Genomic DNA, 57,671 nt, shown 5'->3' with positions numbered 1-57,671 from the left:
ATGGTGCCCCAGGTGGTATCGCCGCTCCAGTAAAGCCAGATAATGGCGGGAATCAGCACCGTCAGCGGGCCGATTTGCGCCACGCAGGACAGGAACATCAGCACCGTGAGCAGCGTGGTGTAGGGAATTCCGGCCAGCGCCAGACCAATACCGCCCAGCACCGACTGCACAATCGCCGTCACCACCACCCCGAGCGCGACCGCCCGAATGGCTTGCGCCGCCAGAATCACCGCCGAGTCGCCGCCCTGACGCCCGAGGCGAATGGCGAAACGGCGCACACCCAGCGCGACTTGATCCCCTTTGCTGTATAGCAACACGCTGAACAGCACCATCAGGGCACAGTGCATCAGGAAACGGCCGATGTGCGCCGCCTGCGACACTACCCAGGACGCGGTCTGACCGATGTAGGGCTGGATTTTGGCCATCAGCGCCGGGCCGCCGCTGTGCGCCAGCGAATGCCAACTGCTGTGCAACTTGGCGCCCACCAACGGGATGGACTGTAGCCAGTCGAGTTCCGGCGGGGTAATCCGCCCCTGCGCGCCGATCCAACTGATCAGATTCGAGGCGTTGTCGATCACGCTGCTGACCAGAATTGAGGTTGGGAACACGAACAGCAGCACCAGCATCAGGGTCATGACCAGCACCGCCAGCGAGCGGGATCCCCACAGCATCTGCTGCAGACGGATTAATAGCGGCCAGGTAGCGACGACTACCATACTGGCCCAGGCAAAGCCGAGGATGAACGGTTGCACCACCCAGAAACAGGCAATAATCAGAATACCAATAAACAACAAGCTGAACAGGATTCGTGCGAGATCGAATCGCTGTGACTGAGATTGTTTCATCAAGAGAGGTTACCTCGTTAATTCAGGCGATAGGCCTAATGCAAAATGATGAAAACGGGGCTGGCTGTCGTCCCTGATGGCTGATAATGCGAAGGATTTAAGCCAGAATTCATCATGCGTGATTTCCGCTGGTTTGCACAGTGATTCCTGACCGGGTGGGCAATCGTCAGCGTTATGCCGCGGGAGGCGCCTGCCGCCACAACCCTAAGTTTTTCTTGCTCCATTAACGCATCGCCGGGGGAAATGTGATAAAACGAAGGGGCCGCTGATGGCCGACGCGCCGCCTGTCGGCATTTAGTTTATTGGCAAATAGTTTATTGGCAAACACCTCTCGCACGGACAGGGTCAACACATAATGATCCCACAGATCACACAAGCGCCGGGAATCGTTCAACCGGTGCTGAGCTTTTTGGAAGCCTTGAAGCAAAATGGTTTTACCGGCGATATCGCCACCCAGTACGCCGATCGCCTGACGATGGCGACGGATAACAGTATTTATCAACTGCTGCCGGACGCCGTGGTTTTCCCCCGTTCTACCGCCGACGTGGCGCTGTTGGCCCGCCTGGCGGATGAGGAGCGCTTTCGCGAGCTGGTCTTCACGCCGCGCGGCGGCGGCACCGGCACCAACGGGCAGGCGCTCAATCACGGGATTGTGGTGGATATGTCCCGCTACATGAACCGTATTTTGGAAATCAACCCGGAACAGGGTTGGGTACGGGTGGAAGCCGGGGTCATCAAGGATCAACTGAACCAGTACCTGAAGCCGTTCGGCTACTTTTTCGCGCCGGAGTTGTCCACCAGTAACCGCGCCACGCTGGGCGGTATGATCAATACCGACGCCTCGGGGCAAGGCTCGCTGGTGTACGGCAAAACCTCGGACCATGTGCTGGGGCTGCGCGCGGTACTGCCGGGCGGCGAACTGCTGGATACCCAGGCGATGCCGGTGGCGCTGGCGGAACAGCTGGCGCAGGACAATTCGCCGATCGGCCGTATTTATCACACCGTATTGCATCGCTGCCGTGAACGCCGTGAGCTGATTGTAGAAAAATTCCCCAAACTGAACCGTTTCCTGACCGGTTACGACCTGCGTCATGTGTTCAGCGATGACATGCAAACGTTTGACCTGACCCGCATCCTGACCGGTGCCGAGGGGACGCTGGCGTTCATCACCGAAGCGAAGCTGGATATCACGCCGCTGCCCAAGGTGCGGCGGCTGGTCAACGTCAAATACGACTCGTTCGATTCCGCGTTGCGCAGCGCGCCGTTCATGGTGGAAGCGCGGGCGCTGTCGGTGGAAACGGTGGACTCGAAGGTGCTGAATCTGGCGCGCGAAGATATCGTGTGGCACTCGGTCAGCGAACTGATTACCGATGTGCCCGGCGAAGAGATGCTGGGGCTGAACATCGTCGAGTTCGCCGGCGACGACGAACCGCTGATCGACGGACAGGTGGCGTCGTTGTGCGAACGTCTTGATGGGCTACTGGCGGCCCGCGAGGCGGGGGTGATCGGCTATCAGGTTTGCCGTGAGCTGGCGGGCATCGAACGTATTTACGGCATGCGCAAGAAAGCGGTCGGCCTGCTGGGCAACAGCAAAGGGCAGGCGAAACCGATTCCGTTTGCCGAAGACACCTGCGTGCCGCCTCAGCATCTGGCGGATTACATCGTCGAATTCCGTGCGCTGCTGGACAGCCACAATCTGAGCTACGGCATGTTCGGCCATGTGGACGCCGGCGTGTTGCATGTGCGCCCGGCGCTGGATATGTGCGACCCGCAGCAGGAAGTGCTAATGAAGCAGTTGTCCGATCAGATTGTGGCGCTGACCGCCAAATACGGCGGGTTGCTGTGGGGCGAACACGGCAAAGGTTTCCGCGCCGAATACAGCCCGGCGTTCTTCGGGCCGGAACTGTATGAAGAGCTGCGCCGGGTCAAGGCGGCGTTCGACCCGGATAATCGTCTCAACCCCGGTAAGATTTGTGCGCCGCTGGGCGTAGACGCGCCTATGATGAAGGTGGATGCGGTGAAACGCGGCACCTACGATCGGCAGATTCCGCTGACGGTGCGCACCGCGTACCGCGGCGCGATGGAGTGCAACGGCAATGGCCTGTGCTTCAACTTCGATACCCGCAGCCCGATGTGTCCGTCGATGAAAATCACCGGCAACCGTATCCATTCGCCCAAAGGTCGCGCCACGCTGGTGCGCGAGTGGCTGCGCCTGCTGTCGGAGCAAGGCGTGGATCCGCTGGCGCTGGAAAATGCGCTGCCGCACCAGCGCGTTAGTTTCCGCGGGCTGATCGCCAAAACCCGCAACACGCTGGCCGCGCGTCAGGGCGTGTATGACTTCTCGCATGAGGTCAAGGAGGCGATGTCCGGCTGTCTGGCCTGCAAAGCCTGCTCCACTCAGTGCCCGATCAAGATTGACGTTCCCGGTTTTCGCGCACGCTTCCTGCAGCTGTACCACACCCGCTATCTGCGCCCGGCGCGGGACTATCTGGTGGCCGGCGTGGAAAGCTACGCTCCGCTGATGGCGCACAGCCCGAAAACCTTCAACTTTTTCCTGCGCCAGCCGTGGGTCAATGCGGTGAGCCGCAAGCTCATCGGCATGGTGGATTTGCCGTTGCTGTCGGCGCCGTCGCTGCGCCGGCAATTTGTCGGCCACCGGGTGATGACCACCACGCTGGAGCAGTTGGAACAGATGTCGCCGCAGGCGCGCGCCGATCATGTGCTGATCGTGCAGGATCCGTTTACCAGCTATTACGACGCGCAGGTAGTGGCGGATTTCGTCCGACTGGTGGAAAAACTGGGATTGCGGCCGGTGCTGCTGCCGTTTTCGCCGAACGGCAAGCCGCAGCATATCAAAGGGTTCCTGCAACGCTTCGCCAAAACCGCCGGTAAAACCGCGGAATTCCTCAACCGGGTGTCTCGTCTTGGGCTGCCGATGGTGGGGGTGGATCCGGCGCTGGTGCTGTGCTATCGGGATGAATACCGGGAAGTGCTGGGCGATCGGCGCGGCGATTTTCAGGTGCAACTGGTGCATGAATGGCTGACGGCGCTATTGACCAGCCGCGACGATCGCGCTGCGGCACTGCGCGACGAGCCGTGGTATCTGTTCGGTCACTGCACTGAAACCACGGCGCTGCCGGCCAGCGGGCAACAGTGGTCGGCCATTTTCGCCCATTTCGGCGCCCGGCTGGAAAACGTTAGCGTCGGCTGTTGCGGCATGGCGGGCACTTACGGTCATGAAACCCGCAATCTGGCGCACTCTCAGGGGATCTATGCTCTCTCCTGGCAGCCGTCCCTGCAACGGTTGCCGCAGGCGCGCTGTCTGACCACCGGCTACTCCTGCCGCAGTCAGGTTAAGCGTATGGAAGGGCGTGGATTGAAACATCCGTTGCAGGCGTTGCTGGAGCTGGTGTGATGCTGTGGAAACGTAACGTAGATATTGAGCAGTTGAATCAGATGGCGGTCGACGGCATGGCCGGCCATATCGGCATCCGTATGACGCGCCTGACCGACGATACGCTGGAAGGCGTGATGCCGGTGGATCATCGCACGCGTCAACCTTTCGGGCTGCTGCATGGCGGCGCATCGGTAGCGCTGGCGGAATCGCTGGGGTCGATCGCCGGCTATCTGTGTTCGGAGGGCGAGCAGCGGGTAGTGGGAGTGGAAATCAACGCCAACCACCTGCGCGCGGTGACGGAAGGCGAGGTGCGCGGCGTGTGCCGCGCGCTGCACACCGGCAAACGGATGCAGGTCTGGCAGATTGATATTTTTGACAGCCGTGACCGGCTCTGTTGCACCTCACGGCTAACCACGGCGGTGATCACGCCGGATGCCTGATCTCCCGCCATTCATCACTCCCTGTCGAGCGTCTGGCCCGGCAGGGCTTGCCCCTTACACTGCGTAGACATCAGGGGATAAAAGCCACCCGCTGCATAAAATCGGTTTGGAAGGCGGTGGCTTTGTCCCAGTTACCCATCAGGCTGAACTGGGTGCAAATGTGCTGCAACGTCTGGCGTGCAAAGTAGTAACTCTGCACCCGGAATAAGTGGTCGCGCTCGGTATTGTTGATTTCATGAATCAAACGCTGGTGGATCTTGATCAGGCTGAACAGGTAACTGTTTTCGTCGCCCTGCTGTTGGCTCAGTTCCGCCATTTGCACACCGGTCAGGTAGTAGTGCCGCAATTCGCCAATCTCGCCGTCATCCCGCTCCAGCGATAACTCCGCCAGATAAAACTCCATCGTGGCATTACGCAACTGTCGCCGGTAGTCATCAATCTGCGTCTGCAACCAGGCTCTGAACGGGAACATGTCCGGCACCTCACATATTAAATAAGAATCATTATCATATTTTTAAGCGCCTCATCGCGCAACGTTTCCGGCGCGCATTTGCCGGTAAGAGGCGATCGCGATCACATTTTCTGCATGAGATGCGCCGGATTTATCGCCATGTGCCTTCAGCGGAGAATTTTTTGCATGGCACAGGTGTTCAGAAAATAGACTGATTCAGGAGTGTTATACTGATGATAAGAAAATGTTGATAGCACTAACAGGTAAAACCATAGGTATAAATTATCAATTTTTGCTATATCAATAGTCAGTTATTGGTTTTCGGGGCGGCGAGCGGCGAAAACACCGGTTGCGAATGGCACGTTTTGAACCTGTAACCGGGAAAAGCCCCACAATTAATTGAGAAAAGCCCCACAATCACACGGTTGATGTAGTAATAATTATCATTAACATTGTATGAGTCCTGACAGTATCGATATCCGAATCAATCAACCGGAAGAAAACGGATGTCATGCGGTCGGTATCACAGCCTGCCGTGCAGGGGGGCAATAACAGCAAACGAGGTGATCCCGATGCAAACGCACGATGTAGAAACTTTTTCACTGGACGAACAGGCATGGCAGGGATTGACGCTGACCGATAGCGCCGTGGCCCATATCAGTAACCTGATGCGACGGGATGAATCGGTGCAGGGCATTCGGCTGGCGGTTAAACAGTCCGGTTGTGCGGGGTTCGGTTACGTACTGGAACTGGTACATCAGCCTGATCCCACCGATCGGCTCTATCAGCGCGAAGGCGCGCGGCTGTTCATTCCGCTCAAGGCGATGCCGTTTCTCGACGGTACGGAAGTGGATTTTGTGCAGGAAGGCATCAATCAGGTATTCAAATTCAACAACCCAAAAGCCCGCCATGCCTGTGGGTGTGGCGAAAGTTTTGGGCTTTAAGCGGCGACACGATTATGGCGCGTAGCAATGTAGACGTATCCGACGATGTCCAGACCTGGCTCGATGACGGCCGTTATAAAGAAGGCTTTTTCACCGAGCTGGCGATGGATCAACTGGCCCATGGCATCAATGAAGACGTGGTGCGGGCGATTTCCGCCAGACGCAATGAACCGGAGTGGATGCTAGAGTTTCGACTCAGCGCCTATCGTGCCTGGTTGCAGATGGAAGAACCTCACTGGCTGAAGGCGCACTATGAGCGGCTGAACTATCAGGACTACAGCTATTACTCCGCGCCTTCCTGCGGGCAGTGCGACGACAACTGCGGTTCCCAGCCGGGCGCGCAGCAACAGCCGGCCGGCGATGCCGCTCACGGTAATTATCTAACCCGCGAGGTGGAAGACGCTTTCGACAAACTGGGCGTACCGGTACGGGAGGGTAAAGACGTAGCGGTCGACGCCATTTTCGATTCGGTGTCCGTCGCCACCACTTATCGGGATGAGCTGGCGCAGCAGGGCATTATCTTCTGTTCGTTCAGCGAAGCAATTCAGGCGCATCCGGAGCTGGTGCGCCAGTATCTGGGCACGGTGGTGCCTGCCAACGACAATTTCTTTGCCGCGTTAAACGCCGCCGTGGCTTCGGACGGTACCTTCGTTTACATCCCGAAAGGGGTGCGTTGCCCGATGGAACTGTCGACCTACTTTCGCATCAACGCCGCCAAGACCGGTCAGTTCGAGCGCACCATTCTGATTGCCGACGACGACAGCTACGTCAGTTATATCGAGGGTTGTTCGGCGCCGGTGCGCGACAGTTACCAACTGCATGCGGCGGTGGTGGAGGTGATCGTCAACAAAAATGCCGAAGTGAAATATTCCACGGTGCAGAACTGGTTCGCCGGTCAGGGCAGCGAAGGCGGCATTCTCAACTTCGTGACTAAACGCGCGCTGTGTGCCGGCGACCATTCGCGCATGTCGTGGACGCAATCGGAAACCGGCTCGGCGATCACCTGGAAATACCCGAGCGTGATCCTGCGCGGCGACTACTCGGTGGGTGAGTTCTTCTCGGTGGCGCTGACCAGCGGCCACCAGCAGGCGGATACCGGCACCAAGATGATCCATATCGGTAAGAACACCCGTTCGACCATCATCGCCAAGGGGATTTCCGCCGGGCACAGCGAGAACACCTATCGTGGGTTGGTGAAGATCATGCCCAGCGCCACCAACGCGCGCAATTTCACCCAGTGCGACTCGATGCTGATCGGCGGTGACTGCGGCGCGCACACCTTCCCCTACGTGGAGGTGAGAAACAACAGCGCGCAGCTGGAACACGAAGCCACCACCTCGCGTATCGGCGAGGATCAACTGTTCTATTGCCTGCAGCGCGGCATCAGTGAAGACGATGCCATCTCGATGATCGTGAACGGTTTCTGCAAAGACGTGTTCTCGGAGCTGCCGCTGGAGTTCGCGGTGGAAGCCCAGAAATTGTTGTCCATCAGCCTCGAACACAGTGTGGGCTGATGAATGCGCCAACGCCACGGCACGCCATGCACCGCGTTGCGGTGCCGATAATCATGAGCGTCGGGTAAGACGCCGGAAGGGTAAGAGTATGTTAACGATTGAAAACTTGAACGTCAGCGTCGAAGACAAACCGATCATCAACGGGTTGAACCTACAGGTCAATCCGGGCGAGGTCCACGCCATCATGGGGCCGAACGGCTCGGGCAAGAGCACGCTGTCCGCCACGCTGGCCGGGCGTGAGGACTATGAGGTCACCGGCGGTTCGCTGCGTTTCAAGGGCAAAGATCTGCTGGAACTGTCGCCGGAGGAACGGGCCGGCGAAGGGATCTTCATGGCGTTTCAGTACCCGGTGGAGATCCCCGGCGTCAGCAATCGCTTTTTCCTGCAAACCGCGCTGAACGCCGTGCGCGCCTATCGCCAGCAACCGACGCTGGACCGATTCGACTTTGAAGATTTCATCGACGACAAAATCCGGTTGCTGAACATGCCGGACGACCTGCTGACGCGCTCGGTCAACGTCGGTTTTTCCGGCGGCGAGAAAAAACGCAACGATATCCTGCAAATGGCGGTGCTGGAGCCGGAACTGTGCATTCTGGATGAAACCGACTCCGGGCTGGACATCGACGCGCTGAAAATCGTTTCCGGCGGCGTTAACGCGCTGCGCGACGGCAAGCGCGCTTTCATCATTGTCACCCATTACCAGCGCATTCTGGATTACATTCGGCCGGATTACGTGCACGTGCTCTATCAGGGGCGGATTGTGAAATCCGGGGATTTCTCGCTGGTGAAACAGTTGGAGGAGCAGGGCTATGGCTGGCTTACCGACCAACAGTAAAGCGCAACAGGCGCTGCAACAGTGGCAACGCCTGTTCGACACCGCGGCACCGCGCGCCGATGAGGCGCGGCAGCACTGGCAACAGGTCATGCAACTGGGGATTCCCCACCGCAAGCTGGAGCACTGGAAATATACGCCGCTGGAGCGGTTGCTTGAGCATGAATTCGCCACGGCAGCGACCGAAAGCGCGGTCACGTCGGCGCAGCGCGACGCGCTGGCGTTGCCGGTCGATGGCTGGCGACTGGTGTTTGTCGACGGGCGCTACAGCCGTGCGTTGAGCGACGCCGACACCGGGCCGTATCAGGTGGCGGTGATTCCGTCGGCCCGGCGGCAGTCTGGTTTGCCGCCAATTCAGCCGGAGGTGTTTTTGCACCTGACGGAAAGCCTGGCGGCGGAACAGACGCTGATTCAGGTCGACAACGGCGTGACGGCGGAGAAGCCGCTCTATCTGCTGCATATCAGCAGTGGCCGGCCGGCGGCGCTCAACACGCTGCATTATCGCCATCATGCGCGCATCGGCGAAGGCGCCAGCGCGACGCTGATAGAGCATTACGCCAGTCTGGAAGGCGCCGCTCACTTTAGCGGCGCGCGCCTGACTATCGACGCGGGTGAAAACAGCCGCACCGAGCACTACAAGCTGGGGTTCGAAGCCGCCGACAGTTATCACTTCGCCCACAATGATTTACGTCTGGCGCGGGCCGCTCAACTGCACAGCCACAGTTTTCTGCTGGGCGCCGGGCTGACCCGCCATCACACCAGCGCGCAGATGAACGGCGAAGGCGTGACGCTGTCGATGAACAGCCTGATGGTGCCGACCGGCAACGAGGTGTGCGATACCCGTACGTATCTGGAACACAATCAGGGGTTCGGCGAAAGCCGCCAGTTGCATAAGGCGATTGTGCGCGATCGGGCGCGCGGCGTGTTTAACGGGCTGATCAAGGTGGCGCCCGGCGCGCTGAAGACCGACGGCAAGATGACCAACAACAACCTGTTGTTGGGGCGACTGGCTGAGGTGGACACCAAACCTCAGCTGGAAATCTACGCCGATGACGTGAAATGCAGCCACGGCGCGACGGTCGGGCGCATCGACGAAGAGCAATTGTTTTATCTGCGTTCACGCGGTATCGGCGAACAGGCGGCGCAACAGATGATTATCTTCGCGTTTGCCGCCGAACTAACGGAGGCGATCCGCTATGACGCGCTGCGTGATGCGGTGCTGGAGCGAGTGGCCCAGCGTCTGCAGGCACTGGGAGGAGAAATAGCGTGAATTATCCTGTCGAACATTATCCTATCGATCGGGTGCGGGCGGATTTCCCGATTTTGCAGCAATCGGTCAACGGACAGCCGCTGGCCTACCTGGACAGCGCCGCCAGCGCGCAGAAACCGCTGGTGGTTATCGACCGTGAACGGGATTTCTACCTGCACGAGTACGCGGCGGTGCACCGTGGCATCCATACGCTGAGCGCCCGCGCCACCAGCGCGATGGAGGAGGTGAGGGCGAAGGTCGCCACCTTTATTCATGCCGCTTCGGCGGAAGACATCGTGTTTGTGCGCGGCACCACCGAAGCCATCAATCTGGTGGCCAACAGTTACGGGCGTACCGCGTTTCAGCCCGGTGATAACCTGGTGATCAGCGAAATGGAGCACCACGCCAACATTGTGCCCTGGCAAATGCTGGCGCAGGCGCGTGGGCTGACGCTGCGGGTACTGCCGATCACCGATGACGGCGAACTGGACATGGCGCAACTGCCGGCGTTACTGGATGAACGCACCCGGCTGGTGGCGGTGACGCAGGTTTCCAACGTGCTGGGTACGGTTAACCCGCTGGCGGAGATCATCCGTCAGGCGCATGCCTGCGGGGCGAAAGTGCTGGTGGATGGCGCGCAGGCGGTGATGCACCAGGCCGTGGACGTGCAGGCGCTGGATTGCGATTTCTACGCGTTTTCCGGCCATAAGCTGTACGGACCGTCAGGCATTGGCGTACTGTACGGCAAAAGCGAACTGCTGCAGGCAATGCCGCCGTGGGAAGGCGGCGGCGCCATGATCCGCGACGTCAGCCTGACGCAGGGCACCACCTATGCCGATCCGCCGTGGCGCTTTGAGGCGGGCTCGCCGCATGTCGCCGGGATTATCGGGCTGGGGGCGGCGCTGGATTATGTCTCCGCGCTGGGGGTTGATGCGATTCAGGCGCATGAGGGCCTGCTGATGCGCTATGCGCTGGCGTCGTTGGCCGAAGTGCCGACGCTCCGCCTGTACGGCCCGGCGCATCGTCAGGGGGTGATCGCTTTCAATCTGGGGCGCCACCACGCCTTTGACGTCGGTAGCTTTCTCGACCAGTACGGCATCGCCATTCGCACCGGCCACCATTGCGCCATGCCGCTGATGAGCCGTTATGGCGTGCCCAGCATGTGCCGCGCATCGCTGGCGCTCTATTCCTGCCAGGATGAGATTGACCGCCTGGTGGCGGGACTGCACCGCATACATCGTCTGTTGGGCGAGTAAGCCGACGACAGAAAAGTGATGGTTTCTGGAGCATTGTTACGGCGCAAATGGTTACGGCGCGAATGGTTATGGAGAAAAGGGTTATGGCGCAACTGCCGGATCCGCAGAAATTACTGCGGAATTTTTCCCGTTGCAGCAACTGGGAAGAGAAGTACCTCTATATCATTGAACTGGGCGCCGGTCTGACGCCGCTGAGCGACGCGCAGCGTCAGGACGGCAACCGGGTATCCGGCTGCCAGAGTCAGGTGTGGATCGATCTGGCAAGTGATGAGCAGGGCAAAGTGGTGCTGCACGGCGATAGCGATGCCGCAATCGTCAAGGGATTGATTGCCATCGTATTCAGCCTGTATCAGGGGCTGTCCGCCCGGGAGATTGTCGAGCTGGACGTGCGTCCTTTCTTCGCGTCGCTGGCGCTGACCCAGCACCTGACGCCATCACGATCGCAAGGGTTGGAAGCCATGCTGCGCGCCGTACGAGCGCGTGCGTCCGCATTGATATAACGCCCGCAGGGCGCGGTTCCCGTGCCCTGATACGTCACATTTCAGAATCCATCCGGTGGATTTCCTGCTACCCTGCTTTTATCCTTGGGAACCTCCAATGATGAAAAGAGATTCAACCTATTGATAAGAAATAAGAAAGAAGGTGTCTGCCAACGGCGATTCACCCGCGCTTTGTTAGGGCGTAACCCTGTGTTGCGCTCTGGCGCTCACCCGATCTTCAGCAGTAAAACAGGAAACCGATAATGAAACGTGCGCTTACTTTGGTGGGATTATTGTTTACCTCCTGTCTGGCGGGCATGCAGCCTGCCAGTGCGACGGAATATCCTCTGCCACCCCCTGACAGTCGACTGATCGGGGAAAATATTACCTATACCGTACCCAATGACGGGCACCCGCTGGAAACCATCGCCGCCAAATTCAAAATTGGCCTGCTCGGCATGCTGGAAGCCAACCCCGGCACCGACCCCTACCTGCCCAAGCCCGGCTCAAACCTGACCATTCCGTTGCAGATGCTGCTGCCCGATACGCCACGTGAGGGGATTGTGGTCAATCTGGCGGAACTGCGGTTGTACTATTTCCCGAAAGGGAAAAATACGGTGATCGTCTATCCGATCGGTATCGGTCAGCTTGGCCGTAATACGCCGGTGATGGTGACCCATGTTATTGAGCGGCGCCCAAACCCGACCTGGATCCCCACCGCCAATACACGGCGCCATTATAAGGAACAAGGGATCACGTTGCCGGCGATGGTGCCAGGTGGGCCGGATAATCCGATGGGATTGTTCGCGTTACGGCTGGAGAAAAGCGGCGGCGTGTATTCGATTCATGGCACCAATGCCGATTTTGGTATCGGTATGCGGGTGAGTTCCGGTTGTATCCGCCTGCGCCCGGAAGATATTGAAGCGCTATTTAATGACGCGCCGGTAGGTACCCGGGTACAGATCATCAATGAACCGATCAAGATTGCGGTGGAACCTGACGGGAAACGCTATGTGGAAGTGCATCAGCCGTTGTCGCGAACCGATAAGGACGATCCGCAGACCATGCCGATTGCGCTGAACCAGAAGGTGAAAGCCTTTATCCACCATGACGATACCGACGCCGAAGCGGCTCAACACGCCATTGTGCGCCGTTCCGGCATGCCGGTGCTGGTCAATACCGGGCAGAACGTTCCTCATCAGCCGGCGCTGCAACAGCAGGGGGCGCCGATATCGGCGGTGGTGACATCCCCGACGCACTAATCACCACCTGTGTCAGGACGCCATCAGCGGGCGTTCTGACACATCAGGCGTGTTTTTGGCAAGGCGATGTTTAGTAAAACGATGTTTAGTAAGACGATGCTCGGTAAATCGATGTTAGGTAAAGCAGTGTTCGGTTAGGCGGCACGCTCAGGAAGAGGGTGTGATAAGAGCAAAGAGAAGAGCAAAAAAAATGGCGCACAAAGTGCGCCATTTTTCATTCAACCAGTTCTTACTTCTTGTAAGTACGAACCTGGTTGTCCAGGCGCTGGTTAGCACGAGCTGCGTCATCTTTAGCAGCCTGCACGTCGGTAGCCAGAGCGTCAACTTTGCTGGTCAGAGCAGATACTTTTTCGTTCAGAGAAGAAACGTCAGAAGACAGCTGATCCAGTTTAGCATTGCTGGAGCAACCAGCCAGCAGAGTGGAACCCAGGATTACCGCGCCCAGTACCAGTTTAGTACGATTCATTATTAATACCCTCTAAATTGAGTTAATCTCCATGTAGCGTTACAAGTATTACACAAACCGTTTTCTGATGAGAATAAATTTTTGATGGGAACATGCTTAATTTTGATCGTTCGCTCAAAGAATCATCGAGTTTTACAGGCAGGTTAAAAAAGTAAGGAAAACAGCGCTATCTTATCAGATTACTCCGACCTTCACGGCCGCGGATATGCTTTTTTTGTATAACCGATCGCGCTATTTATCAGCGATAAACATGGCGCCAAAATAAAAAGCGCCCCGCAGGGCGCTTTGAAATATTCTCATTATCGAATTACAGGCGGTGTACCGAAGAGGTGTTGGTGGTACCACTCGACACCAGCGCGCCGGAAACCATCACCACTACGTCGCCTTCCTGGGCCATGCCGCTCTTCAGCGCTGCTTCTTTACCGATGCGGTAGAAATCATCGGTGGACGCGATTTCTTTCACCAGCATCGTTTCCACGCCTTTGCTCAGCAGCAGCTGACGCGCGGTGATTTCGTTGGTGGTCAGCGCCAGAATGCGGGCATTCGGGAAGTATTTACGGATGGATTTGGCGGATTTGCCGCCGTGGGTGGCGACGACGATCAGCGGCGCTTCCAGTTTCTCTGCAGTTTCCACCGCGCCACGGCACACCGCTTCGGTGATGCGCAGTTTGCTGCTGCTTTGCAGTTTATCCAGACGCGATGTCATCACTCTATCGGTGCGTTCGCAGATGGTCGCCATGATGCTGACCGCTTCCAGCGGGTATTTGCCTTTGGCGCTCTCGCCGGACAGCATCACCGCGTCGGTGCCGTCGATGATGGCGTTGGCGACGTCACCGGCTTCGGCGCGGGTCGGACGCGGGTTCTTGATCATCGAGTCCAGCATCTGGGTCGCGGTGATTACGACTTTGCGGGCCTGGTTGCATTTTTCGATCATCATTTTCTGAGCGAAGATCACTTCTTCAACCGGGATCTCAACGCCCAGGTCGCCGCGCGCCACCATAATGCCGTCAGAGGCGTCCAGAATGTCGTCGAAGTTGTTCAGACCTTCCTGGTTTTCGATCTTGGAGATGATCTGGATGTGCTCGCCGCCGTGCTGTTTCAGGTGAGCGCGGATCTCTTCTACGTCGGAACGTTTGCGGATAAAGGACGCCGCCACGAAATCGACGCCTTGTTCGCAGCCGAAAATCAGGTCGCGCTTGTCTTTTTCCGCCAGCGCCGGCAACTGGATGGAAACGCCCGGCAGGTTAACGCCCTTGTTTTCGCCCAGGTCGCCGTTGTTCAGCACCTTACAAATAACTTCGCCACCTTTGATCTCAATGACTTCCATACCGATCAGACCATCGTCGACCAGTACGGTGTTGCCGACGCTCAGATCGTTGGCAAAACCGGCATAGGTTACCGCCACGCGTTCTTTATTGCCGATGACGCTCTGGTCGGTGGTGAAAGTGAAGGTCTGACCGGCGGTCAGGGAGACGTCCGCGCCGTTTTCCAGCTTAATGGTCCGGATTTCCGGGCCTTTGGTATCCAGTAGGATCGCTGCTTTCAGACCGGTTTTTTCCGTGATAGCGCGTAAGTTCTTGATACGTTGACCATGTTCGGCATAGTCACCGTGAGAGAAGTTCAGGCGCATCACATTCATGCCTGCTTTCAGCAGTTTGCCCAGCACTTCCTCTGATTCGGTTTTCGGGCCGATGGTACAAACGATTTTAGTCTTTTTCATAACGGTAGTTTCTACAAGTTGTGATGGATAAAAAAACAGGGTGACCGGCGGTTAGACGAAGCTGAACCTCCGGGGACAATACGTTTGCGACTGCGAGAGAATGATAAGTATAGATGGTGACAGACGAGGGAGAGCGTAGAAGCACGTGACCGGATATTGCCCATGATCAAGAGTGGGCGAGGCGGCAATATCCCGGAGGATTGTGTTGTTGATTGTGTTTTTGTCCGTGGCACGTGGATTCGCTGAAACCATTCAATGAAACGACGTTCCGTATTATAGTTATCAGGCAAAGAGATACAAGTCATTGAACGGAAGGATAACGCGTATTTTCGTGCTCTTGCGCAAAAAAATGTGCGATTTATTGTTTTTACACAAACTTGTTGCGCAAATGCACTAAGAATATCTGGCTATCGATGTGGAATGAACCTGGCGCCCAGGGCGTTACTGACTGGTCTGGCAAGATATGCAGCGGGGGTTTCGGCGTTATGCAGGTACGATTGTCCGTTATCAAAAAATTGCCCGTTATCAAAAAATTGTCCACTATCAAAAAATCGCCGTAATAATTCGATTCCTCATTACAACGGTTGTGACGACCAGGGTAACGCGGCAACTCGCGTTAACCACCGCCAACTGCTTTATCCATCCCCGGGAGCCGTCCACATCGTTGATATTCCCGTTCGGCGCTTTAGCCACCGTTATCCAACAGACGCTGAGCGATGGTCAGTAAAAGGTGCTGTATCGATGACGTACAAAAAACAACTCCTCCCTGCTAACGGCTTGTTGTTAAGCTAATGCGATGAGTAAGCGATAATTTGGGGAATACTATTCCCATATCACGGGAAGGAAGGCGCTTCCCCGCAGAGAGCGACATTATGGAACTGAATCGTATAGGTGACATCGCGGCCTTTGTGGCTGTGGTTGACTCAGGGAATTACACGCGCGCCTCGGGCAGCGTGGGGGTATCCCGCTCGGCCATCGGGAAAAGCATCACACGGCTGGAATCCCAACTGGGCGTCAGGCTGCTCAACCGGACGACACGCCAGCTCAGCCTGACGGAAGAGGGGCGAATCATGTATGAGCGATGCAAGCAAATTCTTGAGGATCTGGAAGAAGTCGATGCAACCATGGCGCTGCGGCGAGAAAAACCCACCGGCACCCTGCGGTTGACCGCGCCGCTCTCGCTAGGGCAACGGCATGTACTTCCCGTTATCGATCGATTTCTAAAAAAATGGCCGGAGCTAAGAGCCGATGTGGTGTTCTCCGATCGCTACGTCGACCTGATTGAAGAAGGGTTTGATATCGCCATCCGCATTGGCGAGCCAAAAGACGACTCGCGGATACTCACGAGAACCATCGCGACCCAGCATATGGTGACTTGCGCCTCGCCTGAATATTTAGCAAGGCGTGGCGTACCTGTGACCCCGGAAGAATTAAGCAAACACGACACCGTTTTCTTTCGTAACGCGGAGAAGCGCCGAAACTGGCGCTATATGACTCCGTTCGGGGATTTTATTTATGACGGACCGGGCCGCATGGATATAGATAGCTCAGAAGCGATGTTATCTTCGGCCATTGCCGGGTTCGGTATTATTCAATTGCCAGACTATCTGGCCTTCCAGGCGCTTGAGAAGGGTGAACTGGTCGCTATTTTAACGGAATTTAAAATAGCGCCTGAGCCTGTGCGGATAATTTATCCAAGTAAAAGGCATCTGTCGCCCAGAATTCGAGGGTTCGTTGATTTGATCGTCGATGAATGGCAAAACAAAGACGTACCATGGCGAGAAATAATCTAGGTTGAATTTTGTCTTTTTTTGTTTTTTTTATGTTGCGGTATTGATGTGATACATAACTTTAATACCGCTTCCTCAAATTAGCTCTCCCTGCTCCCCTATTATGGGACGCACATTCCCTAATCTTTCCTCTAGTATGCGAATAACTGATTAGTCGTATTGATGTGGTTATTATCATTTTGGAGCAAAAATGACGGATTATCGTTTTATCAAACCTATAACGCTTCCCAATGGGGTGGTTATTAAAAACCGGGTAGTGCTTCCGCCAATGACTGAGCAGATGTCTTTCGAGGACGGAACCGTCACACTGGAAGAAATAAACTATATGCAGCAGCGTGCAGGCGGCGTTGGTTTATTTATTACACCAGTAGCGTACATTAATAAAGAAGGTAAAGGGTTTGAAGGTCAATTGGGGGTTGACGATGACAGTAAAATCCCCGGCCTGGCGAAATTGGCCCATGCCATTAAATCACGTGGGGCAAAAGCCATTCTGCAAATGTTCAGCGCAGGGAGAATGACCAATTCATTTATTACCCGCGGATTGCAGCCGGTTAGCGCCAGCGCCGTGGCCGCGCCGCGAAATGGCGCAGAGACGCCACGCGAACTAAGCTCCGCTGAGATCGTAAGTTTAATCAATGATTTTGCTCAGGCGACGCGAAGAGCAATTCAGGCCGGCTTTGATGGGATCGAACTACATGGCGCAAATACGTATTTATTGCAGCAATTTGTTTCTCCTCACTCTAACCGGCGCACCGATGAGTGGGGCGGCAGTCTTGATAAACGATTAAACCTGCCTTTGGCCGTTATTGACGAGGTGATGAAGGTCAAAAATAAATATGCATCGCCTTCATTTATTGTGGGGTATCGTTTATCACCGGAGGAAATTGAAGAGCCCGGCATTACGCTGGATGATACCCGATATTTCGTCGGGAAGTTACAGCAAACCGAGCTTGATTATATCCATGTTTCTATGGGCTCCGTGTGGCGCTCATCGATGCGTGATAAAAACAATACGGCGCCGATTATTACGCAGCTTAAGAAAGAAAGCCCTAAAAAACCGGTTATTGCGGTAGGTAATGTCAGAACGCCTGCACAGGCAGAAGAAGTGATGCAGAGCGATATTGATTTTGTTGCGCTGGGTCATCAGCTTATTATTGATCCTAACTGGGTTGAGAAGGTGATTTCCGGGCATGAAGAGACGATTCGCTACCGCTTACATGCCGCCGATCTGGACGATTTAGGCATCAAGCCCCCTTTCCTTGAGTTTATTCGGGATATGCCGGGTTTCGATATCCTCGGTCTTAACGATGACTCTGCCCGACAGATAGATAATGTGACTTATCTTTGATTGATATTCCCGGAAGCCCACTCATACAGTGGGCTTTCTTTTGATTAATGAACAACACTAACAGACGTAGTGAACAAATACCTCCCTTCAACTGGGAAGCACATTCCCCAATTATTACTTTATTGAATTGTAACAAAAGATCGGCCCGTTACGTATCCTGCTTTTGGTTATTAATTTACGAACCGTGTCGAATGGTTCAGAGAAGCATCGGATAAAGGCGAGGGCTCCAGATTCAGGCATCGCTCGCCCCTGAAATAAACGTGTCGCTGGCCTTAAGGCTGGATATGGCAATCTACCAGAGTAGTGATTAAGAATTTCATAAAATGAGTAAAATGTGAAATTTGGTGCCGATGTTGTGGGTTTTTACAGCCAATACGCCCGCAAATTCCAATAGGGAAAATTTATAATATTCCTTCCTGAAAGGAGTATTTTTATGTCCCGTTTGTTTGCATTTTTCCATACCGGAACCTTCGCCAATGAATTCAGCAGGGGGCTGGTGGCGGCTATCCCGGTGATGATAGGGTTCGTTCCGTTTGGCTTGTTGCTGGGCGCGCAGGCCGCGCAGAAAGGCTTTTCTGCATCAGCGCTGGTGTTGATGACCGGACTGAATTTCGGTGGCGGTTCTGAATTCGCTGCAATGTCGCTCTGGACGTCGCCCCCTCATGTTTTGACCATCGTGCTCGTCAGCATGCTGATTAACAGCCGCCATCTTCTAATGGGGGCCTCGTTTGCCCCTTTTCTTGCTCATCTTCCGCGTCGTCACGCGCTTCTGGCGCTGTTTTTCATGTGTGATGAGAGTTGGGCAATGAGTGTCGCTGACGCCGCAAAGCGCCGCCAGCAGGGCTCTTCAGGTTTCAGCATGGGGTTTTATGCCGGCGTGGCGTCTGCGCTGTGGCTCGTCTGGGTTATTTCGACGGGGGTCGGCGTTATTGTTGGGCCGGTTCTCGGTGATGTGACTGAATGGGGCTTCGACATGGCGTTTCCCGCCGTTTTTTTGGTGCTTTTAAAAGGGATGTGGCGCGGATTGCTGCCTGCACTTCCGTGGCTGGTCAGCCTTGTTTGCGCTGCGGCGACCTATCATTTTTGGCCCGGCGCGGCCTATGTACCTGTCGGCGCAGCAACGGGGATGCTCGCAATACTGTTACTGAACGGGAAAACATCATGAGCCTCACATTGCTGACCATCCTGCTGATGGCAATCACCACGTACCTGACACGCATAGCCGGCTATGCGCTGTTGCATGGAAGACGAGTGGGGCCGCGTTTAAAAGCCGTTGTGGAGGCCGCTCCCGGCTGCGTGCTGATCACTGTCATCGCACCTCATTTCGTCACTACTGAACCGGCCGGCCAACTGGCATTACTTATTTCGCTGCTGGCCGCCATGCGATTTTCACTGCTCCCCGTGGTGATCATCAGCGTACTGACAACGGCATTTTTACGCCATCTGCTTTGACGGAAGGCACCCGGCAACGGCGTTTGCAAGCGACGTCATTACAATCGACGTCATTACAATCGACGTCATTACAAGCGAGCTCACGATAATGACGTCGATCCAGAAAGCCGTTCTGTATCCTTGTGTAGTCAGTAAGGAATGCGGGTGTTCGCCCGCAATGCTTTTTATCGGACCGGGAGTTCAGTTGTCTGCTTAATGGTCTGCATTGGGAGCTCGGTTTTGATGCTCCGCACCCCTTTAATACGTGCCAGGTGCTTGATCTGAAATTGCCGATAGGCATTTAAATCCTTTGCAACGACCCGCAGGATAAAGTCGCAGTCGCCGACCATCAGGTGGCACTCAACGACTTCATGCAGCCTCGCGACCTCGCGGCAAAAATGCGCAACCGTTTCTTCCCCCTGACTTTCCAGCCAGATACGGACAAACAGCGTCAGGTTAAGCCCAACGGTCTGAGGATTCAGGATAGCCACATAGCGATCGATGGTGCCGCTGTCTTCGAGGTTTTTTACCCGCCGAAGGCAGGGAGAAGGCGATAAGCCAACTTTTTCGGCCAAAATATTGTTGGGGATACGGCCATCTTTTTGCAATTCTCGCAGAATACGGCTATCAATTTCATCCATTTTTAGCATTGCATACCATTACGAATTGAACCTGTGGCTCAGTATGCTGCAAAATTCAAAAACATGCATTTCAGAAAGGTAAATGCGCGTTTTCTGGCAATTTCATTGCGTTTCTGACTGTGTTTTTTGATTCCAAATTGACATTTGCAGTTGGTGATGTGTACATCGCATACAATGATAAATTCTCCCGGTACGCCAGCAGACTGCCGTTCGATACTGAAGTATCGGCCCATGCAGCCACCAGAAGACCATCGGGTTGTTAACGTCTGTTAATAATCGGCGGCGTCGGGTTTGTGTCGATCCCGGTCACGTTTCCGTCACCGGGTAGTTGAGCCCGCGCGCGCCGGTGGTAAGTTAGCGCCTACAGGTTGTGCCCGATCAGCGACATTCTTCTGTCATGGCGGCGTGCAATCCGGGATTGCTACTGCTATTGGCAGGCAAAACCAGATGTTCGCGTTTGCAGCGAGCGTCTGGTTTTTTTGTTTTCAGGGGTCGGACAATGAAGATCGCCAAAATATTGAATAATAATGTCGTCACGGTCATGGATGAACAGAATAACGAACAGGTCGTGATGGGGCGGGGGCTGGGATTCAAAAAGCGACCGGGGGATACCGTGGACGCCGCGCTGATCGAAAAAATTTTCTCTCTGCGTAGCAGCGAGCTGACCGCCCGCCTGAGCGATGTGCTGGAGCGCATCCCGCTGGAGGTAGTGACCACCGCCGATCGGATTATCGCGCTGGCGAAAGAGAAGCTGAGCGGAAACCTGCAGAACAGCCTCTATATCTCATTGACCGACCATTGCCACTTTGCCATCGAACGCCACCGGCAAGGGGTGGATATCCGCAACGGGCTGCAGTGGGAGGTCAAGCGGCTGTATCAAAAAGAGTTCGCCATCGGGCTGGATGCGCTGGACATTATTCACCGGCGGCTGGGGGTGCGATTGCCGGAAGATGAAGCGGGTTTTATTGCGTTGCATCTGGTGAATGCCCAACTGGACAGCCATATGCCGGAAGTGATGCGGATTACCCGCGTGATGCAGGAAATCCTGAATATCGTCAAATACCAGCTGAATCTCGACTATAACGAGCAGGCGTTCAGCTATCACCGGTTTGTGACTCATCTGAAGTTTTTTGCACAGCGATTATTGGGGCGCACGCCGGTATTCAGCGAAGACGAATCGCTGCACGATGTGGTGAAAGAAAAATATACGCTGGCGTATCACTGCGCTGAAAAAATTCAGGATCACATTATGCTGAATTACGATTATACCCTGACTAAGGAGGAGCTGATGTTTCTGGCTATTCATATCGAACGGGTGCGTTCGGAATTGCAGGAGCAGGCGGCCGAATAAACCTCGGGTACGGAAAACCGAAGTTTGCGTGATATCACAAAATAACAGATTGCCTGGGTGACAGGCTTGTCAGAATAAATCGCACTGGTAATCTGTAGAGCAATAAATATGGATTGCGACTGTATATCCCTCAGCGGAAAATACAGGCAAAACCTGAACCGTTTTTTGCGAGCCTTGCGCCGCGATGAGACGGTTCAGGTTTTTTTTTGTTTTGAAAATGGGTGTCCTGGAACCGTATATACCGGTCACTCAGCGGTTTTCTCCGGGCATGGGCTGAGCATTAAGGATGTAGTAATGAATTACGAAACATTAGCCAGTGAAATAAGAGATGGCGTAGGCGGTCAGGAAAATATTATTAGCGTGATACATTGCGCCACGCGCCTGCGGTTTAAACTCAGGGACAATACCAACGCCAATGCCGATGCGCTGAAAAATAATCCGGGCATTATCATGGTGGTGGAAAGTGGCGGCCAGTTTCAGGTGGTGGTGGGAAATCAGGTCGCCGATGTTTATCAGGCGCTGCTTTCTCTGGACGGCATGGCGCGCTTTAGCGATTCGGCTGCGCCGGAAGAAGAGAAAAAGAATAGCCTGTTTTCCGGCTTTATCGACATCATCTCCAGCATATTTACGCCATTTGTCGGTGTGATGGCGGCGACGGGGATCCTGAAAGGTTTTCTGGCGCTAGGCGTCGCCACCCATGTGATATCGGAAAGCAGCGGCACCTATAAATTGCTGTTCGCCGCCAGCGACGCGCTGTTCTATTTCTTCCCTATTGTGCTGGGCTATACGGCCGGCAAGAAGTTTGGCGGCAACCCATTTACCACGCTGGTGATTGGCGCCACGCTGGTGCATCCGAGCATGATCGCCGCTTTCAACGCCATGCAGGCGCCGGATCACTCAACGCTGCATTTTCTGGGTATTCCAATTACTTTTATCAATTACAGCTCCTCGGTCATTCCGATTCTGTTTGCCAGTTGGGTATCCTGCAAACTGGAAAAACCGCTGAATCGCTGGCTGCACGCCAATATCCGTAATTTCTTCACGCCGCTGCTGTGTATTGTTATTAGCGTTCCGTTGACCTTTCTGCTGATTGGGCCGAGCGCTACCTGGCTGAGCCAGATGCTGGCGGGCGGATACCAGTGGCTGTACGGGTTGAATTCATTGCTGGCTGGCGCCGTGATGGGCGCGTTGTGGCAGGTATGCGTGATTTTCGGGTTGCACTGGGGCTTTGTGCCGCTGATGCTGAATAATTTCAGTGTGATCGGACACGATACACTGCTGCCGCTGCTGGTGCCGGCGGTGCTGGGGCAGGCCGGCGCCACGCTGGGCGTGCTGTTGCGTACCCAGGACCTGAAGCGCAAGGGGATTGCCGGGTCGGCGTTTTCCGCGGCGATTTTCGGGATTACCGAGCCTGCGGTATACGGCGTGACGCTACCGCTGCGTCGTCCCTTTATCTTCGGCTGTATCGGCGGGGCGCTGGGCGCGGCGGTGATGGGATATGCTCATACCACCATGTATTCGTTCGGTTTTCCCAGCATTTTCTCCTTTACCCAGGTGATTCCGCCGACCGGCGTGGACAGCAGCGTTTGGGCGGCGGTGATCGGCACGCTGGTGGCCTTTGCGTTTGCTGCGTTGACCAGTTGGTCGTTTGGCGTGCCGAAAGATGAAACGCAACCGGCAGTCGCGGATAGTCCGGCGGTAACGACGGAAATACAGGCCAACGCTGGCGCTGTTCGTGATGAGACGTTGTTCAGTCCGCTGTCCGGTGAAGTACTGCTGCTGGAGCAGGTGGCCGATCGTACCTTTGCCAGCGGCGTGATGGGTAAAGGGATCGCCATTCGACCTACGCAGGGGCGGCTGTACGCGCCGGTAGACGGCACCGTGGCGTCGCTGTTTAAAACCCACCATGCCATTGGCCTGGCATCGCGAGGCGGAGCGGAGGTGCTGATACACGTCGGCATCGACACCGTCCGGCTGGATGGCCGTTATTTTACCCCGCACGTGCGTGTCGGCGATGTGGTGCGCCAGGGCGACCTGCTGCTGGAATTTGATGGCCCGGCCATTGAGGCGGCAGGCTATGACCTCACCACGCCGATTGTGATTACCAACAGCGAAGACTATCGCGGGGTTGAACCCGTCGCCAGCGGCAAGGTGGACGCCAATGCGCCGCTGACGCAACTGGTGTGCTGAATGATTATTGAACAGAAAAAAGGAGATGAGTGATGAGCAACCCTTTCCCGGCGCATTTTTTATGGGGCGGCGCGATTGCCGCCAATCAGGTGGAAGGCGCCTATCTGACCGATGGTAAAGGACTTTCCACGTCGGATTTACAGCCTCAGGGCATTTTCGGCGAAATTGTGACGCGCCAGCCGGGCGACAGCGGCATCAAAGATGTGGCGATTGATTTTTATCACCGTTACCCGCAGGACATCGCGCTGTTTGCGGAAATGGGGTTTACCTGCCTGCGCATATCGATAGCCTGGACGCGCATTTTCCCGCAGGGGGACGAGGCAGAGCCGAATGAGGCGGGGCTGGCGTTTTACGATCGGCTGTTTGATGAGCTGGCAAAGTACGGTATTCAGCCATTAGTGACGTTGTCACACTATGAAATGCCGTATGGACTGGTGGAAAAACACGGCGGCTGGGGCAACCGCTTGACGATTGATTGCTTTGAGCGCTACGCCCGCACGGTGTTTACGCGTTATCGCCACAAGGTTAAGCGTTGGCTGACGTTCAACGAGATCAATATGTCGCTGCATGCGCCCTTTACCGGCGTCGGGCTGGCGCCGGACAGCGATAAAGCGGCGATTTATCAGGCGATCCACCATCAACTGGTCGCCAGCGCCAGAGCGGTAAAAGCCTGTCACGACATTATTCCGGACGCGCAAATCGGCAACATGCTGTTGGGGGCGATGCTCTACCCGCTGACCAGCAAGCCGGAAGATGTGATGGAAAGCCTGCATCAGAACCGGGAATGGCTGTTCTTCGGCGATGTGCAGGTGCGCGGCGCGTATCCGGGGTATATGCACCGGTATTTCCGGGAGCAGGGTATTACGCTGAATATTACGGCGCAGGATACGCAGGATCTGAAAGCCACCGTTGATTTTATTTCCTTCAGCTATTACATGACCGGTTGCGTCAGCACCGATGAAGCTCAACTCGAAAAAACGCGCGGCAATATTTTGAATATGGTGCCGAACCCGTATCTGGAAAGCTCTGAATGGGGATGGCAGATTGATCCGCTGGGGTTGCGTTATTTACTGAATTTCCTGTACGACCGTTATCAAAAACCGTTGTTTATTGTCGAGAACGGGCTGGGCGCGAAAGATAAGATTGAAGAGAATGGCGACATTCATGACGATTATCGTATCCGCTACCTGAATGATCATCTGGTGCAGGTCGGCGAAGCTATCGACGACGGCGTTGAGGTGCTGGGATATACCTGCTGGGGACCGATTGACTTGGTCAGCGCCTCGAAGGCGGAAATGTCCAAACGTTATGGCTTTATTTATGTCGATCGTGATGATGCCGGTCAGGGTTCGCTGGAGCGGAGACGTAAAAAGAGTTTTTACTGGTATCAATCCGTTATTGCCAGTCACGGAAAAACGCTGACGCGATAATAAATATATCTGAAATCAACCTGCGGATAGCGATATCCGCAGGCTGTTGACGCTCGCCGTTAACCGGCCGGCGTGAATTGTTGTTTTTCTTTATCCGCTTATTTATCCGATTATCCGACGGGGAACGTGAAGATGAAAATAAAGAATAGCTATCTGGTGATAGCCAGCTTGCTTTATCCCATATCATTTATTTCCACTGCGGCGTCATTAACCGTTGAGCAACGGTTGGCTGCGCTGGAAAAAGATCTACAGGAAACCAAACAGGAGTTGCAGCGTTATAAAGAACAGGAGAAGAAAAATAAAACCATCACTCTTGTCAGGGATAATTCCGCCGCCAGCGTAGGTAATAAAAATAATGCCGGCAGCGTCGCGAAAACCGCTACGCCGATCGCAGATAATGGACTGTCTGTAGATAACGGATTGTCTTCTGTGGCAGTATCACTCGACAGTCGTGCTTCCATGACATTGCATGAACTCAGTCAGTATGTAAAAGAGGATATTGGTTTTACCTATTCCGGTTATTTCCGTTCCGGCTGGGCCACCGGGTCGCAAGGGTCGCCGAAATCCTGGGCCATTGGTTCGCTGGGGCGATTCGGCAATGAGCACACCAGTTGGTATGACCTGATCCTCAAACAACGCGTATTCAACAAAGACGGCAAGTCTGCCTATGGGGTGATAAAACTGGACGGCAACGTTGGGCAGTCCTATTCCGGCGGCTGGTTTGGTGAAGACAGCAGCAATGAAAACAAATTGCAGTTCTCGGATATTTATCTCACCACCACAGGATTCCTGCCGTTTGCGCCGGAGGCGGATTTCTGGGTTGGTAAGCATGCGCTGCCGGTGTATGAAATTCAGATGCTGGACTGGAAGAGCAATAAAACCGACTCCGCCGCCGGTGTGGGGGTAGAAAATATCAGGGCGGGCGTCGGATCTATTGATGTGGCGCTGACCCGCGAGGACATCGATGTTTATAACCGCGACCTGACCAAATATCAGCAGATGAATACCAACGCGGTGGAAGCGCGCTATAAGGGCATTCCGTTATGGAACGGCGCCAGTCTGATGGTATTGGGCAAATATGCGATGGCGAATAAAAACGATACCCAGAAAACCAATGAAGCCAATAACAACTATTTCCCGATGAAGGATTCGTGGTTGGGCGGCGTGGTGCTGCGTCAGGCGTTGCCGAATAACGGTTTTAATGAGTTCACCGCACAACTGGCCAATAACTCCATTGCCAGCAGCCTGGCGCGCTATGCCGGATCCAGTCCGTTTGTGGCGGTCAACGGCAAATATTATGGCGACCACAGCGGCGGCACCGCGTTGCGCCTGATTTCGCAAGGGGAGATGTACCTGCGTCCGGATGTGATCATGGCCAACGCGCTGGTGTATACCCGCGGGCAGGATGTCTACAGCTATGACACCGGGGCCCATACCGATTTCGACAGCGTGCGTGCGGTCATCAGGCCGGCTTACATCTGGAGTAATTACAACCAGAGCGGCGTCGAGCTCGGCTATTTCAGCCAGACCAATAAGAATCAGGCTGGGAAATATTTCACCGAGTCCGGCTATAAAACCACGTTATTCCACACCATCAAGGTCGACACCAGCATGTTGGCTTCCCGGCCGGAAATCCGCTTCTACGGCACCTATATCCGGGTGCTGGATAACGAACTGGATCAGTTCACCTTTGCCGATAGCAAGAAAAATCAATTTACCGCCGGCGTTCAGGCTGAGGTCTGGTGGTGATCCGCCATGACACAGCCCGCCCGTTTTTACCCTGTACCAATAAAAAGAGGTTGAGAATGAAAACCAGGAAAACCTGTCTGTGCCTGCTGCTTTCCGCACTGAGTTTATCCGCGCCGCTGGCGGCGTTGGCCGCATCGGGCGCTATCCCGGCGCTGCCGCGCGCCGATGTGGCGACCCGACACTATCTGTCGCAGGTCAACGCGGATAACAGCATTACTTTCCGGCTGTTTGCGCCCGACGCCAAAGCGGTGAGCGTGGTGACCGGCGCGACGCCGGAAACCTGGGTGGCGCACCCGATGATGAAGAACGATCTGGGCGTCTGGTCGTGGCGCAGCGAGCCGCAGCGTCCCAATCTGTATGAATACTTCTTTAATGTGGATGGCTTTCGCAGCATTGATACGGGTTCGGCGTTGCCCAAACCGCAGCGTCAGGTCAACACCAGCATGATTCTGGTGCCGGGCAGCGTGCTGGATACCCGGCCGGTGCCGCATGGCGAACTGCGTACCGTCACGTATCACTCGGCGTCGCTGAAATCGGAACGGCAGGTCTATGTCTGGACGCCGCCGGGTTACACCGGTACCGGCAAGCCGCTGCCGGTGCTGTATTTCTACCACGGGTTCGGCGATGCCGGTGATTCCGCCGTTGCGCAGGGCCGCATTCCGCAAATCATGGATAACCTGCTGGCGGAGAAAAAGATCGCGCCGATGCTGGTGGTGATCCCGGATACCGAAACCGATGCCGCCGACGCCATTGCGGAGGATTTCGCGCCGAAAGAGCGACGCAAGACGTTCTATCCGCGTAACGCGGCGGCGGCCGATCGTGAGCTGATCCATGACATTATTCCGCTGGTCAGTGAGCGGTTTAATGTGCGACGCGATGCCGATGGTCGGGCGTTGGCCGGGCTGTCGCAAGGCGGTTATCAGGCGCTGGTGTCCGGGATGAGCCATCTGGAGCACTTCGGCTGGCTGGCGACCTTCAGCGGCGTGACCACCGAAACGGTGCCGAACGCGCAGGTCACGGCGCAGTTGAGCAATGCCGCCGGCATCAATCAGCAACTGCATAATTTCACCGTGGCGGTGGGCGAAAAGGATACGGTGACCGGCAAGGATATCGCCGGGCTGAAAGCGCAACTGGAACAGAAAGGCGTGAAATTCGATTATCGGCAATATCCCGGTCTGGGGCATGAAATGGATGTCTGGCGCCCGGCGTATATCGAATTTGTGCAGAAGATCTTCAAGTAACCATCGCGCAGGTCAGATATGGAAACGGGCGGGGCATCCTGCCCGTTTTTTTATTGCCGGTACTGAACAAAGAGAAGAGTTAAGGGAGAGATCAATGACCAGCGGTGTTATTCATGAGCTTGGTTAACCACTATTTCTATATATTTCATCGTGATCTAAATTGTGAATTTGTCTGTACTGTTATTTGCAACGGTGTCGATTAAACCTGCAACAAAAGCATAAATTTTATTAAGACGAATCTCATGTAAATCAAGGTCAGCAAGTGTAAGTTTATTTCAGAGGAAATTCGACAAAAAGATTTAATAAATACATTTTTGGGTTAAACATCCCAAGGGCGGTAGCACTGTTAAATGTGTAGGTTAACGTGCAATGATTCGTGAATGAAACTCAGCATGAAAAGGTGTAACCTATTTATGAATTTAATGTTTGAACCGTGAATTTGAAAAATTTAGCGTTTTTAGTTAGTGAGGTATTACTAGTATCAACAATAAACGTAGTGTAATTCTATTTTTTCCAGTGAAATTCTATGTCTTCAGTAAAATTATGTTTTTGTTTTACACAACAGATGATTCTGATAAAGAAATCTCAAAAAATGAAATGAAGAGAAAAATCGTGAAGATAAAGACAAATTTAACAATAACGCTGGCGACTTTTCTGTTTGAATATACGGAAATATGCCTGTTCAAAAAATGAAAATTTTCGGTTGCCTATTCAATAGGATGATTCGACCTGTAACAGGTCATGCTCATATTCATCCGGGGGCACTCTTACTCGAGTTGAACGTGTACTCGAGTTGAACGTGCCGGCCGCAGACCTGACAGCGGCAGTACTGGGCCTTTTTCATTAAGGAGATAAATCAGTATGCACCATGAAAAATATTAATTTCACGATGAAAAAAGTAATAAGCGGAATCTCATGGCTGAGTTTTTTGGCGTTTGTCGCTTGGCTAATCGAGCAACAAGATGATTGGCCCGCACCGGGCGGCATATTTTATATCAGCCACTATTTTTATACTGCACAACAAAAAAAGGCGGTAACAGAAAGACATCTCTTTGGTGAATCGCATGTCGTCGAATCGGATGGTGACAATCCATTTAGAATTTATGACCATCCCTTATCAGAGTACATTATACAGCATGCACCGGAGTCTGAATCGCCGGTTAGGCTCACGGGGATCGTTTATTCGGTTGACGCCAATGCCGCAAGGATAACGGTTGCAAGCAATAATATACAGCAGACCTACCGTGCAGGGGATGTGTTGTCACCCGGCAATGAAAAGATCCTTCTGATTTTGACAGATGAAATTATCATTGATAGTAATGGATATTATCGGTCGTTACATTTTAAAAATGATTAAGATCAGGGTTTAATAATGAATAACATTTTTAGAGTAAACGCACTTTTTTTAATTTTCATAATATCGCAAGGTGTTTGTGCTGAGAAGGAAACTACGACTGATGATGTTCATTCTTTGGCTACCAAAAAAGATGAGAAAGAATCAAAGAAATATTCAGCATCATTTCGCGAAGTGGAAATAAAAGAATTTGTTGCGACTGCAGCGCAAATTTTAAAGAAAAATATTATTATTGATCCATCAATTACGGGGCAGATTTCTGTACGTAGTTATGATGACCTGGATGAAAATCAATACGTTGATTTTTTTCTGAACGTAATGGAGGCCTATGGTTACAGCGTAGTTAAAATCGACAATCATACCCTGAATGTCGTCCCCCTAGCGCAATCCTTGCGGGCCACCTGGGCGGAGGGCAGAAAGGGGCGAGGAAAAAATATTGTAGTGCGCCTGGCAAAAATGAACGCACTGTCCGGTGCCGAACTGGAACCCATCCTAGGTGCAATTTCAGAAAATAGCGCGGTGAAACTGAAATATTACTCGTCAGGGAATTTGTTTATTTTCACCGGGCGCGAGGATGTGGTTGAACGGTTGATAGATATTGTGAATCAGATTGACAATGCCAGGGCAGATAACAGCCCAGCGGTATTTAGCGTGAACCAGGCAAAAGCGTCGGATATTGCTAAAGCTTTGCAGAATACCTTCAGAAACTTCACCCCGGAAGATAAAAATGCGCCTTTAATTTATGGCAACGATGCGACAAGGACCATTGTGGTAAAAGGCGGCGTGCACGTGAAAGCGGAGATCGGTCGGTTAATTTCAGCTATGGACGTGCCTGGTCAGCAATCGCGCGTGTTTTTTCTAAAATATGCGGATGCGGTACAGATGGCGAAACTGTTCAGCAATAACCAGTCGGGAAGCCCTGAACCGGGCTCGCTGCCGATCACGGGCGCTAGCGCCATGTCGATGGAAACGCTGCTGGCGCAACAGTCGCAGGGCAGCATGGCCCCTGGGCAGCCCGCAAACCTGGACGGTCAGGCCGCCAGCGGCGGCGCAGCGCCTGGCGCGGATTTTTCGAATGACCCCAACAGTATGTTCGGCGACGGCGATACGCTGGTGAGGCAAACCCGTGTCCATGCCGATCGCGATAACAATGCTCTGGTCGTCAGCGCGCCACCTGCCGCCATGCGGCAGGTGGCATCGATTATACAGCAGCTTGATGTCCGGCATGAGCAGGTGTTGGTTGAAGCGATTGTGGTGGAAGTGCAGAAAGCCGAAGGCCTGAATCTCGGCATCGCTTGGGGAAATAAGAACTATGGCGGCAGCAATTTCAATAGCATTAATGTCGGGAATGGGTTCAGCCAGGATAATCCGTTGGTGAATGCGTTAAAAGGTACAGAGGGACTGGTTGCCGGTTTCTATCATGGCAATTGGGGAACACTGTTTAACGCGCTTGAAAGTAGCAAGAGTAATAATATTATCGCAACGCCCAGCGTAGTCACCCTGGATAATCACCGGGCAGAATTTAACGTCGGCCAGGATGTACCTATTTTAACCGGTTCGCAAACCACCAATAACGATAATATTTTCAATACCGTCCAACGGCGCACCATTGGGATTAAATTCAGTATTCTGCCCCGCATAAATCAGAGCGGAACCATCCTCTTAAATATTTCGCAGGAAATTTCCAGCCTGTCCGATACCGCGCAGGCGAATAATAATCTCGGTGCGATATTTAATATTCGTACGGTGAATAACGTGGTGCAGGTCCAGGATAACGAAACCGTTGTGATTGGCGGGTTACTGGATGATGAGAAAAAAGAGACCGTTAACAAGGTTCCCCTGCTGGGCGATATTCCTTGGTTGGGCCACGTATTCAGGTATACCTCACATAATGATGACAAGCGCAATCTGATGCTGTTTATCCGCCCGCGTATTATTCGTAGCGATGGCGTCGAAGCCGCGCAGGCGAGGCGAGGCGCGTCTTCCTCTGCGGCCGATGAGGCAGGGCGGAATTTCTCTGCGCCGCACGCGATTAAGAGCCCGAACGCCGGAGTGAACGCCATTCTGAACGGTATTCAGAAATTCACGGTGAGCCTGCGCTAATGCATCCAAACATCTCCAGCCTGGAGTGGGCGAAAAGCCAGGGCATTTTAATTGAGAAGCAGGATGATGCCTGGTGGATTTATTACCGCAGCGATGCGCATCCGCAGGCGATTATGAGCGCGTTGCGCTATTGCCCGCCGGGCGCGTTACTCAGTGCCATAGATGAGGATGCCTTTGCTGAGCGCATCGCCAGCACGTTTCAGAATAGCGATCAGCGGGCGAGCGAGGTCATGGCCGGGCTGAGTGAGGATCTGGATATGTATCAGTTAGCCGACGCACTGCCGGTGTACGAAGAGATTCTCAATAACGAAGATAATCCGCCTATCGTTAAGCTGATTAACGCCATTCTTGCGCAGGCGCTGAAGGAGCGCGCCTCCGATGTCCATATTGAAACGTTTGAGCAGCGGGTCGCCATCCGTTTTCGCCTCGATGGCGTATTGCACAAAAAGCTTGAGCCGGAGCGGCGCCTCTCTTCGTTGCTGGTTTCACGATTAAAAATTATGTCCCGTCTGGATATTGCAGAAAAGCGCAAACCGCAGGACGGGCGCATGAGCTTACGCATACTGGGCCGGGCCGTGGATGTCAGGGTGTCGGTGTTACCTTCCAGCTATGGGGAACGAATCGTGCTGCGTTTGCTGGATAAAAACGCCGTTAAACTGGATTTACGTCAGCTCGGCATGCCTGAAACGGTGAAAAAAAAGGTGGCTTCGTTAGTGAATCGGCCGAATGGCATCATTCTGGTCACGGGGCCGACGGGGTCAGGTAAAAGCTCAACGCTGTATGCAATGATCAACGAACTCGATCAAGAAAAGCTGAATATCATGACTATCGAGGACCCGGTTGAATATGACATCGCCAATATCTCGCAGACTCAGGTTAACAGCAAAATTGGTATGACCTTTGCCAAAGGATTGCGGGCTATTTTGCGCCAGGACCCTGACGTGATTCTCATCGGTGAAATTCGCGATCAGGAGACGGCGCAGATAGCGGTACAGGCGTCGATGACCGGCCATCTGGTGCTGTCAACCCTGCATACCAACACCGCTCTCAGCGCGCTTACCCGCTTGCAGGACATGGGCATAGAGCCTTTTATGCTGGCCAGCGCGCTGAACGCTGTCATGGCACAGCGGCTGGTAAGAAGCCTGTGTCCCCACTGCCGCCAGCCCGTAGCCATCACGGCGGCGGAATGCCAGATGCTCAGCGTGCCCTGGCAGGAGGGCATGACGGGATATCAGGCGCAGGGCTGTCCGGCCTGTTTTAATACCGGCTACCGTGGGCGTACGCTGATTCAGGCGCTGGTGGTCATTAATGAACCGATGCGTGAGGGAATCTATCAGCAAAAAAATGAGAGTGAGCTGGCGGCGCTGGCCGGAAGCGAGGTTTCACTCAGCCAGGATGGAATTAATAAAGTTCTGGCTGGTTTAACCTCTATTGATGAGGTCATCCGAGTCACAGGTGAGCTTTATGACGATACGTAATTTTCGCTATACCGCAGTCAATACCGAGGGGGAGCTGGTTACCGGCCGCCGCCGTGCCTTTTCAAAAGAGTCGCTGCGGGAGCAGTTATTCGCCCGGCAGTTAATTATGGTCAGTTGCCGCACCAGCCTGTTGCAGCAGTGGCTGCTTTTCTTGAGCCGCCACGAAAGGTTATCCACCCTCGATCTGGCGTTATTAACCCGCCAGCTTGCTTCCCTGCTTGAGGCGGGTATTCCGCTGGAGGAAGCGCTAACGACGTTGGCGAGTCAGGCGGATAAGCAAGCCGTGGGGGGCGTGCTCAACGCCGTGCGGGAACAACTGATAGCAGGCGTGAGTTTCGCCCAGGCGCTGCAAACCCTGCCGTACAGCTTTAACCGCTTATACTGCGCGATGGTTGCCGCCGGGGAAGCGACAGGCTGCTTAGCGCTGGTGCTGATCAGACTGGCGGATTATCTCGATCAGCGCCAGAAAACCAAAAATACGTTAATTCAGGCGCTGCTTTATCCCGCGCTGCTTGCCGTAATGAGCATTATTGTGGTGTCGGTCTTACTCTCCTCTGTGGTGCCGCAGGTTGTAATGCAGCTTCAGCAAATGCATACCCCGTTGCCGCTGACCACGCGAACGCTGTTAGCCATGAGCGATTTGCTGAATCAATATGGCTGGATGCTGCTGATCGCACTGGTGGCGCTGGCAATCGGCCTGCACCAGATCGCGCGCGTACCCGCGCGTAAACTCTGGCTGGATCGTCACCTGCTCAGGTTATACGCCATCGGCCCACTATTAAGGGACATAAGCAGCGCACGCTATATCCGCACCATGGAGATCTTAATCGCCAGCGCGATCCCGCTGCTGGAGTCGATGAGCGTGGCCGAAAATGTGCTTAACAACAGTTTTGCGCGCTTTCAGCTCGCAGCCGCCAGCCAAAAGGTGAATGAAGGCAAGTCGCTTACAGAAGCGCTCAGTAATAACGATATTTTTTCCGGGATGGTAAAACATATGATTGCCTCCGGTGAGCAGAGCGGCAGGCTAGAACAGATGCTGAAATATATCGCTGATGTACAGGAGGAGAGCCTTAAACGACAGATTGGCCTGCTATTACTGCTGAGTGAGAATGGTTTGTTAATCATAACCTCCAGCTTTATTTTCTTTATTGTCATGTCAATACTCCAGCCTATTATGCAACTCAGTAATGCAATATAACCCTAGAGAGTAAATATTTATGTCACGTCGGCGCACGAAAAGCGTCCATCAAGGTTTTACCTTGATGGAGGTTATGGTCGTTATTTTAATTATTGGATTGATGGCCACCCTGGTAATTCCCAATATTATGGGTAGCAAACAGCGGGCCAATATTCAAAAAGCCAAAGCGGATATTAGCGCCATTGAAAACGCATTAGAGATGTATCACCTCGACCATAATCGTTTCCCGGAAGAAAACGAGGGGCTGTCTGCCCTGACGGCAGAAGGAAACAGCGAAAGTCTGAGCGGCGGCTATGTACACGATCTCCCCAAAGACCCCTGGGGGCATGCCTACTACTATGCTAATCCGGGGCGACATAAGGATATAGATATTTACTCTTCAGGGCCGGATGAAAAAGTCGGCACCGCAGATGATATTGGAAACTGGACGAAATAGTCGCTGTTTTGAAATAAAAAAGCGAGAGGCGCCTTATGACCAGTAATAAAAAAGTCAGAGGGATAATTTTGCTGGAAGTATTAATCGCAGCGCTTATTCTGGCGCTGTGCGGCAGTACTATTCTCCGTGCTGTTTCTCAGGAGATGTCGATGACCGTACACATCCGGGAGACGATTATCGCGGGCTGGGTCGCGGATAATCTTCTGGTTCTCTCCCATCTGACGCCTTTGCCTGCCAGCGGCGAGCCGGTTTCGGGCAGCAGCATAATGGGTAATCAACGCTGGCGCTGGGAGTTGGGCTACACGCAGGAGACAGAGTCGTCAGGCATCAGGCTCTTGCAGATCAGGGTGTTTAACGCCACGCAGCCGCAGCCGCTGGTCCAGCTCAATATTGCGCCGCCATGAAGCAGGCTCAGAAAGGATTTACGCTGCTGGAAGTACTGCTGTCAGTTGCCGTTGCCTCGGTACTGCTGGTGAGCTCGCTCTTTATACTGCGAGGGCTGAATAACGGTAGTCTGCGTTTGCGCCTTCAGCAGCAGCATATCAGGATGCTGTTGACGGGCATGCAGCAGATGCATCAGGACCTCGCTAACCTCGTTCCGTTTAAACGCGTGGGAGGAAACGTACTGCTGTTTACCACGCCGCTGGATGGAAGCACGCTGAGTACGCTGACGTTCAGTAGCCGCCCGCTCTCTCAACCGACATCGACCGTGCAGATCGCGTGGCGCCTGCAGGACGGAGTGATCTACCGGCAAACGTCGCTCGCTCCCCGCTGGCAAGCCATCCTGACCGGGGTGCAGGGGTGGAGCCTGCGTTTTTACCAGCAGGGCAGTTGGCAAAACGCGACCGGCTGGCAGCCTTTGCCACCCAGTGCAATTGAACTCACCGTGACCCTCAGTGATCTGGGAACGTATCAGCGCCTGATTTTGCTGCGGGGCAGGCCATGACGCGTGCTGATGACCAAAAAGGCGTTATCCTGCTGATGGTGATGCTGGTGGTGTTTATCGGCATGCTTTTACTGGCGGGAGTAATGCAGAGCAGCCTGCTTCTGCATTACTCGTTGCGTCACCATCGTCAACAGATTAACCAGCGCTGGGCGCTGCTGAGCGCAGAATCGATGATAGCGCAAAGCCTGCGCGCGCAGCTGGTTCAGCATCATAGCCAGTTGGCTACCGGCGCTGTCGCCGCAACAGGCACTACGCAAGACACTAGCGGTCAGGCGATCCGCTACCAGGTAGCCGATTTATCGGGTTGCTTTAATCTCAACTGGCTGCTGATTGAGACGAAGAAAACCGACCGCGCCGGCGTTGGTAAAAATGTGGCCCGCGACTGGATTAATGCTGCGTTAGCAAAGCAGGGTTTTTCGCCTCTTCCGCCGCCGAATGTGCTGAAAACCAGGCTAAACGGCGCGGAGTTTATCGATACCAGCCAGTTGAGCCTGCTGCCGCTGCCGGCGGCTGAAAGGAGTTTCTTGCAGCGGATCAGCTGCGTGTGGCCGATTTTTTCACTGTCGGAAACGCCTGACGCATTTAAAATTAACATCAATGCGATAACCCACGAAACGCTGCCACTGTTGGCTGAGGTGCTGCATGCTCCTGATAAACAGCCGTCACTTGAGCTGTTATTGCAAAGCCGACCCGCTACAGGATGGCGTGGGGAAAAGGATCTGCCGCCGGCCTTAGCGACTCTCGCGCACAATAACCGCTACCTTAATTTTGGCAGCCACCACTACCTCTTAACCCTGATCTTCTCCACGGGCGGCCACAACCTCGGCCTTGCGACCTTGCTCTATTTTTATCAAGGCCAGGCGTTGGTGTACCGCCGCAGCTATTTTATTGATTCTGGTGAACTCGATGTTCCTTAAGCAAAAGAAAACGGCCCGGCTGTCAATCCTGCTGCCGTCTTCTCCGCATGGAGAGGTGCGGTGGTGGTGGTGGTGCGCTGCCGGCAGTAGTGAGCCGGTTCATCGGGGAGAGGCCAAAAGCCTGATGGAATTAACGCTGCCCGATGCTGCCCGGCGAGAGGACGACGCCACGTTATGGATCCCCGCCGAACAGAGTGTGCTGGAAACGGCTCGCGTCACGGGAAAAGCCGCGCTATCGGCCGCACAGCTGGCGCTGTTGATTGAAGATAAGCTGGGCCAGCCCGCCGCTGATTTTCACTGGTGGCAGCTTGACCGCGACAGCGGGTTGATATTCGGCTGTCCGCATGCATGGCTGTCGGCGGTGCTGGGGGAAGTGAAAGCGGCAGGAGTTAACGTGAAGCAGATTCTGCCTGAATGGTTGGGCCTGCCCGATGCCCCCGTCGTCTTGGCCTGGGCAGAACAGCGCTGGTTGTTCCGTTTTAGTAAGGGCGCCGGATACTGGCTGCCTGCGGCGTCGGTTCAGGCTTTGCTGCCCCATATTACCGCGCCAGAATCGGTGTCGATCTACGGTCCGCCTCCGGTGGAGGCAGAGCGTTGGGCGGCGCAACACCCAGCCCTGCCGGACGCTCAGCGTTTTGCGCCGCCTGAACATATCGGGGTCAATCTGCTGCGCGGCCTGCCTGCCTCACTGTACATTGCGCATGTACGACCCCTGCACCGCTATATCGCTACCGCCAGCCTGGGACTGTTGGCTGCCGTGATGATTACGCTGGCGATCGGGCTGGGAAGGGTGGTTTATCAACTACATCGGGACACGGCATTTTTACAGGCGTTTTATGCCCGCCAGTCCATCGACGACGCGAGCGCTTCGCCACTGGTGCTGGAGCGATTAATCAGGGATCGTCAACAGCAGCTTGCGGTGAGCGGGGAGAGCAACTTCTTTGATCAGTTAGCCGATTATTTAACCCTGAGCCAGCGATTCCACGCCCCAGTGATTGCCCGCCTGCAGTTCGATGCGTCGCAGCGTCAACTGACGCTTGACGTTCTCCTGTCGGAAGCAGAAGCCAGAAGGCTGATTCATACGGCCCCCGCCGCCGTTAGCGTGGCTGTTCATGAGACCCAGGCGGAAAAAACTCACGTTACCCTCGTCATAAGGCGGCCCCAGTGAATGCTGTCGCGCGCACATGGCGCACGTTTACCCAGGCTCAACGGCGCTGGCTGGCTGCAATGGGGGCCATCGTCATTCTTCTCTTGGCTCTATTGGTGCACTTTCGCGAAAAATCCGCGCAGTTGCATCAGGCCAGCGTCTGGGTTGCACAGCAGCAGGATTTCACCGTCTGGCTGGCGGCCCGGCCCGACAAAAAAATGCTCGCGTTACCGTTACAGGAAGCCCTCCAGCGGTCTGCTTCGCCAGCCACTCTCGCCACCGCATTCCAGTACCGTCAGCGCGAAGCCGTGCTCGCGGCCCCGGCGGTGGTCCGCTTCAACGAGCTGTTTCTCTGGCTCAGCGATCTTCAGCAGCAGTATGGCATCAGAGTGGTTCAGCTTGACGCAGTGCCAACGGGCGAACCTGGCGACATTCGCCTGATGCATGTGGTGTTACATTCCTCAACCCCGACTGAATAAGCGAGACTACGATGCAAAAAATACGATGCCAAAGAGAACCGTTATGCCCGTCATAGACACCGCTTTTTCAAGGCGGCATTTACTTAAGCTTGCTGTGTTGCTGCCCGCATTCCCCTACGCCAGAATTGCCCAGTCTGATAGTGGTGTAACCGGGTATGCCAAGATGAAACAGGTGAGCGGAGGGGGAGTGGGAGGCGAAATTGTCTATGTTAACAATGTAAAGGCGCTGGCTTTTCACCTTGGCGGTCCGGCGCATAAGAATATTATCATTACATGCACGCTGAAAGCGCCTGATAAGTACACTATCTTACTGGGATCGAATAAAACCTTAATCGGCCAGCTTCCGGGGATTACTCTTTATAATATTTATCTGGTTTCTAGCCATAACCAAGGGAACGTGATCATCAAAAATATGACTTTCCTGCACGATAAGAAAATTAACGGCAACAACGATATTCAACTGAGAATTAGCTCGGGTGAGGCTACTGGCTGGATCATTGTAACTTCATGGGGCATGAGTGGTCTGTTAATGATGGTGCGGAAGATAAGCATATCTATTTTGGTGAGAACGCCGATTTTATTACCATTTCCAACTGTGTTTTTGCCAATCACCGATACGGTTGTATCTTCGGTTATCCGGTTGATGGTAACAGTAGATTTAAAGGCAAGCCCCGAATCACTATCTGCAATAATTACTACCACAACCTTTATGTTCGCGCCCAGGATTATTTCGCTATGGCGAGTTTAGCATCTTTAACAATGTTATAAGAGGGTTCCATTTAGGTTTTACTGTCGACGGTGGCGCGCGCGTATATTCATCCAATAATCATTTTTATAGCACGCTTAAGAATTTTTCTGTTGTGGATTACAAACAGGGATATCTGCACAGCCAGAATGATAGTATTAACGACCAAAAAATTAATAAGACCTGGGGGACATAGCATAGCGCCGCCTATAACCGGCACACCTGACGGAGTGATTCTTTTGCGTCTGTCAGCCGGCGGACCAGCGGAACTGTACAAACAGTGAGAATTCCCCCGGCAAAAGCCAGGGGAATTCTAGGTATCGTTGACGGAAAACGCCGTGGTGTATTTCTGTCAGTTTTATCTAAGCTTTAGGCCGGGGACTCATCTTGTTTTTAGAGGTGATAAAATCGTGTTCCTCATTTGCAATCTTTAGCGCTGTATTGGCAATATCCCATGCTGTCTGCCTGACGGCAATGTTTGCTACTTTTGCCTCGTTAGACGCATGGTATGACTGTTCGGCCAGATCATTACAATAAACCGTAACTATACCATATGAACATTCATGCTTATATGTTGCAGCATAGTCATCAGCCGCCTTGTCTTTTCTGGCAGCCACATCGATTTGATTCTCCAGTTTGGCTCTTAGCAAGATCAAGGCATTTGCATCGTGATAAACCACGCTCTTCTCTTGGGCATTCATACTGGCTACGTGTGCTTGATCATTAGAGAAAACTGTCTTTAAAATGGCATTGCTCACCCAGCGACATGTTGATGCAGTGGCAGTAACGGCACCCGATTTAACGCCGGCCAGCATAATATTCGCCGCACTGATTGGATCGGTTGGGGGGCGCCATGACCTGAATACGACGGCAGCATTTGCACCACAGATGGCTGCAAAAATATTGGCGCCATCTGTGGTAGTCAGCGAGCCGCCGCCTCTTTCGATGTAAGCCAGCACTGCATTTAACGTGCCCCAGCCAGCCCAGGCCCCCCCGGCCGCTAATCCGTATATGAGCGTTTTGTATTGCGCGCTGGTTAAAGCATAAGACGGATTTATGCTAACCATATTTATGGCAATGGGTAAAAATAGCAGATTGATTAATCGCTTTTTTGAGGTCATCATAATCACCCTGTTTGATAGGTAATCCACATGATCGCCAGTGAGTGTTGTTATTTCAGGTGCAGATATTCCCTGAGAATTCATACTCACTTTCAGTAGTCGTTGTCATGACAAAAAGTCGTAAAAATATTCCTGAATAATAATTTCACGAATTAAAGTTCATTTCTCTCTCCTTACACACATCATGTGTGGTGCTTATTAATTAGATATTACGTGCCAAAACCTTGATTTATAATATCCTGAAGGCTTTTGGTCAGTACGGCACAACCTTTACCGTCACGATAATTTTCAACAAGGATAGTGTAACTTCTCCTACTGGAACGAGTAATGGTGTTTTTTTCATCCTCGTCAAAAGCCGTATCCCATTTACGGCTGGCAAGTATCATCACTCTGTTGATAATACTCTCTTCCGTACCCAAATGTTGGTAGCTGCACTGCTGCTTTAAGTAATTAATCCCCGCGATGGTGGAGGACATATTTTCAATGTTTTCCGGCGCATGGGAATTTTCATATTTTTTTTGAATAGATGTTTTTGCTGTACACCCAGACAGAAGAAGCGCCAGCGCCACTGTTAAATTCGTCTTTATCTTCACTGTTTATTTTCTCTTCATTTTATTCTGTATTGGATTTAAAAGTCAATTTTATGACAAAAAATTGTTTTTATTTCTGTGATAAATTTAAGTAGAACGGCACTGATTTTATGCTGGCAATATCCCTATAATATTGAAAGCTAATTTTACAAATTGATTATGTATTCTTGTACTTTTCTATTAATTATTTATTGAATATCAATCTGTTGATTTAACGACAATGCCGTTTCTGAGTAATTACTGAAAATTTATTACTGTCTCTCTGTCCAAAAGAAAGTAAAACTCCCTAAAAGAAATTTACATTCGCTGGCCTTAATTTGCATGAGATTAATCTTAATAAGATCTGCGCTTTTGTTGCAGAATTAATCGGTGTTGTTGCAAATGGTGATATTGAACCAAAAATAATTTCAATGCCAGGGAGAGTATTAACGGTGGTCAGCGCGGCGATATTAACTAGCATGATCAGCACCAGCAATGTACATTTTCCTGATAATACAAACGGGTTGATGCATGCTGGTGATAACCCACACGATGAGTAAGGTGAATGGGGAGCTGGTTTAAATATATTGATATTTAAGAAGATACAGGCGTGTCTCTTTTCAAGACGCAATAGACATCGGTGTATCTATAAAACATGAAATGGTGCGACCGAGTGGACTCGAACCACCGACCCCCACCATGTCAAGGTGGTGCTCTAACCAACTGAGCTACGGTCGCAAATTGAAACGTTCAGTTAGCGGTATTTAAGGTAAATACATGATAAATCATGTTCTTTCTCATCCCGTTTTGAACGGGCGCTATTATGGCCTTGCACTGATGCAATGACAAGTATTTTGTTGTCATCCTCGCATCGAGTGCTGAATGTTTGGCCTTCATCCGCTTCTGGCCCATACGTCCGTGCGGCTGGCCACGCTACCGACGGGAACAGTGGGCCTCGCATGTCAGTTTGGTTTCAGAGTACTGTCCCACGCGTCCTTATCTGCTTTTGCTGCACGGTATTGTTTTGCACATTGGACTGCACCCGCCGCGGTAGACGAATGAACTCCATGCTCAGGGACAGTCATTCAATATCAAAACCGTTGCTGCCAGCCTGCGACGTCAGGGACTGCGGGCGAAGGCGGTGCAGAAGTTCAGGCCTGCCAGTTACCGTGAACACGGCCTGCCGGTATCAGAGAATCTGCTGAGGCAGGATTTTTTCGCCAGCAGCCCCAATCAAAAATGAGCAGGCGATACCACGTATTTGCGTACCGATGAAGGCTGGCTCTATCTGGCTGTGGTCATTGACCTGTGGTCGCGTGCCGTTATCGGCTGATCGATGTCATCACGAATGACGGCACAACTGGCCTGTGATGTGCTACAGATGGCGCTCTGGCGACGTAAAATCATTTTTATACCACATGCAAAAAATTTTCCGTTGTGGATTACAAACGGGGATATTTATTCAACCAGAATGATAACGTTAACGGTCAAAATATCAGTAAGGTCTGGGGTCGCTTGCGCTGCCCATAATGGGTACTCCTGAAGGAGTAATTCTCTTGAGTTTGTCAGTTAGCCGATCTGTGTAATATGTCGGTAAAACCCCGACCTTGGCCGGGGAAGGAACGGGTATAACTGACAGAAAACGCTGTCGTGTATTATGCAATTTATCCAGACAGGGTAATCACCTTACAGGTCGGGGACTCATCCTGTTTGGAGAATAGACGGTCTCACCCTCATCCTTTGCAAACATCAGTGCTTCATCAGCCAAATCCCATGCGGCCTGTCTGACGGCAAGGTTTGCTGCTTTTGCCTGGAGAGATGCCCAATATATTTGGTTGGCTAGATTATTGCAATCAACGCTCGTCAGTTGACCAATTGGACACTCATGAGAATATGTTGCAGTATAGTCATCAACCGCCCGTTCTTTGGTAGCTGCGATTTGAATTTTCTGCTCCAGTGTGTTTCGCCGCATGATTAAAACGCTTGCATCCGCCTCAAGAACTTTTCTCTTCTGTGGACTCTGTCTTTGCAGTCTTTGGGCATTATCTTGTCCTTGTTCGAATATGAGCTTTAAGAATGCATTGCTCACCCAGTGACATGTTATTGACGTAGCGGGAACGGCACCCGCTTTAGTGCCGGTCAATATAATATTAGCAGCAGTGACAGGGTCGTTGGGAGGGACCGGGGCCCATGTCCTGAAGATGGCGGCAGCAGTTGCGCCACAGATTGTTCCAATAATATTTGCGCCATCTGTTGTGGTCAGCGGGCCTCCACCTCTTTCGATATAAGACAGCACCGAATTTAACGTTCCCCAGCCAACCCATGCCCCCGCGGCAGCTGCTCCGTATATCATCATTTTGGATTGCTCGCCGGTAAGCGCGGCATAAGAAAAATTTATGCTTGCCAGATTGATGGAAATAGGTAAACACAGCAGATTAATTAATAGCTTCTTTAAGGTCATCATAATCACCATATTCAATAGGTAACCTGAGTTATCGCAAAATTTGTTATTTCAGGTGTAGGTATTCCCTGAGAATTCACACTCAATTGCGATAGCCGTTGGACTGATAAAAAAGGCTAAAAGTCTACTTGTTAAGAGCCTCGATAATTCCTTCCTCCTTATATGTATCAGCGTGGTACTCAAATGGAGATTAAATGCCAAAACACTGCTTTATAATTTTATGAAGGCTTTTGGTTAGCACGTCACAGCCTTTGTTATCGCGATAATTTTCAATAAGAATATTGTAACTTCCCTGGCTTGAATAGTAATGTTATCCTTTTACCCCTCGCCAAAGGCCGTGTCCCATTTACGGTTGACGAGTATCACCACTCTGTTGATAATGTTCTCATCTGTACCTAAATAAAGTTATGCTGCTTTTTTGATACCAGTAATGCCTCACTGACTCTGGGTGCTAATTTTTTAAGAGGCGTATTTTAAACATTAAATTCACAAATTAATTATGTTTTCTCATGCAGTTGCACTCACGGATTATTGCGCGTTAACCTGTTCATTTAATAGCGCTATCGATTTTTGAGAATAACTAAAAGTTATTTATTATATTTCATTTTAGTACTTCCATTGAACTAAATTTACAATTTATGATTTTTTTTTGCATAAGATTTTTCTTAATAAAATATACACTTTTGTTGCAGGTTTAATCGGTGCTGTTACAAATAGTTAGTGCGGAAAACTTCAGTGCCTATTGCCTGATGCCATTTTAATTATCATATTGAACATACAACCATTTATTTTTTCGTTAAGTTTATTGTTATCACCCAGTATGTTGTCAGGTTTTACTGCGAATTATTTATCTTTGAATTCGCTTGAGTAAAATGAAATTCATTTTTTATATTATTTGATTGTTACTGACTTGCATGGGGCTACGCATCTTAGCATAGGGAATAGTAAGATACCGATATGACTTACAATAAGATAATCGTCCAAAGGCGTAACCTGACCCTTAACGTCAAGGTTAAGTTTGTTCCCAATGACCGAAGCGGCGACAGCGCCCACGATTACCGCATCCAGACGGCGACCATTTACGCCCGCCTGATCGAGGACGATGGCGGCACCTATAACCTGATTTGGTCGCGCAGCAAAGCGACGGTTTAACGAAAACACAGCGCCCCGCCGAATGGCGGGGTAGCCACCGGTAGTGAATGGACTACGTCATTGATTTTCCACCGCACCACTTTGCCAGGAGTGTCAACCCATTGAGGGGAAAACCGGCATGAGCCTCGGCTTTCCCCTCAACGCAAAGCAGACGTGGTATACCCTGAGCGGGTATCGCAACGTATGTGGGATGTGTTGCGGTCAGCGTCACACTGGAGCCCGCCGTGTTGAGCAGGCCCGTAATCTCTCGGCCACGTTTGCTGAGGCCCTGAAGCGGGAAATTCGAACGTCAGAAGCGGAACGATGGAAACGAGAAAATCGCACTGGCCTGCAGGAACTCAATCGTATCACGGATGTGCATGGCTTGCTGTCCGATGATTACAGGACGTTTTAAGCATGCAATACACGATGTACCGCAATAATTGTAACTAAAATCACTGAATTTGGGTGGACTTCGGTAGATTTCACAGGAACGGAAGAAGATAGAAACGTTCTTATTTTCAAGACACTATAGACAGTAGTGTGCGTCTATAGGATATGAAATGGTGCGTTCAATTGGACTCGAACCAACGACCCCCACCATGTCAAGGTGGTGCTCTAACCAACTGAGCTATGAACGCATTGTTTTACCAAAACTGTCAGGGCGACAGCGGGGACGAATATTAACGGGCTATAGCGCCGCTGGCAAGGGAAAAAACGCAAAATTCCCGTCAGATCACACTGAGTGACGCGCTTGTAAGCAGAGCGCCGAAAAAAACGGCGCTCTGCCGCCATCAACGAGCCGCCCGCGCCAGAATGCGCGTCGGCGATTGACGTTGCACCCAACGGATCCGTAGCACCATCATCGTGGCGGAGGAGGTCAGGCCGATGATGAACCCCCACCAGAACCCGGCCGGCCCCATGCGCGGCACCAGCATGTCGGTCAGCGCCAGCGTATAGCCGCTGGGCAGCCCCAACAGCCAGTAGGCGATAAAGGTGATAAAGAAAATGGCACGGGTATCTTTGTAACCGCGCAGCACGCCGCTGCCAATAGTCTGCACCGCGTCGGAAACCTGGTAAACCGCCGCCAACAGCATCAGGTGCGAGGCCATCGCCACCACATCCGGGTTTTTGTTGTACAGCATGGCGATGGGTTCACGCAGCGTGATGGTAAAGATAGCCGTACACATCGCCAGCAACACGCCGGTGGCGATGCCGGTACGTGCCGCCACCCGGGCGGCTTCCACCGAGCCTTCGCCCAGCCGATGACCGACGCGAATGGTGGCGGCGACGCCGACAGACAGCGGCAACACGAACATCAGCGAGCTGAAGTTAAGCGCGATCTGGTGGCCCGCCACATCCACCACCCCGAGCGGCAACACCAGCAGCGCGACAATCGCAAACAACGTCACTTCGAACAGCAACGCCAGCGCGATGGGCAACCCCATGCCTGACAGGCGCTTGAGTACGGCCCAATCCGGCTTTAATTGGGTTTTGAACTGACGAATATCTTTCAGCCAATAGGCGTGGCGGGAATAGGCCGCCATCATCAACATCATCATCCAGTATACGGAGGCGGTCGCCACCCCGCAGCCGACGCCGCCTAACTCCGGCATACCGAGCTTACCGTGAATGAAAACGTAGTTGATGGGAATGTTGATTAGCAGACCGATAAACCCGATCACCATCCCCGGCTGGGTTTTGGACAATCCTTCACACTGGCTGCGCAGCACCTGGTAGAACAGATAGCCGGGGACGCCCCATAGCAGCGCGTGCAGGTATTTCACTGCCTTGTCGGCCAGTTCCGGCGCACCGTCGTGCATCAGGTTAATGACGTATTTCCCCTGATAGAGCACGACCATGGTCAGGATGGAGATAGCCGCCGCCAGCAAAAACGCCTGCTGAGTCTGATGCGCGATGCGGTCGCGGCGTCCGGAGCCGTTGAGGTTAGCCACTACCGGCGTCAGCGCCATCAGCAAACCGTGACCGAACAGGATCGCCGGCAGCCAGATGGACGTGCCCACCGCCACCGCCGCCATATCGGTGGCGCTGTAGGAGCCTGCCATGATGGTATCCACCACACCCATTGAGGTTTGCGACACTTGCGCGATGATGACCGGAATAGCCAGCGCCAGCAAATGGCGGGCTTCTGATAAGTACTTCTGCACGAAAACACCTTCCTAAAGCAGGATGGAGAGAGACCTCTAATACAAGAGAGAAAGGCAATCATCCTTTATTTATGCAAAAAAAGATGAAGCATTGTAACGATTTGCCAACGGTAAACCAATGGCCGGCTGACCAAGAGTGATCCCGTTTGGTTTTCCTGAGGATATGGTGCAAACTGCCAGACATTAGTGAACGTTGTCTCTCCCGAGCGCAGACTCGCCGCGTTCACGTTTATTACTGATCAGGAGGCAAGACCAGCACCATGTTTACCGGTATTGTTCAGGGCACGGCGACCGTCGTGTCGATTGATGAAAAACCCAATTTTCGCACTCATGTCGTTCAACTGCCCACCGAACTGTTGCCGGGGCTGGAAACTGGAGCTTCCGTCGCGCACAACGGCTGCTGCCTGACCGTCACCCAAATCGATGGCGACCGGGTGAGTTTTGACCTGATCAAGGAGACGCTGCGACTGACTAATCTGGGTGCAGTCAACGTCGGCGATCGGGTTAATGTGGAGCGCGCCGCTAAATATGGCGATGAAATCGGCGGGCATGTGATGTCCGGCCATATTATGTGTACGGCGGAGATCGTCAAAATCCTGACGTCGGAAAATAATCACCAGATCTGGTTCCGGTTGTCTGATGAATCGCAGATGAAATATGTGCTGCACAAAGGCTTCATCGGCATTGACGGCATCAGTCTGACGGTGGGGGAGGTGACCCGCAGCCGTTTTTGCGTGCATCTGATTCCGGAAACGCTCCAGCGCACGACGCTGGGTCAGAAACGGCTGGGCGATCGCATCAATATCGAAATCGACCCGCAAACCCAGGCCATCATCGATACAGTCGAGCGCGTCCTGGCGCGTCAGGCGCAGCAGGCTGCTGCACAGGCGGAGCAGGGCGAATAAGCACTTTCTTCCCTGGCACGTTCTCCCATCATGAAAACCGGCAGCCTGGCTGCCGGTTTTTTGCTATCGGGATGTGGATTCGCCGGGGGCCAGGATTATCTGGGGACTCGCAAGCCGCCCTCTACACCGCCCACACTGAATACTATTTGCCAGAGTTGGAGATCACGTGCGCGAAACGCGCCGGCACAGGCGTTGAGGTAGTAGCAGAACATCCTATGGAAGCGATCGGAGTAACGTTCTGACAACGTTGGCCAGTGTTGCTGGAAACGATCATACCAGGCCATTAGCGTACGATCATAGTCTGCGCCGAAATTGTGCCAGTCTTCCATCACCAGATAGGGTTCGCTGGCCTGGGCGATATGCTTTATTGAAGCCACGCAGCCGTTGGGGAAGATGTACTTGTCGATCCAGGCGTCTACATTTAGTCTGGCGTTGTTCGATCCGATGGTATGCAACAGAAACAGGCTGGTGGATTTGAGGTTTTTTCTCACTATCTGGAAAAGGGTATCGTAATTTTTCGGGCCGACATGCTCAAGTAGGCCAACAGCAGTGATACGATCGAACTGCCAGTTCATATCGTTCATATCGCGATAGTCCTGCAGCAGAATAGTGACATCCAGATCCTGACAGCGCTGCTGTGCCAGCGTCTGCTGTTCGCGGGATATGGTAACGCCGGTGACGCTGACGCCGTAATGGCGGGCGGCAAATTCCGCCAGCCCGCCCCAGCCACAGCCGAGATCCAGCAGAGTCATGCCGCGACGCAACTGCAGCTTTTCGCAAATCAGGCGCAGCTTGTCTTGCTGCGCCTGTTCCAGCGTTTCGGCCTGTTTCCAGTAACCGCAAGTGTATTGCATGTAGGGGTCGAGCATCATGGTGAAAAGATCATTACCGAGGTCGTAGTGCTCCTTGACCACGAGCCGGGCCCGGCGGCGAGACTGCCGGTTGGTCAGCCGTGCCATCAGGATCCGTAGCGTATCTTGCCAACTGTGAGGAAGCCGTTTTTCCAGTCCGGCACTTAACACGCGGTGGAAAAATATGTCCAGCCGTTCACATTCCCACCAGCCATCCATATAACTTTCGCCCAATCCTAGCGAGCCTTCACGTAGTATGCGTTTGTACATACCGGGATTTTTGACCTGAATATCAAACGGGCGTGAACCGTTAATGACGATGTCGGCAGCCGATAGCATTTCATTGACAATCCGGAACCAGGATAGGTTAGCTGCATCCAGCTCCTCCACATAAGATAAACTCATAACTTCTCCCTACCTTGCCGGAAAATACCTGTGCAAGGAACACATTAGACAAATGTACCCACAGAGGGCATTCGGTGGACTCAATCCATCGTCAGCCCTTGGATGTCCCAGAGGAAATAAGAGAAAAGCGGTACGAAAGGCGTCTATCCCTGGCCGTAAGAAAAAGATGCGGCGGTCAACAGACCGTATAGAAACGAAGGCGATGCGTGATGCCGAAAGCATCGTCTGCTCATAATTATTGTCGTTAAAGACAGTGAGGAGTGTATGACTGCTTTAACCCGACGACAAGAATTCGTTGGGTTAAAGCAGCACGTTAAGTCATGTGTTCAGCTGCGATAGCACGCGTCGTCGCCATGTGTGGCGCGGGATGCCGCCTGATTGAAGAGCCAAACCGAGATATAACAGAATCGTCTGAATTTTAACGACGGTAATCGAGGAACGGGCCGTCGGCGACGGAGCGGCGTTCGATCAGGGTCGGATGCACTTCGATGGTCTGGGCTTCCTCACGTTTGCTGGTAATGCGGTCGAGCAACATGGAAAACGCCGCCTGCCCCAGCCGCTCCTTGGGCTGGTGAATGGTGGTCAGCGCCGGGGTAAAATACCGGGAGTGACGAACATTGTCATAACCGATCACCGAAATATCCTGCGGTACGCGCAGCCCCAGCTCGTCGGCGGCGCAAATGGCGCCCATCGCCATGATGTCGCCGCCGCAGAATACCGCCGTCGGCCGCTGTTTCTGGGCCAGAATCTGGTGCATCGCTTTGTAGCCGGATTCCGGTTCGAAGTCGCCCTGAACCACCCATTCTTCCCGTAGCGGAATGTCGGCTTCTTTCAACGCTTTCAGGAACCCCAGGTAACGCCCGCTGCCGGTATTGCGCCCCTGAGAACCGGGAATGGCGCCGATGTCGCGGTGGCCGCGCTCAATCAGGTAACGTCCGGCCATATAGCCGCCGGCAAAGGCGTTATCGATGATGGTATCGGTAAAATCGCTGTGGGCTTCGCCCCAGTCCATCACCACCATCGGGATATGGCGGTAATCCTCCAGCATGGACAGCAGTTCCGGCGGATATTCGGCGCACATCACCAACAGGCCGTCGACTCGTTTTTGCGCCAGCATGGAAAGGTAGGCGCGCTGTTTGTCCTGATTATTATGGGAGTTGCACAGGATCAGCGTGTAGCCTCTGGCGTAGCAGCTGTTTTCCACCGCTTCGATGATTTCGGCGAAATAGGGCGCCTCGCTGGATGTCGCCAGCAGGCCGATGGATTTGGTGTGGTTGACTTTCAGGCTGCGGGCCACTGCACTCGGCGAATAATGCAATTCATCGATGGCCGCGCGCACCGCAGCCTTGGTCTCTTCGGCGACGAAACGTGTTTTATTGATCACGTGTGATACGGTTGTGGTCGAAACGCCCGCGCGTTTTGCCACATCTTTGATCGTTGCCATCTAAAGTGACTCCTGAACTCATCTGTTACAGTAGGTTGTCTGTTACAGCAGTAAATATGTTGTTAATCGTTTGCCTGCGTGAATTCATCTCCTGCCGGACAACAAGGCAACATTTCAGGAGGAGACATGCCGAGGTGTGTAGCTTGAGGGGAGGGCTGACGCTTCGACCAACGCAGTGTATACAGTAAACTGCGGATTTTGGCCGATTTAGAGCAAAAGTGGAAGAGGCAATTCGTTTTATCTCTGTGACGCAGAAAGCGGTTTTTTGACGCCGCTCGGGTGATAATACACCTATGCTTTATGATGTTTCCCCACCTGCCGGGATCGGGGTTTGATTCAGACATGACGGGATGACGGCGATCATCGGTCACATACAGGAGAATACTATGGATACTAATTTGAAAATGTCGCTGTTCACCACAGTGGCTTCACTGGCAGTGATCATCATCTTTAGTCTGAGCGCGGTGCTGAACTGACGGCGTGGCGCTAACGGCGCCTGGATCGTCAGCGACACATTCGTCGCTGTCAACGGCAGGTACCAGAAAACGGCTATCGAAAAATAAAAAGGGGCGCGATGCCCCTTTTGCCGTATTTGGATAGCGTCATTCCAGCGGAAGCGCTTTAACGCATGGTAATTGTTTAACGCATGGTAATTGTTTAACGCATCGTCTTCGGCGTGACCACGCGACGGGCGCCGACGTAATGATCCTGCCAGTAGTCTTCGCTCAGCTTGCTGATTTTGATATCAGCGCCGGAACGCGGCGACTGGATGAAACGACCATTGCCGAGATAGACGCCTACATGGTCGGCAGCACCGCGGTTGGTTATCCGAAAGAACACCAGGTCGCCGCTTTCCAGTTCGCTTTTCTTGATAGGCGCGGCGTCGCGCAGATGGAACATCTCATTGGCGGTACGCGGAATCGTGATTTTCACCACATCTTTATAAGCGTAATACACCAGCCCGCTGCAATCGAAACCGGAGTAGGGGGTCGCACCGCCCCAGTGGTAGGGTTTGCCGATCTGGCTCATCAGCTTGTTCATGGCGGTCAGTTTGGCATGCTGATAGCGCTTTTGGTGAGCGGCGCTGATGGTCAGCGAGGCTTTATCTTGCTTGCCTTTTTTGCTCTTGCCGTGTGGTGATAGGGTAGCGGTTTCGTCGACGGCGGCAGGTTTGCCTTTTTTATTTGCCGTTTTGGCAATAACGGTTTCATGCGTCTTGTGACTGCTCTTCGCCTGTGCCGGAGCGTCCTTTTTCGTGGTTTTGCCGGCTGGCGTTTTAGCCTGCACGCTTTTTTCCTGCGTCGGTTTCTTGCTGGTTGCGTGGGCTGAGGTCGTGGTTGTCACCGGTTTTTTATCGTTGTGCGGTTTGACGTTTTTATCGTGAGCGGCGGTGGGTTTGGCAGGCGCGGTTTTGGCGGTTTTTTCCGGCTTTTTGTCATGAGTGGGCGCCGCACCCTTTTTGGTATTTTTAGCAACCTTGCTTTTTTTGGATTCCTCAATAGCTTTATTCGCCGTTTCCACGCCGGTTTTGCGCGGAAAAACCGCAGCGCTATGTGGATTAGCCTGTGCCAGGTTAAAAAACAGGTTACTGAAAAATAATAAAAAGAGCGTAATAAATAAACGCATGATAATTCTGACCGAATGTTGTCCTCAATCGTTCAATCTTTACAGTATTCCCGAAAATGACCTGATAAAAAAGTGGGGAATAAGGCATTGTTACTACAAAATAGTGAGAAAACGTTAACAACGATGCCTGCTGCTTAATTATCAGCCGATTCGGTGCTGTTTTGTTCTGGCTGACGCTCAGCTGGATAAAACCCTACAAAAGATAGCGTTTTTTTGTGGCCGTCGCTATCGTTAGAATACAAAGCAACAGAAGCGGCACGGCACGGTATGCCGCGAGTCATATGAACAGCCGTTGACGGGCTGCTCATCACGCCCTTGAGGAAGCAATAAAATGACGACAACGACACTTGAAAAAATTCAGCTTCAGATCGCTGAAAACCCGATTCTGCTGTACATGAAAGGCTCGCCCAAATTGCCGAGCTGTGGTTTTTCTGCCCAGGCGGTCCAGGCGTTGTCGGCGTGTGGCGAGCGTTTTGCCTATGTGGATATTCTGCAAAACCCGGATATCCGCGCCGAATTGCCCAAATACGCCAACTGGCCGACTTTCCCGCAGCTGTGGGTGGATGGCGAATTGGTCGGCGGCTGCGACATCGTGATTGAGATGTACCAGCGTGGCGAACTGCAGCAACTGATTAAAGAAACCGCCGACAAATACCGCTCCCAGCAGGCGGAACAGCAGTAATCCTTCTCTCTATCAGGCAGCCCGGCATCAGGCAGCCCGGCGCTGCCTGATATCGTTTTAATCGTTACGATTATGATGCTTTGATGCCGCAGGGTATTGGCACGACCACCGGTGTTCGCGCCGGCTTACCCTTCACTGCCGACGGCCAGCGGCGTTTCGGTATCGGTTCCTGAGGCCAGCGGCCAGCCGCCCATGCGCTTCCAGCGATTGACCAGTTCACAAAACAGCTGCGCTGTCTGTTCGGTGTCATAGAGCGCTGAGTGCGCCTGGCTGGCGTCGAACGGGATCTCCGCTGCAATACAGGCTTTGGCCAGCACCGTCTGCCCCAGCACCAGCCCGCTGAGCGCGGCGGTGTCAAAGGTGGCGAAAGGGTGGAATGGGTTACGTTTCAGGCCGCAGCGTTCTGCCGCCGCCATCAGAAAGCTGTGGTCGAAGGTCGCGTTATGGGCCACGATGATGCCGCGATTGCAGTTCTGATCTTTGATTCCCTTACGCACGGCTTTGAAGATTTCATGCAGCGCTTCATATTCGCTCACCGCGCCACGCAATGGGTTGGCAGGGTCGATGCCGTTGAAGGCCAGCGCTTCGGGCCGCAGAATTGCGCCTTCAAACGGTTCGATGTGAAAATGCAAGGTTTCGTCCGGCTGTAACCAACCGCTTTCATCCATTTTCAGCGTTACGGCTGCAATTTCCAGCAGCGCATCGGTTTTCGCGTTGAACCCGGCGGTTTCGACATCGATAACAACGGGGTAAAAGCCACGAAAACGCGCGTTCAGGGCGTTCAGGTTATTTTTCTCAGCCATTCGTTTCTTATTTCTTCAGTAACATGCAGTGCGCATTATGGCAAATTCCGGCGGGGGATGCAGCAGCCGTACATGACGGCGGATAACCGTTCCCCCGAAAGACAGGCGCCTGTCGGCACCTGAACAGCAAAGGCGGGATGATTAATTGCCCAGTCCCTGACCGGCCTGCGAGCGTTTGATCAGCTCGATTTTGTAACCGTCAGGGTCTTCAACGAAAGCGATAACGGTGGAGCCGCCTTTGACCGGGCCGGCTTCACGGGTAACCTTGCCGCCGGCCTGACGGATACGTTCACAGGCACCCGCTACGTCATCCACACCCAGTGCGATATGACCGAAGGCGGTGCCCAGTTCATAGCTTTCCACGCCCCAGTTGTAGGTCAGTTCGATCACGGCGCCTTCGCTTTCCTCGGTATAGCCGACAAATGCCAGAGAATATTTGTATTCCGGATTGTCGCTGGTGCGTAGCAGACGCATGCCCAGTACCTTGGTGTAGAAATCGATAGCGCGCTGCAGGTCGCCAACGCGTAGCATGGTATGAAGTAAACGCATAATGACCCCTATTTTGATCAGTGGGTTAACCGTCATGGGCGATACCGGGTGCATTCCGTTACCGCCTGAAACAACAGGGCCTGAGTATAACGTCGTTGCCGGGGGGAGTCCAAACCTGTGGCCGGGCGCTGCTTTTCAGGTTCGCTTGCTGAAAAAAGGGTGAGATAAACGGGAAGATGGCGGTTAATTACTCGGTAACGTTACGGAAAGCTTGCCAGTGACGGCAATCAAGGTTTCAATAAAGACGTCAGATGAGGAGGTCCTGTGGCTGAGCAGCTCGAACTTTTTCCTGTTCCCAACCCTTGCCGGGGTATCTGCCAGGCGGATGACCGGGGCTTCTGTCGTGGTTGTTTTCGCAGCCGCAGCGAGCGTTTTAATTGGGGGACAATGAGTGATGCGCAAAAACAGGATGTGCTGCGTTTGTGCCGGCAAAGGATGAAACGTTCCCAGCGAAGTGAAAAAAATTCAGTGTCCTCCGAGCCAGATCAACCAGCCTTGTTTTAATCGGCAGGGTGATATTTAATGATATAAATTAAGTTCAAGATCATTTTTAATTAATTATTATTTGCTAGAATAGATAGATAACAATAAGACATTTTTTTATTAGACTTTCGTTTTAAATCAGAGTTGATTGCAATCCAGGGAAGTTGCTTAGTATGCTAACTATAAGGAGAAGTGATGGAATTGCCGTTAGGTTCTGATTTAGCCCGGTTGGTTCGTGTATGGCGCGCTTTGATTGATCATCGATTGAAGCCTCTGGAGCTCACGCAGACGCACTGGGTCACACTGCATAATATTCACCAACTGCCTCCGGGGCAGTCCCAAATTCAGCTTGCCAAAGCGATAGGAATAGAACAGCCTTCGCTGGTGCGTACGTTGGATCAACTTGAAGATAAGGGGTTAATTACCCGGCACATCTGTGCCCATGATCGACGCGCTAAACGTATTCTGTTAACGGATATGGCGGATCCTATCATTCAGGCTGTTAATGACGTTATTGATCAGACACGCAGCGAAATATTAAATGGTATTACCCCGGCGGAAGTGGATGAGTTGGCCACTATTATCTCCCGGCTGGAAAAAAACATTTTGGCATTACATGAGAGTCAGTCTTAATTAATAGAAAAAGTAAATGTCTTGGCGGGCGAATTCGAATTTCAGACAACATATTACTCAAATAATTCGAGTCGCAGGACAACACGCTGGCGTTTTGAACAACGCAACGTTGGCCCTTCAGGGCAAGGTTCATTATGAACTTTGTAACGCGGCAACCGATCGAATCCTCAGAATTTTGCATAAGTAAATGACTGGGGAGAGCGACAACTCTGTTGGGAATGGATCTGTGGGAGCAGGTCTGTCGGGAACATGGTTGAACGCGGCTTGTCGCGGCTCTAAAAGGGTGAGGCCTAGGGATGGGCCAGATAATAAAGCCAACGCACCTGCAACTCAGTATGTCGAGTATATAGTGTGAATGATGGTTATCTGGATATATCGAGCCGAATTGATGACATTAGACAATCACCACCCGGAGGGTGGTGATTGATAATCGAATCTTAACGCGGGGAGACGGTGATGGAACGGCCGTTGCTGGCCATAGCCACACGTTGTCCGGCGTGGAATTTGGTATCGCCCTGTTTTTGCACCACCATGATGGTGCTGCCGTCGTCTTTACGGATTTCCAGCTCCACGCCCTGAACGCGGTTGACCGCGCCTTCAATGCTGTTACCGGCAACGCCACCGGCAACCGCGCCTGCGGCTGTCGCCAGATTACGGCCCGTACCGCGGCCGACGGTATTACCGACCAGCCCGCCCAGCACGGCGCCGCCGAGGGTGCCGATGACATTACTGTCTTCACCGGCCTGAATCTGTACCGGACGAGTAGAGACGACGGTGCCGTAGGTTACAGTCTGAACCTGCTTGGCTTCGGATGCACTGTAAACGTCTCCTGACAGGGTGCTGGTATTGGCGCAGCCAGCCAGTGTGATACCTGCTAAAGTGATCACGAGAAAACGTTTCATCATAGAAAGACTCCTGTTATAGCTGTGTCTGTGTCGGGGGCGCAGCCTAAGCCGACGAATTATCTATTGTCACATCATGGTGTGGTCGAACGCACCATTCTACTGTTTCAATTGATGTTAAGGATAGAATAGCGCGCCTAAATTGATAATAAACGCGTTATAAAGTTCCCTGTGAAGTCCTTTTTTTCTGAAAAACCGAGTCAAGTGGCGATTTTTTACCTACGCTGGCATCAGTCTGACAAAAAAGACAAAATCTACATCCAGTATACCGGCAACGTGCCTGCATCGTCTGGTCATTTGAGACTATGTCGTGACAGACGGCCATTTTACAAAACAAAGGTAACCCAATGAGGTCTGGAAGATATATTGGTGTGATGTCCGGCACCAGTCTGGATGGTGTCGACGTGGTGCTGGCCGCCATTGATGAGCATACCGTCGCACAGCAAGCCAGCTATTGCCATCCGCTTCCACCGGCGATTCGGCAGACGATACTGAGCATGAATCAAGGCCAGGCCGTGACGCTCTCCGAATTAGGGCGACTGGATACCCGGCTCGGGGCGCTGTTCGCCGAAGCGGTGCAGGCGCTGTTGCGCCAGACCGGGCTGAGTGCGAGCGAGATTACCGCGATTGGCTGTCATGGGCAGACGGTCTGGCATGAACCGGACAGCGATGCGCCTTGCACCCTGCAGATTGGCGATTGCAATCGTATCGCCGCCGTGACCGGCATCACCACGGTCGGCGATTTCCGCCGCCGCGACATGGCGTTGGGCGGGCAGGGGGCGCCGCTGGTGCCGGTGTTTCATCACGCGCTATTGCAGCACCCGGTGGAACGGCGAATTGTGTTGAATATCGGCGGGATCGCCAACATTTCGGTGCTGGTGCCGGGGCGTCCGGTAAAAGGTTATGACACCGGGCCGGGCAATATGCTGCTGGATGCCTGGGTGTGGCGTAACCGGGCGCAGCCATACGATAAAGACGCCGCCTGGGCGTTAACCGGTCAGGTGGACAACGCGTTGTTGAGCCACATGCTGTCCGATCCCTATTTCGGGTTGCCGGCGCCCAAGAGCACCGGGCGCGAGTATTTCAATCTGGCATGGCTGGAAAGACAACTGGCGGTCTTTCCCCGCCTGCGGCCGGAAGATGTGCAGGCCACGCTGGTGGCGCTGAGCGCGGAAACCATCGCCGGGCAAGTGCTGCTGACCGGCGGCTGCGAACGTGTATTGGTGTGCGGCGGCGGGGCGCGCAATCCGCTGCTGATGAGTCAACTGTCGGCGCGCCTGCCGGGCATTGAGGTCAGCGCTACCGACAACTTCGGCATCCGTGGCGATGATATGGAAGCGCTGGCGTTCGCCTGGTTAGCGTTTCGCACCCTGTCTGGGTTGCCCGGCAATTTGCCGTCCGTGACCGGCGCCAGCCGCGAAACCGTGCTTGGCGCCATTTACCCGGCGATGCCCGTGTAATCGGATTTTGCCGAGAGGTACGTCAGCGCTCTGTTGATAGACTGCTCCGTTATTGGATTTGTCCGGATGGGATGCCGGCATCCGCTAATAACAGGAGAACAATAGAATGAAATCACTGCTGATCGCCGGCGTCGTGCTGTTAAGCGGCTGCGCGCAACTGATGCCGGCCGCGAAGCCGCAAACCTTGTACTACCAGTGCGGCACCATGCCGCTCACCGTCACGCTGAACCCCGGCCCGCAGGGCGACAGCGTGACCTTCCTGCTGGATGGCGAATCTCACACGCTTCCCCAGGTGCCTGCCGCGTCCGGCACGCGTTACAGCGACGACCGATATGCCTTCTGGAGCAAAGGAAATCAGGCGTTTATCGTGCGCGGCGATAGAATCATCGTCAATGACTGTGTGCTGAAGTAATCCGTGTCCATGCCGTTGCGGGCGTTGAGATTTTGGTGACGCGGGCGCAGAATGAGCCTCTCTATTTCTCGCCCGGTTAGGCAACGGCAGGACCTCATGACCACAGAACACGATGACGCGCACCACCCTGACACCCGAAACCGCGTTGCGATCGCGCCCGGTGAAAATATTGCTTCCGGTGAAAATACCACCGCTGTCGATATCGCCGATTTGCGGCGCGAATATACCCGCGGCGGG

55 protein-coding genes, 2 tRNA genes and 2 pseudogenes (2 of these 59 only partly in view) are annotated in these 57,671 nt (G+C 53.2%); 41 read left to right on the top strand and 18 right to left on the bottom strand.

Annotated features, from left to right (window positions below; translation table 11 throughout):
• On the bottom strand, positions 1-848 hold the 5' portion of the coding sequence (ydiK, locus tag DDA898_RS13145) for an AI-2E family transporter YdiK (RefSeq protein WP_038901472.1). Its footprint begins 256 nt before the window's first position; only the first 848 of its 1,104 coding nucleotides appear in the window; it begins with the start codon at positions 846-848; the stop codon falls past the left edge of the window.
• Between the two features lie 352 nt (positions 849-1,200).
• On the opposite strand from ydiK, the gene ydiJ reads away from it, so the two are divergent.
• Positions 1,201-4,260 carry a D-2-hydroxyglutarate dehydrogenase YdiJ gene (ydiJ, locus tag DDA898_RS13140; protein WP_038911422.1) on the top strand — a complete coding sequence of 1,020 codons (3,060 nt, stop codon included), beginning with the start codon at positions 1,201-1,203 and terminating at the stop codon, positions 4,258-4,260.
• Positions 4,260-4,682: a hotdog fold thioesterase gene (locus tag DDA898_RS13135; RefSeq protein WP_038911420.1), complete on the top strand. Its 423-nt coding sequence runs from the start codon at positions 4,260-4,262 to the stop codon at positions 4,680-4,682. Before ydiJ ends, DDA898_RS13135 begins: the two co-directional genes overlap by 1 nt.
• A 70-nt stretch (positions 4,683-4,752) precedes the next feature.
• Here the strand turns inward: DDA898_RS13135 and DDA898_RS13130 are convergent, their stop codons facing one another.
• Positions 4,753-5,154 carry a hypothetical protein gene (locus DDA898_RS13130; RefSeq protein WP_022633955.1) on the bottom strand — a complete coding sequence of 134 codons (402 nt, stop codon included), beginning with the start codon at positions 5,152-5,154 and terminating at the stop codon, positions 4,753-4,755.
• Positions 5,155-5,705: 551 nt separating this feature from the next.
• Here DDA898_RS13130 and sufA point away from each other — a divergent pair.
• The 7 genes from sufA to DDA898_RS13095 all read left to right on the top strand — a co-directional run bounded on the left by sufA (position 5,706) and on the right by DDA898_RS13095 (position 12,669).
• A complete protein-coding gene (sufA, locus tag DDA898_RS13125) occupies positions 5,706-6,077 on the top strand; it encodes a Fe-S cluster assembly scaffold SufA (RefSeq protein WP_038901469.1) in 372 nt (123 codons plus the stop codon).
• Positions 6,078-6,091: 14 nt separating this feature from the next.
• Positions 6,092-7,591 carry a Fe-S cluster assembly protein SufB gene (gene sufB / locus DDA898_RS13120; RefSeq protein WP_038911419.1) on the top strand — a complete coding sequence of 500 codons (1,500 nt, stop codon included), beginning with the start codon at positions 6,092-6,094 and terminating at the stop codon, positions 7,589-7,591.
• A gap of 88 nt (positions 7,592-7,679) precedes the next feature.
• Complete coding sequence (gene sufC, locus DDA898_RS13115; protein ID WP_022633952.1) at positions 7,680-8,426, top strand: Fe-S cluster assembly ATPase SufC; 747 nt, start codon at positions 7,680-7,682, stop codon at positions 8,424-8,426.
• Positions 8,401-9,693 (top strand): Fe-S cluster assembly protein SufD, encoded by a 1,293-nt coding sequence (sufD, locus tag DDA898_RS13110; protein WP_038911418.1) that lies wholly within the window; start codon positions 8,401-8,403, stop codon positions 9,691-9,693. Before sufC ends, sufD begins: the two co-directional genes overlap by 26 nt.
• A complete protein-coding gene (gene sufS, locus DDA898_RS13105) occupies positions 9,690-10,928 on the top strand; it encodes a cysteine desulfurase SufS (RefSeq protein WP_038911416.1) in 1,239 nt (412 codons plus the stop codon). Before sufD ends, sufS begins: the two co-directional genes overlap by 4 nt.
• A gap of 83 nt (positions 10,929-11,011) precedes the next feature.
• The gene (gene sufE / locus DDA898_RS13100) at positions 11,012-11,428 is read left to right on the top strand and encodes a cysteine desulfuration protein SufE (RefSeq protein WP_038911415.1); all 417 of its coding nucleotides are present in this window, start codon (positions 11,012-11,014) and stop codon (positions 11,426-11,428) included.
• A 242-nt stretch (positions 11,429-11,670) separates the two neighbouring features.
• A complete protein-coding gene (locus tag DDA898_RS13095) occupies positions 11,671-12,669 on the top strand; it encodes a L,D-transpeptidase family protein (protein WP_013318357.1) in 999 nt (332 codons plus the stop codon).
• A gap of 229 nt (positions 12,670-12,898) precedes the next feature.
• Here DDA898_RS13095 and DDA898_RS13090 read toward each other — a convergent pair whose 3' ends face one another.
• Positions 12,899-13,135, bottom strand: coding sequence for a major outer membrane lipoprotein (locus DDA898_RS13090; RefSeq protein WP_012769424.1), 237 nt, complete (start codon positions 13,133-13,135; stop codon positions 12,899-12,901).
• Between the two features lie 307 nt (positions 13,136-13,442).
• A complete protein-coding gene (gene pykF / locus DDA898_RS13085; RefSeq protein WP_038911414.1) occupies positions 13,443-14,855 on the bottom strand; it encodes a pyruvate kinase PykF in 1,413 nt (470 codons plus the stop codon).
• An 872-nt stretch (positions 14,856-15,727) separates the two neighbouring features.
• Between pykF and DDA898_RS13075 the strand changes: the two genes are divergently transcribed.
• The 4 genes from DDA898_RS13075 to DDA898_RS13060 all read left to right on the top strand — a co-directional run bounded on the left by DDA898_RS13075 (position 15,728) and on the right by DDA898_RS13060 (position 19,445).
• Positions 15,728-16,648: a LysR family transcriptional regulator gene (locus DDA898_RS13075; protein WP_038911412.1), complete on the top strand. Its 921-nt coding sequence runs from the start codon at positions 15,728-15,730 to the stop codon at positions 16,646-16,648.
• 187 nt (positions 16,649-16,835) lie between these two features.
• Positions 16,836-17,993 (top strand): NADH-dependent flavin oxidoreductase, encoded by a 1,158-nt coding sequence (locus tag DDA898_RS13070; RefSeq protein ID WP_038911410.1) that lies wholly within the window; start codon positions 16,836-16,838, stop codon positions 17,991-17,993.
• Positions 17,994-18,426: 433 nt separating this feature from the next.
• Positions 18,427-19,158, top strand: coding sequence for an AzlC family ABC transporter permease (locus DDA898_RS13065; protein WP_050570266.1), 732 nt, complete (start codon positions 18,427-18,429; stop codon positions 19,156-19,158).
• Complete coding sequence (locus DDA898_RS13060) at positions 19,155-19,445, top strand: AzlD family protein (RefSeq protein WP_038911409.1); 291 nt, start codon at positions 19,155-19,157, stop codon at positions 19,443-19,445. The genes DDA898_RS13065 and DDA898_RS13060 overlap by 4 nt, the downstream gene beginning before the upstream one ends.
• A gap of 164 nt (positions 19,446-19,609) precedes the next feature.
• Here the strand turns inward: DDA898_RS13060 and DDA898_RS13055 are convergent, their stop codons facing one another.
• A complete protein-coding gene (locus DDA898_RS13055) occupies positions 19,610-20,074 on the bottom strand; it encodes an Lrp/AsnC family transcriptional regulator (protein WP_038911408.1) in 465 nt (154 codons plus the stop codon).
• A gap of 490 nt (positions 20,075-20,564) precedes the next feature.
• Here DDA898_RS13055 and licT point away from each other — a divergent pair, with 490 nt between their 5' ends.
• The 17 genes from licT (at position 20,565) to DDA898_RS24025 (ending at position 39,025) form a co-directional block, all read left to right on the top strand.
• Positions 20,565-21,416 (top strand): BglG family transcription antiterminator LicT, encoded by an 852-nt coding sequence (licT, locus tag DDA898_RS13045; protein WP_033111924.1) that lies wholly within the window; start codon positions 20,565-20,567, stop codon positions 21,414-21,416.
• 294 nt (positions 21,417-21,710) lie between these two features.
• A complete protein-coding gene (gene bglF / locus DDA898_RS13040) occupies positions 21,711-23,606 on the top strand; it encodes a PTS beta-glucoside transporter subunit IIABC (protein WP_038911405.1) in 1,896 nt (631 codons plus the stop codon).
• A 32-nt stretch (positions 23,607-23,638) separates the two neighbouring features.
• Positions 23,639-25,036, top strand: a complete 1,398-nt coding sequence (locus tag DDA898_RS13035; RefSeq protein WP_038901460.1) for a glycoside hydrolase family 1 protein — start codon at positions 23,639-23,641, stop codon at positions 25,034-25,036.
• Between the two features lie 132 nt (positions 25,037-25,168).
• Positions 25,169-26,785, top strand: coding sequence for a carbohydrate porin (locus tag DDA898_RS13030; protein ID WP_038911404.1), 1,617 nt, complete (start codon positions 25,169-25,171; stop codon positions 26,783-26,785).
• A 56-nt stretch (positions 26,786-26,841) separates the two neighbouring features.
• Positions 26,842-28,026 carry an esterase gene (locus tag DDA898_RS13025; protein ID WP_038911403.1) on the top strand — a complete coding sequence of 395 codons (1,185 nt, stop codon included), beginning with the start codon at positions 26,842-26,844 and terminating at the stop codon, positions 28,024-28,026.
• An 868-nt stretch (positions 28,027-28,894) separates the two neighbouring features.
• Positions 28,895-29,383, top strand: coding sequence for a type II secretion system protein N (locus tag DDA898_RS13020; protein ID WP_038911402.1), 489 nt, complete (start codon positions 28,895-28,897; stop codon positions 29,381-29,383).
• A 15-nt stretch (positions 29,384-29,398) separates the two neighbouring features.
• Positions 29,399-31,483, top strand: coding sequence for a type II secretion system secretin GspD (gene gspD, locus DDA898_RS13015; protein WP_038911401.1), 2,085 nt, complete (start codon positions 29,399-29,401; stop codon positions 31,481-31,483).
• Positions 31,483-32,961: a GspE/PulE family protein gene (locus DDA898_RS13010; RefSeq protein WP_038911400.1), complete on the top strand. Its 1,479-nt coding sequence runs from the start codon at positions 31,483-31,485 to the stop codon at positions 32,959-32,961. The genes gspD and DDA898_RS13010 overlap by 1 nt, the downstream gene beginning before the upstream one ends.
• A complete protein-coding gene (locus DDA898_RS13005) occupies positions 32,918-34,159 on the top strand; it encodes a type II secretion system F family protein (protein WP_498371144.1) in 1,242 nt (413 codons plus the stop codon). Before DDA898_RS13010 ends, DDA898_RS13005 begins: the two co-directional genes overlap by 44 nt.
• 19 nt (positions 34,160-34,178) lie before the next feature.
• Positions 34,179-34,595 carry a type II secretion system major pseudopilin GspG gene (gene gspG / locus DDA898_RS13000; RefSeq protein ID WP_038911398.1) on the top strand — a complete coding sequence of 139 codons (417 nt, stop codon included), beginning with the start codon at positions 34,179-34,181 and terminating at the stop codon, positions 34,593-34,595.
• Positions 34,596-34,630: 35 nt separating this feature from the next.
• The gene (gene gspI / locus DDA898_RS12995) at positions 34,631-34,999 is read left to right on the top strand and encodes a type II secretion system minor pseudopilin GspI (RefSeq protein WP_038911397.1); all 369 of its coding nucleotides are present in this window, start codon (positions 34,631-34,633) and stop codon (positions 34,997-34,999) included.
• A complete protein-coding gene (locus tag DDA898_RS12990; protein ID WP_038911396.1) occupies positions 34,996-35,541 on the top strand; it encodes a PulJ/GspJ family protein in 546 nt (181 codons plus the stop codon). Before gspI ends, DDA898_RS12990 begins: the two co-directional genes overlap by 4 nt.
• Entirely contained in the window at positions 35,538-36,458 is a 921-nt protein-coding gene (locus tag DDA898_RS12985) for a type II secretion system protein GspK (protein ID WP_038911395.1), read from the top strand. Before DDA898_RS12990 ends, DDA898_RS12985 begins: the two co-directional genes overlap by 4 nt.
• Positions 36,448-37,626 (top strand): type II secretion system protein GspL, encoded by a 1,179-nt coding sequence (gspL, locus tag DDA898_RS12980; RefSeq protein ID WP_224061952.1) that lies wholly within the window; start codon positions 36,448-36,450, stop codon positions 37,624-37,626. The genes DDA898_RS12985 and gspL overlap by 11 nt, the downstream gene beginning before the upstream one ends.
• Positions 37,623-38,084 (top strand): type II secretion system protein GspM, encoded by a 462-nt coding sequence (gspM, locus tag DDA898_RS12975; RefSeq protein ID WP_038911393.1) that lies wholly within the window; start codon positions 37,623-37,625, stop codon positions 38,082-38,084. Before gspL ends, gspM begins: the two co-directional genes overlap by 4 nt.
• 507 nt (positions 38,085-38,591) lie before the next feature.
• The gene (locus DDA898_RS23700) at positions 38,592-38,852 is read left to right on the top strand and encodes a pectate lyase family protein (protein WP_236616663.1); all 261 of its coding nucleotides are present in this window, start codon (positions 38,592-38,594) and stop codon (positions 38,850-38,852) included.
• Positions 38,834-39,025 (top strand): hypothetical protein, encoded by a 192-nt coding sequence (locus DDA898_RS24025; protein WP_498371146.1) that lies wholly within the window; start codon positions 38,834-38,836, stop codon positions 39,023-39,025. Before DDA898_RS23700 ends, DDA898_RS24025 begins: the two co-directional genes overlap by 19 nt.
• 166 nt (positions 39,026-39,191) lie before the next feature.
• Here the strand turns inward: DDA898_RS24025 and DDA898_RS12965 are convergent, their stop codons facing one another.
• From DDA898_RS12965 to DDA898_RS12955, 3 genes are all read right to left on the bottom strand, one after another.
• Positions 39,192-40,034 (bottom strand): hypothetical protein, encoded by an 843-nt coding sequence (locus tag DDA898_RS12965; protein WP_038911392.1) that lies wholly within the window; start codon positions 40,032-40,034, stop codon positions 39,192-39,194.
• Positions 40,035-40,159: 125 nt separating this feature from the next.
• Entirely contained in the window at positions 40,160-40,543 is a 384-nt protein-coding gene (gspS, locus tag DDA898_RS12960) for a type II secretion system pilot lipoprotein GspS (RefSeq protein ID WP_038911391.1), read from the bottom strand.
• 637 nt (positions 40,544-41,180) lie between these two features.
• Positions 41,181-41,257: transfer RNA gene (locus tag DDA898_RS12955), tRNA-Val, on the bottom strand.
• A gap of 322 nt (positions 41,258-41,579) precedes the next feature.
• Here DDA898_RS12955 and DDA898_RS22385 point away from each other — a divergent pair.
• Positions 41,580-41,921 (top strand): annotated as a pseudogene (locus DDA898_RS22385) (DDE-type integrase/transposase/recombinase); the annotation flags it as partial.
• Positions 41,922-42,200: 279 nt separating this feature from the next.
• Here the strand turns inward: DDA898_RS22385 and DDA898_RS12950 are convergent.
• Together DDA898_RS12950 and DDA898_RS23905 are read right to left on the bottom strand one after the other, a co-directional pair.
• Positions 42,201-42,998: a hypothetical protein gene (locus DDA898_RS12950; RefSeq protein ID WP_152490687.1), complete on the bottom strand. Its 798-nt coding sequence runs from the start codon at positions 42,996-42,998 to the stop codon at positions 42,201-42,203.
• Positions 42,999-43,170: 172 nt separating this feature from the next.
• Positions 43,171-43,254 carry a hypothetical protein gene (locus DDA898_RS23905; RefSeq protein WP_369073783.1) on the bottom strand — a complete coding sequence of 28 codons (84 nt, stop codon included), beginning with the start codon at positions 43,252-43,254 and terminating at the stop codon, positions 43,171-43,173.
• A 683-nt stretch (positions 43,255-43,937) separates the two neighbouring features.
• Here DDA898_RS23905 and DDA898_RS12945 point away from each other — a divergent pair.
• Together DDA898_RS12945 and DDA898_RS12940 are read left to right on the top strand one after the other, a co-directional pair.
• Entirely contained in the window at positions 43,938-44,132 is a 195-nt protein-coding gene (locus DDA898_RS12945; RefSeq protein WP_038911389.1) for a hypothetical protein, read from the top strand.
• Between the two features lie 173 nt (positions 44,133-44,305).
• Positions 44,306-44,526, top strand: a pseudogene (locus DDA898_RS12940) (type II toxin-antitoxin system CcdA family antitoxin).
• A gap of 149 nt (positions 44,527-44,675) precedes the next feature.
• Here DDA898_RS12940 and DDA898_RS12935 read toward each other — a convergent pair.
• Positions 44,676-44,752, bottom strand: a tRNA-Val gene (locus DDA898_RS12935).
• A gap of 153 nt (positions 44,753-44,905) precedes the next feature.
• A complete protein-coding gene (locus DDA898_RS12930; RefSeq protein ID WP_038911388.1) occupies positions 44,906-46,279 on the bottom strand; it encodes an MATE family efflux transporter in 1,374 nt (457 codons plus the stop codon).
• Between the two features lie 260 nt (positions 46,280-46,539).
• Here DDA898_RS12930 and DDA898_RS12925 point away from each other — a divergent pair, with 260 nt between their 5' ends.
• A complete protein-coding gene (locus DDA898_RS12925; RefSeq protein ID WP_038911386.1) occupies positions 46,540-47,184 on the top strand; it encodes a riboflavin synthase in 645 nt (214 codons plus the stop codon).
• Between the two features lie 95 nt (positions 47,185-47,279).
• On the opposite strand, the gene cfa is transcribed toward DDA898_RS12925, so the two are convergent.
• Complete coding sequence (gene cfa / locus DDA898_RS12920) at positions 47,280-48,440, bottom strand: cyclopropane fatty acyl phospholipid synthase (protein WP_038911385.1); 1,161 nt, start codon at positions 48,438-48,440, stop codon at positions 47,280-47,282.
• A 418-nt stretch (positions 48,441-48,858) separates the two neighbouring features.
• Positions 48,859-49,884, bottom strand: coding sequence for an HTH-type transcriptional repressor PurR (purR, locus tag DDA898_RS12915; protein ID WP_038911384.1), 1,026 nt, complete (start codon positions 49,882-49,884; stop codon positions 48,859-48,861).
• Between the two features lie 386 nt (positions 49,885-50,270).
• On the opposite strand from purR, the gene cydH reads away from it, so the two are divergent.
• A complete protein-coding gene (cydH, locus tag DDA898_RS23235) occupies positions 50,271-50,360 on the top strand; it encodes a cytochrome bd-I oxidase subunit CydH (protein WP_024106293.1) in 90 nt (29 codons plus the stop codon).
• A 181-nt stretch (positions 50,361-50,541) separates the two neighbouring features.
• Here cydH and DDA898_RS12910 read toward each other — a convergent pair whose 3' ends face one another.
• Entirely contained in the window at positions 50,542-51,510 is a 969-nt protein-coding gene (locus DDA898_RS12910) for a C40 family peptidase (protein WP_038911383.1), read from the bottom strand.
• Positions 51,511-51,841: 331 nt separating this feature from the next.
• On the opposite strand from DDA898_RS12910, the gene DDA898_RS12905 reads away from it, so the two are divergent.
• The gene (locus DDA898_RS12905; RefSeq protein WP_038911381.1) at positions 51,842-52,192 is read left to right on the top strand and encodes a Grx4 family monothiol glutaredoxin; all 351 of its coding nucleotides are present in this window, start codon (positions 51,842-51,844) and stop codon (positions 52,190-52,192) included.
• Between the two features lie 125 nt (positions 52,193-52,317).
• On the opposite strand, the gene rnt is transcribed toward DDA898_RS12905, so the two are convergent.
• Positions 52,318-52,995, bottom strand: coding sequence for a ribonuclease T (rnt, locus tag DDA898_RS12900; RefSeq protein WP_038911380.1), 678 nt, complete (start codon positions 52,993-52,995; stop codon positions 52,318-52,320).
• 141 nt (positions 52,996-53,136) lie between these two features.
• The gene (gene gloA, locus DDA898_RS12895) at positions 53,137-53,544 is read right to left on the bottom strand and encodes a lactoylglutathione lyase (RefSeq protein ID WP_038912571.1); all 408 of its coding nucleotides are present in this window, start codon (positions 53,542-53,544) and stop codon (positions 53,137-53,139) included.
• Positions 53,545-53,808: 264 nt separating this feature from the next.
• On the opposite strand from gloA, the gene DDA898_RS22380 reads away from it, so the two are divergent.
• Positions 53,809-54,048 (top strand): DUF1289 domain-containing protein, encoded by a 240-nt coding sequence (locus DDA898_RS22380; protein ID WP_013318324.1) that lies wholly within the window; start codon positions 53,809-53,811, stop codon positions 54,046-54,048.
• 174 nt (positions 54,049-54,222) lie between these two features.
• A complete protein-coding gene (slyA, locus tag DDA898_RS12890) occupies positions 54,223-54,660 on the top strand; it encodes a transcriptional regulator SlyA (RefSeq protein WP_013318323.1) in 438 nt (145 codons plus the stop codon).
• Between the two features lie 437 nt (positions 54,661-55,097).
• On the opposite strand, the gene DDA898_RS12885 is transcribed toward slyA, so the two are convergent.
• Positions 55,098-55,565: an outer membrane lipoprotein gene (locus DDA898_RS12885; RefSeq protein ID WP_013318322.1), complete on the bottom strand. Its 468-nt coding sequence runs from the start codon at positions 55,563-55,565 to the stop codon at positions 55,098-55,100.
• Between the two features lie 344 nt (positions 55,566-55,909).
• Between DDA898_RS12885 and anmK the strand changes: the two genes are divergently transcribed.
• From anmK to pdxH, 3 genes are all read left to right on the top strand, one after another.
• On the top strand, positions 55,910-57,022 hold the full coding sequence (gene anmK / locus DDA898_RS12880) for an anhydro-N-acetylmuramic acid kinase (protein WP_013318321.1): 1,113 nt from the start codon (positions 55,910-55,912) through the stop codon (positions 57,020-57,022).
• A 106-nt stretch (positions 57,023-57,128) separates the two neighbouring features.
• Complete coding sequence (locus tag DDA898_RS12875; RefSeq protein ID WP_013318320.1) at positions 57,129-57,434, top strand: MliC family protein; 306 nt, start codon at positions 57,129-57,131, stop codon at positions 57,432-57,434.
• 96 nt (positions 57,435-57,530) lie between these two features.
• On the top strand, positions 57,531-57,671 hold the beginning of the coding sequence (gene pdxH, locus DDA898_RS12870; protein ID WP_236616662.1) for a pyridoxamine 5'-phosphate oxidase. Its footprint extends 594 nt past the window's final position; 141 of the gene's 735 nt are visible here — the first part of the coding sequence; its start codon is at positions 57,531-57,533; the stop codon falls past the right edge of the window.

This window comes from Dickeya dadantii NCPPB 898, assembly GCF_000406145.1.
In the GTDB taxonomy this organism is placed as follows: domain Bacteria; phylum Pseudomonadota; class Gammaproteobacteria; order Enterobacterales; family Enterobacteriaceae; genus Dickeya; species Dickeya dadantii.
This window is presented reverse-complemented; position numbering and strand designations above follow the sequence as displayed.

Excerpts from the sequence above, each read along its gene's own strand:
- DDA898_RS13065 (WP_050570266.1), top strand. The coding sequence starts at position 18,427 with ATGTCCCGTTTGTTTGCATTTTTCCATACCGGAACCTTCGCCAATGAA.
- slyA (WP_013318323.1), top strand. The coding sequence starts at position 54,223 with ATGGAATTGCCGTTAGGTTCTGATTTAGCCCGGTTGGTTCGTGTATGG.
- cfa (WP_038911385.1), bottom strand. The coding sequence starts at position 48,440 with ATGAGTTTATCTTATGTGGAGGAGCTGGATGCAGCTAACCTATCCTGG.
- DDA898_RS12910 (WP_038911383.1), bottom strand. The coding sequence starts at position 51,510 with ATGCGTTTATTTATTACGCTCTTTTTATTATTTTTCAGTAACCTGTTT.
- sufD (WP_038911418.1), top strand. The coding sequence starts at position 8,401 with ATGGCTGGCTTACCGACCAACAGTAAAGCGCAACAGGCGCTGCAACAG.
- DDA898_RS12945 (WP_038911389.1), top strand. The coding sequence starts at position 43,938 with ATGACTTACAATAAGATAATCGTCCAAAGGCGTAACCTGACCCTTAAC.
- DDA898_RS12885 (WP_013318322.1), bottom strand. The coding sequence starts at position 55,565 with ATGATGAAACGTTTTCTCGTGATCACTTTAGCAGGTATCACACTGGCT.
- DDA898_RS13055 (WP_038911408.1), bottom strand. The coding sequence starts at position 20,074 with ATGCTAAAAATGGATGAAATTGATAGCCGTATTCTGCGAGAATTGCAA.
- sufC (WP_022633952.1), top strand. The coding sequence starts at position 7,680 with ATGTTAACGATTGAAAACTTGAACGTCAGCGTCGAAGACAAACCGATC.
- DDA898_RS13135 (WP_038911420.1), top strand. The coding sequence starts at position 4,260 with ATGCTGTGGAAACGTAACGTAGATATTGAGCAGTTGAATCAGATGGCG.
- DDA898_RS13010 (WP_038911400.1), top strand. The coding sequence starts at position 31,483 with ATGCATCCAAACATCTCCAGCCTGGAGTGGGCGAAAAGCCAGGGCATT.
- DDA898_RS12990 (WP_038911396.1), top strand. The coding sequence starts at position 34,996 with ATGAAGCAGGCTCAGAAAGGATTTACGCTGCTGGAAGTACTGCTGTCA.
- DDA898_RS12985 (WP_038911395.1), top strand. The coding sequence starts at position 35,538 with ATGACGCGTGCTGATGACCAAAAAGGCGTTATCCTGCTGATGGTGATG.
- DDA898_RS12875 (WP_013318320.1), top strand. The coding sequence starts at position 57,129 with ATGAAATCACTGCTGATCGCCGGCGTCGTGCTGTTAAGCGGCTGCGCG.
- DDA898_RS13005 (WP_498371144.1), top strand. The coding sequence starts at position 32,918 with ATGAGGTCATCCGAGTCACAGGTGAGCTTTATGACGATACGTAATTTT.
- gspG (WP_038911398.1), top strand. The coding sequence starts at position 34,179 with ATGTCACGTCGGCGCACGAAAAGCGTCCATCAAGGTTTTACCTTGATG.
- gspI (WP_038911397.1), top strand. The coding sequence starts at position 34,631 with ATGACCAGTAATAAAAAAGTCAGAGGGATAATTTTGCTGGAAGTATTA.
- gspD (WP_038911401.1), top strand. The coding sequence starts at position 29,399 with ATGAATAACATTTTTAGAGTAAACGCACTTTTTTTAATTTTCATAATA.
- DDA898_RS13020 (WP_038911402.1), top strand. The coding sequence starts at position 28,895 with ATGAAAAATATTAATTTCACGATGAAAAAAGTAATAAGCGGAATCTCA.
- rnt (WP_038911380.1), bottom strand. The coding sequence starts at position 52,995 with ATGGCTGAGAAAAATAACCTGAACGCCCTGAACGCGCGTTTTCGTGGC.
- DDA898_RS13035 (WP_038901460.1), top strand. The coding sequence starts at position 23,639 with ATGAGCAACCCTTTCCCGGCGCATTTTTTATGGGGCGGCGCGATTGCC.
- anmK (WP_013318321.1), top strand. The coding sequence starts at position 55,910 with ATGAGGTCTGGAAGATATATTGGTGTGATGTCCGGCACCAGTCTGGAT.
- gspL (WP_224061952.1), top strand. The coding sequence starts at position 36,448 with ATGTTCCTTAAGCAAAAGAAAACGGCCCGGCTGTCAATCCTGCTGCCG.
- DDA898_RS13095 (WP_013318357.1), top strand. The coding sequence starts at position 11,671 with ATGAAACGTGCGCTTACTTTGGTGGGATTATTGTTTACCTCCTGTCTG.
- DDA898_RS12925 (WP_038911386.1), top strand. The coding sequence starts at position 46,540 with ATGTTTACCGGTATTGTTCAGGGCACGGCGACCGTCGTGTCGATTGAT.
- DDA898_RS12905 (WP_038911381.1), top strand. The coding sequence starts at position 51,842 with ATGACGACAACGACACTTGAAAAAATTCAGCTTCAGATCGCTGAAAAC.
- pykF (WP_038911414.1), bottom strand. The coding sequence starts at position 14,855 with ATGAAAAAGACTAAAATCGTTTGTACCATCGGCCCGAAAACCGAATCA.
- sufA (WP_038901469.1), top strand. The coding sequence starts at position 5,706 with ATGCAAACGCACGATGTAGAAACTTTTTCACTGGACGAACAGGCATGG.
- DDA898_RS13070 (WP_038911410.1), top strand. The coding sequence starts at position 16,836 with ATGACGGATTATCGTTTTATCAAACCTATAACGCTTCCCAATGGGGTG.
- cydH (WP_024106293.1), top strand. The coding sequence starts at position 50,271 with ATGGATACTAATTTGAAAATGTCGCTGTTCACCACAGTGGCTTCACTG.
- DDA898_RS13075 (WP_038911412.1), top strand. The coding sequence starts at position 15,728 with ATGGAACTGAATCGTATAGGTGACATCGCGGCCTTTGTGGCTGTGGTT.
- DDA898_RS12965 (WP_038911392.1), bottom strand. The coding sequence starts at position 40,034 with ATGAATTCTCAGGGAATATCTGCACCTGAAATAACAACACTCACTGGC.
- gloA (WP_038912571.1), bottom strand. The coding sequence starts at position 53,544 with ATGCGTTTACTTCATACCATGCTACGCGTTGGCGACCTGCAGCGCGCT.
- licT (WP_033111924.1), top strand. The coding sequence starts at position 20,565 with ATGAAGATCGCCAAAATATTGAATAATAATGTCGTCACGGTCATGGAT.
- sufE (WP_038911415.1), top strand. The coding sequence starts at position 11,012 with ATGGCGCAACTGCCGGATCCGCAGAAATTACTGCGGAATTTTTCCCGT.
- DDA898_RS13130 (WP_022633955.1), bottom strand. The coding sequence starts at position 5,154 with ATGTTCCCGTTCAGAGCCTGGTTGCAGACGCAGATTGATGACTACCGG.
- DDA898_RS23700 (WP_236616663.1), top strand. The coding sequence starts at position 38,592 with ATGGGGCATGAGTGGTCTGTTAATGATGGTGCGGAAGATAAGCATATC.
- DDA898_RS13025 (WP_038911403.1), top strand. The coding sequence starts at position 26,842 with ATGAAAACCAGGAAAACCTGTCTGTGCCTGCTGCTTTCCGCACTGAGT.
- DDA898_RS13060 (WP_038911409.1), top strand. The coding sequence starts at position 19,155 with ATGAGCCTCACATTGCTGACCATCCTGCTGATGGCAATCACCACGTAC.
- DDA898_RS13090 (WP_012769424.1), bottom strand. The coding sequence starts at position 13,135 with ATGAATCGTACTAAACTGGTACTGGGCGCGGTAATCCTGGGTTCCACT.
- ydiJ (WP_038911422.1), top strand. The coding sequence starts at position 1,201 with ATGATCCCACAGATCACACAAGCGCCGGGAATCGTTCAACCGGTGCTG.
- bglF (WP_038911405.1), top strand. The coding sequence starts at position 21,711 with ATGAATTACGAAACATTAGCCAGTGAAATAAGAGATGGCGTAGGCGGT.
- sufB (WP_038911419.1), top strand. The coding sequence starts at position 6,092 with ATGGCGCGTAGCAATGTAGACGTATCCGACGATGTCCAGACCTGGCTC.
- purR (WP_038911384.1), bottom strand. The coding sequence starts at position 49,884 with ATGGCAACGATCAAAGATGTGGCAAAACGCGCGGGCGTTTCGACCACA.
- DDA898_RS13030 (WP_038911404.1), top strand. The coding sequence starts at position 25,169 with ATGAAAATAAAGAATAGCTATCTGGTGATAGCCAGCTTGCTTTATCCC.